The organism is Segetibacter aerophilus (assembly GCF_007991655.1).
GTDB lineage: Bacteria > Bacteroidota > Bacteroidia > Chitinophagales > Chitinophagaceae > Segetibacter > Segetibacter aerophilus.
Map to the genome: position 1 here is coordinate 1 of NZ_BJYT01000029.1, position 57,671 is coordinate 57,671.

The 57,671-nt window shown below is 38.8% G+C and carries 44 protein-coding genes and 1 tRNA gene; 31 read left to right on the forward strand and 14 right to left on the reverse strand.

The window, feature by feature from the left end; genetic code table 11:
- Positions 1–1,062, reverse strand: a 1,062-nt coding sequence (locus SAE01_RS21605) for a site-specific integrase (protein WP_147205899.1), incomplete at its 3' end; no start/stop codon positions are given.
- 593 nt (positions 1,063–1,655) lie between these two features.
- Between SAE01_RS21605 and SAE01_RS21610 the strand changes: the two genes are divergently transcribed.
- The 19 genes from SAE01_RS21610 (at position 1,656) to SAE01_RS24595 (ending at position 25,687) form a co-directional block, all read left to right on the forward strand.
- The gene (locus SAE01_RS21610; protein ID WP_147205900.1) at positions 1,656–2,873 is read left to right on the forward strand and encodes a tyrosine-type recombinase/integrase; all 1,218 of its coding nucleotides are present in this window, start codon (positions 1,656–1,658) and stop codon (positions 2,871–2,873) included.
- A 142-nt stretch (positions 2,874–3,015) separates the two neighbouring features.
- On the forward strand, positions 3,016–3,582 hold the full coding sequence (locus SAE01_RS21615; RefSeq protein ID WP_147205901.1) for an ORF6N domain-containing protein: 567 nt from the start codon (positions 3,016–3,018) through the stop codon (positions 3,580–3,582).
- A gap of 18 nt (positions 3,583–3,600) precedes the next feature.
- Positions 3,601–4,548: a hypothetical protein gene (locus SAE01_RS21620; RefSeq protein ID WP_147205902.1), complete on the forward strand. Its 948-nt coding sequence runs from the start codon at positions 3,601–3,603 to the stop codon at positions 4,546–4,548.
- An 88-nt stretch (positions 4,549–4,636) separates the two neighbouring features.
- Entirely contained in the window at positions 4,637–4,978 is a 342-nt protein-coding gene (locus tag SAE01_RS21625; RefSeq protein WP_147205903.1) for a helix-turn-helix domain-containing protein, read from the forward strand.
- Between the two features lie 10 nt (positions 4,979–4,988).
- Positions 4,989–5,840: a primase-helicase family protein gene (locus SAE01_RS21630; RefSeq protein ID WP_147205904.1), complete on the forward strand. Its 852-nt coding sequence runs from the start codon at positions 4,989–4,991 to the stop codon at positions 5,838–5,840.
- 645 nt (positions 5,841–6,485) lie between these two features.
- On the forward strand, positions 6,486–6,938 hold the full coding sequence (locus tag SAE01_RS24995; RefSeq protein WP_246113300.1) for a DUF8464 domain-containing protein: 453 nt from the start codon (positions 6,486–6,488) through the stop codon (positions 6,936–6,938).
- Positions 6,939–7,620: 682 nt separating this feature from the next.
- A complete protein-coding gene (locus SAE01_RS21640; RefSeq protein WP_147205905.1) occupies positions 7,621–8,013 on the forward strand; it encodes a plasmid mobilization protein in 393 nt (130 codons plus the stop codon).
- Positions 7,998–9,260: a relaxase/mobilization nuclease domain-containing protein gene (locus tag SAE01_RS21645; RefSeq protein WP_147205906.1), complete on the forward strand. Its 1,263-nt coding sequence runs from the start codon at positions 7,998–8,000 to the stop codon at positions 9,258–9,260. The genes SAE01_RS21640 and SAE01_RS21645 overlap by 16 nt, the downstream gene beginning before the upstream one ends.
- Positions 9,261–9,779: 519 nt before the next feature.
- Positions 9,780–10,211 (forward strand): thermonuclease family protein, encoded by a 432-nt coding sequence (locus SAE01_RS21650; RefSeq protein ID WP_170234236.1) that lies wholly within the window; start codon positions 9,780–9,782, stop codon positions 10,209–10,211.
- Positions 10,212–10,314: 103 nt separating this feature from the next.
- The gene (locus tag SAE01_RS21655) at positions 10,315–11,367 is read left to right on the forward strand and encodes a hypothetical protein (protein WP_147205908.1); all 1,053 of its coding nucleotides are present in this window, start codon (positions 10,315–10,317) and stop codon (positions 11,365–11,367) included.
- A 9-nt stretch (positions 11,368–11,376) separates the two neighbouring features.
- On the forward strand, positions 11,377–12,858 hold the full coding sequence (locus tag SAE01_RS21660) for a hypothetical protein (protein ID WP_147205909.1): 1,482 nt from the start codon (positions 11,377–11,379) through the stop codon (positions 12,856–12,858).
- Positions 12,859–12,862: 4 nt separating this feature from the next.
- On the forward strand, positions 12,863–13,606 hold the full coding sequence (locus SAE01_RS21665) for a hypothetical protein (RefSeq protein WP_147205910.1): 744 nt from the start codon (positions 12,863–12,865) through the stop codon (positions 13,604–13,606).
- 294 nt (positions 13,607–13,900) lie between these two features.
- Positions 13,901–16,267, forward strand: coding sequence for a type I restriction-modification system subunit M (locus SAE01_RS21670; RefSeq protein ID WP_147205911.1), 2,367 nt, complete (start codon positions 13,901–13,903; stop codon positions 16,265–16,267).
- Positions 16,268–16,466: 199 nt separating this feature from the next.
- Complete coding sequence (locus SAE01_RS21675) at positions 16,467–17,744, forward strand: restriction endonuclease subunit S (protein ID WP_218029218.1); 1,278 nt, start codon at positions 16,467–16,469, stop codon at positions 17,742–17,744.
- A gap of 2 nt (positions 17,745–17,746) precedes the next feature.
- Positions 17,747–19,252 (forward strand): DUF262 domain-containing protein, encoded by a 1,506-nt coding sequence (locus SAE01_RS21680; RefSeq protein ID WP_147205912.1) that lies wholly within the window; start codon positions 17,747–17,749, stop codon positions 19,250–19,252.
- Positions 19,242–21,191 (forward strand): DUF262 domain-containing protein, encoded by a 1,950-nt coding sequence (locus tag SAE01_RS21685; protein ID WP_147205913.1) that lies wholly within the window; start codon positions 19,242–19,244, stop codon positions 21,189–21,191. The genes SAE01_RS21680 and SAE01_RS21685 overlap by 11 nt, the downstream gene beginning before the upstream one ends.
- A gap of 4 nt (positions 21,192–21,195) precedes the next feature.
- Positions 21,196–24,279, forward strand: coding sequence for a type I restriction endonuclease subunit R (locus SAE01_RS21690; protein WP_147205914.1), 3,084 nt, complete (start codon positions 21,196–21,198; stop codon positions 24,277–24,279).
- 41 nt (positions 24,280–24,320) lie between these two features.
- Positions 24,321–25,409, forward strand: a complete 1,089-nt coding sequence (locus SAE01_RS21695) for a hypothetical protein (protein WP_147205915.1) — start codon at positions 24,321–24,323, stop codon at positions 25,407–25,409.
- A gap of 101 nt (positions 25,410–25,510) precedes the next feature.
- On the forward strand, positions 25,511–25,687 hold the full coding sequence (locus SAE01_RS24595) for a DUF6361 family protein (RefSeq protein WP_170234235.1): 177 nt from the start codon (positions 25,511–25,513) through the stop codon (positions 25,685–25,687).
- Positions 25,688–26,031: 344 nt separating this feature from the next.
- On the opposite strand, the gene SAE01_RS21700 is transcribed toward SAE01_RS24595, so the two are convergent.
- A tRNA-Ile gene (locus SAE01_RS21700) sits at positions 26,032–26,105 on the reverse strand.
- Between the two features lie 65 nt (positions 26,106–26,170).
- Here SAE01_RS21700 and SAE01_RS21705 point away from each other — a divergent pair.
- Positions 26,171–26,785, forward strand: a complete 615-nt coding sequence (locus SAE01_RS21705) for an HAD family hydrolase (protein WP_147205916.1) — start codon at positions 26,171–26,173, stop codon at positions 26,783–26,785.
- 78 nt (positions 26,786–26,863) lie between these two features.
- On the opposite strand, the gene SAE01_RS21710 is transcribed toward SAE01_RS21705, so the two are convergent.
- A complete protein-coding gene (locus tag SAE01_RS21710) occupies positions 26,864–27,253 on the reverse strand; it encodes a MerC domain-containing protein (protein WP_147205917.1) in 390 nt (129 codons plus the stop codon).
- A 105-nt stretch (positions 27,254–27,358) separates the two neighbouring features.
- Between SAE01_RS21710 and SAE01_RS21715 the strand changes: the two genes are divergently transcribed.
- Both SAE01_RS21715 and SAE01_RS21720 read left to right on the forward strand, forming a co-directional pair.
- Positions 27,359–28,018: an SCO family protein gene (locus SAE01_RS21715; protein ID WP_147205918.1), complete on the forward strand. Its 660-nt coding sequence runs from the start codon at positions 27,359–27,361 to the stop codon at positions 28,016–28,018.
- Between the two features lie 16 nt (positions 28,019–28,034).
- Positions 28,035–28,460, forward strand: a complete 426-nt coding sequence (locus SAE01_RS21720; RefSeq protein WP_147205919.1) for a Fur family transcriptional regulator — start codon at positions 28,035–28,037, stop codon at positions 28,458–28,460.
- Between the two features lie 13 nt (positions 28,461–28,473).
- Here the strand turns inward: SAE01_RS21720 and SAE01_RS21725 are convergent, their stop codons facing one another.
- Positions 28,474–30,195 carry a lamin tail domain-containing protein gene (locus tag SAE01_RS21725; RefSeq protein ID WP_147205920.1) on the reverse strand — a complete coding sequence of 574 codons (1,722 nt, stop codon included), beginning with the start codon at positions 30,193–30,195 and terminating at the stop codon, positions 28,474–28,476.
- Positions 30,196–30,594: 399 nt separating this feature from the next.
- Between SAE01_RS21725 and SAE01_RS21730 the strand changes: the two genes are divergently transcribed.
- A complete protein-coding gene (locus SAE01_RS21730) occupies positions 30,595–31,587 on the forward strand; it encodes an aspartate-semialdehyde dehydrogenase (RefSeq protein WP_147205921.1) in 993 nt (330 codons plus the stop codon).
- Positions 31,588–31,750: 163 nt separating this feature from the next.
- On the opposite strand, the gene SAE01_RS21735 is transcribed toward SAE01_RS21730, so the two are convergent.
- The 4 genes from SAE01_RS21735 to typA all read right to left on the reverse strand — a co-directional run bounded on the left by SAE01_RS21735 (position 31,751) and on the right by typA (position 34,977).
- On the reverse strand, positions 31,751–31,951 hold the full coding sequence (locus tag SAE01_RS21735; RefSeq protein ID WP_147205922.1) for a C1orf53 family protein: 201 nt from the start codon (positions 31,949–31,951) through the stop codon (positions 31,751–31,753).
- Positions 31,923–32,636, reverse strand: a complete 714-nt coding sequence (gene trmB, locus SAE01_RS21740; protein WP_147205924.1) for a tRNA (guanosine(46)-N7)-methyltransferase TrmB — start codon at positions 32,634–32,636, stop codon at positions 31,923–31,925. The genes SAE01_RS21735 and trmB overlap by 29 nt, the downstream gene beginning before the upstream one ends.
- Positions 32,637–32,701: 65 nt before the next feature.
- Positions 32,702–32,980 carry a hypothetical protein gene (locus tag SAE01_RS21745; protein WP_147205925.1) on the reverse strand — a complete coding sequence of 93 codons (279 nt, stop codon included), beginning with the start codon at positions 32,978–32,980 and terminating at the stop codon, positions 32,702–32,704.
- 191 nt (positions 32,981–33,171) lie between these two features.
- The gene (gene typA, locus SAE01_RS21750) at positions 33,172–34,977 is read right to left on the reverse strand and encodes a translational GTPase TypA (protein WP_147205926.1); all 1,806 of its coding nucleotides are present in this window, start codon (positions 34,975–34,977) and stop codon (positions 33,172–33,174) included.
- A gap of 221 nt (positions 34,978–35,198) precedes the next feature.
- Between typA and SAE01_RS21755 the strand changes: the two genes are divergently transcribed.
- Entirely contained in the window at positions 35,199–35,468 is a 270-nt protein-coding gene (locus SAE01_RS21755) for a hypothetical protein (RefSeq protein WP_147205927.1), read from the forward strand.
- A gap of 114 nt (positions 35,469–35,582) precedes the next feature.
- Here the strand turns inward: SAE01_RS21755 and SAE01_RS21760 are convergent, their stop codons facing one another.
- Positions 35,583–36,800 carry a DNRLRE domain-containing protein gene (locus tag SAE01_RS21760; RefSeq protein WP_147205929.1) on the reverse strand — a complete coding sequence of 406 codons (1,218 nt, stop codon included), beginning with the start codon at positions 36,798–36,800 and terminating at the stop codon, positions 35,583–35,585.
- A 150-nt stretch (positions 36,801–36,950) separates the two neighbouring features.
- Complete coding sequence (locus SAE01_RS21765; RefSeq protein WP_147205930.1) at positions 36,951–37,172, reverse strand: DUF2905 domain-containing protein; 222 nt, start codon at positions 37,170–37,172, stop codon at positions 36,951–36,953.
- A gap of 317 nt (positions 37,173–37,489) precedes the next feature.
- On the opposite strand from SAE01_RS21765, the gene SAE01_RS21770 reads away from it, so the two are divergent.
- The 3 genes from SAE01_RS21770 (at position 37,490) to SAE01_RS21780 (ending at position 40,014) form a co-directional block, all read left to right on the forward strand.
- On the forward strand, positions 37,490–38,554 hold the full coding sequence (locus tag SAE01_RS21770; protein WP_246113301.1) for a 3-oxoacyl-ACP synthase III family protein: 1,065 nt from the start codon (positions 37,490–37,492) through the stop codon (positions 38,552–38,554).
- A 61-nt stretch (positions 38,555–38,615) separates the two neighbouring features.
- Positions 38,616–39,050: a hypothetical protein gene (locus SAE01_RS21775; protein WP_147205931.1), complete on the forward strand. Its 435-nt coding sequence runs from the start codon at positions 38,616–38,618 to the stop codon at positions 39,048–39,050.
- Positions 39,051–39,063: 13 nt separating this feature from the next.
- A complete protein-coding gene (locus SAE01_RS21780; protein ID WP_147205933.1) occupies positions 39,064–40,014 on the forward strand; it encodes a diacylglycerol/lipid kinase family protein in 951 nt (316 codons plus the stop codon).
- 61 nt (positions 40,015–40,075) lie between these two features.
- On the opposite strand, the gene SAE01_RS21785 is transcribed toward SAE01_RS21780, so the two are convergent.
- Positions 40,076–41,140, reverse strand: coding sequence for a COX15/CtaA family protein (locus SAE01_RS21785; protein ID WP_147205934.1), 1,065 nt, complete (start codon positions 41,138–41,140; stop codon positions 40,076–40,078).
- 195 nt (positions 41,141–41,335) lie between these two features.
- On the opposite strand from SAE01_RS21785, the gene rnhB reads away from it, so the two are divergent.
- The 4 genes from rnhB (at position 41,336) to SAE01_RS21805 (ending at position 45,638) form a co-directional block, all read left to right on the forward strand.
- Positions 41,336–41,956: a ribonuclease HII gene (gene rnhB / locus SAE01_RS21790; protein WP_147205936.1), complete on the forward strand. Its 621-nt coding sequence runs from the start codon at positions 41,336–41,338 to the stop codon at positions 41,954–41,956.
- A 369-nt stretch (positions 41,957–42,325) separates the two neighbouring features.
- A complete protein-coding gene (locus SAE01_RS21795) occupies positions 42,326–44,485 on the forward strand; it encodes a M43 family zinc metalloprotease (protein ID WP_246113303.1) in 2,160 nt (719 codons plus the stop codon).
- Between the two features lie 101 nt (positions 44,486–44,586).
- The gene (locus tag SAE01_RS21800) at positions 44,587–45,171 is read left to right on the forward strand and encodes an Xre family toxin-antitoxin system antitoxin (RefSeq protein ID WP_218029220.1); all 585 of its coding nucleotides are present in this window, start codon (positions 44,587–44,589) and stop codon (positions 45,169–45,171) included.
- A gap of 8 nt (positions 45,172–45,179) precedes the next feature.
- Entirely contained in the window at positions 45,180–45,638 is a 459-nt protein-coding gene (locus SAE01_RS21805) for an RES family NAD+ phosphorylase (protein WP_147205937.1), read from the forward strand.
- A gap of 183 nt (positions 45,639–45,821) precedes the next feature.
- Here SAE01_RS21805 and uvrA read toward each other — a convergent pair whose 3' ends face one another.
- The 3 genes from uvrA to SAE01_RS21820 form a co-directional block, all read right to left on the reverse strand.
- Positions 45,822–48,695 carry an excinuclease ABC subunit UvrA gene (gene uvrA, locus SAE01_RS21810; protein ID WP_147205939.1) on the reverse strand — a complete coding sequence of 958 codons (2,874 nt, stop codon included), beginning with the start codon at positions 48,693–48,695 and terminating at the stop codon, positions 45,822–45,824.
- A gap of 560 nt (positions 48,696–49,255) precedes the next feature.
- Entirely contained in the window at positions 49,256–51,754 is a 2,499-nt protein-coding gene (locus SAE01_RS21815) for a penicillin-binding protein 1C (protein WP_246113302.1), read from the reverse strand.
- A gap of 266 nt (positions 51,755–52,020) precedes the next feature.
- Positions 52,021–57,654, reverse strand: a complete 5,634-nt coding sequence (locus SAE01_RS21820) for an alpha-2-macroglobulin family protein (protein ID WP_147205942.1) — start codon at positions 57,652–57,654, stop codon at positions 52,021–52,023.
- Positions 57,655–57,671 lie beyond the last annotated feature (17 nt).

Here is a 57,671-nt window from a genome sequence, read left to right on the forward strand (position 1 = left end):
GTGTCTGGCAGTATGGGTAGTAAGTTCTTTATTTATTCCAGCCACTTTTGTTATGTCTTTTAAATAAGCATTGAATTTTTGATTGCTGTGTATTGGAAAGACTTTATTGTAAGCAAGACAATATGGATGGTCTTTGTACTTTTCTATTATTTGTTCAACCACTGGTAAAATGGGTACATTTTCGTTGCCGGATGTTTTCTCCCTGTTTTTTACAAACCATCTTCCACCGTCGTCAAGTACCTGGATATTTTCCGGGGCTAGGAGAAAGGCATCAGTGTAAGCATACCCGGTAAAGCACATGGCTATATAGCAATCCCTGGCTTCCTCAAGCGCAACCCTTTTAAATTTTGTATTCATTAGCTTTTTAAGCTCTCCCTCCGTCAATCTTTCTCTGGCAGTAGTTTGATAGCTACACCGGTAAAGCTGAAATGGGTTAGTTGGAATCAACTCCTTCTGCACCGCCAATGTCAGGATCTTTTTGAGGTTCTTTATGTGCTTCATGATCGTATTGTTCTGAAGGTGTTCATATACCGATAAGTAATGCTCGAAGTCATTGGGGAAAGTTTGTTTCACATCTGCCAGTGATATATCTGCCTTACTATATTCAGCCTGAAGGAACGCTCTTAGTTTTTCTTTAGTAGCGTAATATTTTTTTAAGGTGGCGATGCTCTTTTTACCGGCTTCTACCTTCTGTTGGAAAGTTGTATTGTGGTAATCAAAAATATCCATGAAGGTTTTTTTTGGCTGGGCTTTACCCAACAAAGTTTCTTTCAGCATTTCGGGATGAACATGTTGGGACTGCGCGCAGAGCACCATGAATTGGTGCTCGAGCTGCCCCCTGATATTGTGGATTTTTTGATTGATTACTTGTGCTTCGATAGTTCTACTTGTAACCTGTTCTTTTTGCTGGTTGAAGAACTCAGGTTCTACTTTGAGGCCGGAAGACATTTGGGCTTGCTTCCCGTCAATGGTAATTCGGATATAAATAGGCGCTTTCCCCCGCCTGTCGGTCTTGACTTTCCACAGCCAAAACAATACACTGAGATTTTGCATACTTTTCATGATGACTATTTTAAATTTTAAAAATGGTTGCGCAATCTGAAAACCGCCGCTTTATCGTTTTTTTGGGGGGACCTTTTGGCTCCCCGTTCAGGCCCCTGCTTTTTTCTTTTCACGTAGATGGACCTGTGGTTCAGGTCCCTCACAGTCCCCGTTCCGCTCCCTCCTGATGGTACCTTTCGCCATGTCTTAAAACGCAGCATTGACGGGCTTTTTATCCAAATCCGGTAACCTCAAATTTTAAAAAAGGCTATTGGTATATGAAACAGGTTACCGAATTGTTTGATATTCTTTGATATTGTTTAAACAGGGGAAAATAAAAAAGCCGTGCAAATCAATGAGTTGCGACGGCTTTTAGGAGAGTTTGATACCTATTTGGTGGGCCCACTAGGATTTGAACCTAGGACCACCTGATTATGAGTCCAATTTTTTATGAAAAACAAAACGAGAGTTTTTGTTATCAATTTTATTGGAACGCAGCCCCAGCAAAGATTCCAGAGGAAATTTACTTATAGCTATTAATTGTTATTTGTCCTATTTATATTAAATTTGTGTCGGAATTGTGTCGGAAAAATCTGAGATATAAATTTTATTAAATGGCTGAATTGGCAACAACTTCAATATTTATTGATAGGTACCACCCTCAACAAGATGGGAAGTGTGCGATATCGATAAGGATAACCTACCAAAGAAGAAAAAAGTATTATCCTACATCCTTTAACCTAACAATCGAGCAGTTCACTAAGGTTATGGCTCAGCGGCCTCGAAATGAGTTTAAGGAGACAAGAATGAAACTAAATGCGCTGGAAGGAAAAGCCTCAGAAATAATCAAAGAATTGCCTTTTTTTACCTGGAATAGCTTTGAGAAGAAATTTTTAAAGAATAAAGGAAATTCCTCTAATATATCCCATGCTTTTGAAGATTATATATCTGAACTACTAGCGGAGAAAAGAATTGGAACTGCGGAGTCCTATAAGTGCGCTACGACTAGTATAAATAAATTTAAACCAAATCTAATTTTCGCTGACGTCACTCCTGAGTTGCTCCGTAGTTATGAGAATTGGATGCTTACTAATAAAAAAAGCGTTACGACAACTGGAATTTACCTGCGAAGTCTTAGGACGATTTTCAACATTGCTATTTCTGAAGGTATCGTATCAAAGGAATTATATCCTTTTGGAAGGCGCAGATTTGAAATACCAACTGGAAAAAACATCAAAAAAGCCCTTACCATTAAAGATATTTCCTCTCTTTATCATTACACTCCATTGCAAGGAAGTAGCCAAGAAATGGCAAAGGATTTATGGATGTTTATCTATTTCTGTAATGGTATTAATGTAAAAGACCTATGTCTTCTAAAATATAAAGATATTGACGGAGATGTATTGGTCTTTAAAAGAGCAAAAACAATAAGAACAAAAAGAAGAGTTGAGGCTATCCGAGTTCCGTTGCTGGACCCGGCTATCGAGATTATTAAAAGGTGGGGTAGTAAGAAAGTGACAGGTGACACGTATATATTTCCTATTTTAAAGGAAGATCTTTCACCTGAAAGGGAACGTCAATTGATAAAGCAAATAAACGACGTGATTAACGCAAACATGAAAACTATCGCTAAAACTGTTGGAATTAATCAAGATGTAACAACGTATGCTGCCCGACATAGTTTTGCTACAATATTAAAAAAGAGCGGGGCGAGCACAGAGTTTATAAGTGAGGCATTGGGGCATTCAAACCTAAAGACAACACAAAGTTATTTAGCCTCGTTTGACGATGACCAAAAGAAAGAAATGGCTAAGGCACTGGCCGCATTTTAAAAAAAGAAATTGTACCCAACAAGTAAGAAGCAGATATATATACATTTACGATAGGGAGAATTGGTAAGTAAATTATTGAGGCTGTTAATCCGACCAAAAGGGAAGCGGCCAATTAAATTACCTTAGACCCTTAAATATTACTATGCAAATAATAAAAAATATACAAAATAGAATTTATGAAATAAGAGGCGAAAGAGTAATGCTCGATAGAGATTTAGCAGCCTTGTATGAAACGGAAACTAAAGCTTTAAACCTTGCTGTAAAACGCAATATTAAGAGGTTTCCAGAAGATTTTATGTTTCAGCTTAATAAGGACGAATTTGAAGAATTAAGGTTTCAAATTGAAACCTTAGAAAAAAATGATCATCCTCTAAGGTTGCAAAATGAAACCTTAAAGACAGGCCGAGGTCAGCATAGTAAGTACTTGCCTTACGCTTTTACAGAGCAAGGCGTTGCCATGTTAAGTGGAGTACTAAACAGCGATAAAGCAATAAATATGAACATTGCTATTATGAGAGCTTTTGTAGAAGTAAGAAAAGTATTACTAAGGCAAAACGATTTAAAAGAACAGTTGCAACAGATAAAAGAACGTTTAGGCGAGCATGATGTACAGCTAAACCAAATTTATGATGCAATGGAAAATTTGTTAGATGAAAAAGCAGCAGGGCGAAAATGGGAGGAAAGAGAAAGGATAGGATTTAAAAAGTAATTATTTTAATGGTATGAAATGAAGCATTACAAGGACTTTATAATAAAGCTTCAAACATTAGACATCAAAACAGCTCAAAAAAGACAGGATGAGTCGCGTAACCCAGAAAATTTCTCTATTTACGTTATCAGTCATCAAAACCCTTACTTAAGCGATACATTCAGAAATGAACTAAAGGAACTAAAAGAGCTTGCAGTAATAGATATTTTAAACCTTTCCAGCGATCAGATACAACTTCAATTACACAGATTGGGTGAATTAAGGGAACATTATCACCAGTTTTGGAACAGTTTAAAGCATTCGGATGTTCCGGTAGGTAGCGAACACCTAACAGATCTACTATACAGTTTAAATTTGAACGAACTATTTATCGTTCCCGAATTATCATTTCAGGATCATGCTAAAGCGGATGACTATTTCATCACTGATTTACAGGATAGTATTAGAGCACGTCAGAATGCATTGGAAGAATTTGAACAAAGTGTTTTCAAAGCTACTCGGCAAGGCAAGGAAGCGGAAAAGACGGATAATATAAAGCCGGTGAAAAAGGAGGAACCGAAACCCGTATTTAAGGAAAGTGTAATAGCGGAACTTTATGAACTGGTAAAGGATTATTTTAAACCAATTGATCATCCTCAACTGAAAAGCCTACTGACGGGAGAAATCGAAGTAGAACATACGCTTGCTTTTAGAGGTGCCGGAAATCAGCTTGCCGATGCCTTTAAACAACTATTTGAGGCTAATTTAATCATCGGTTGTAACAAGGCACAATTAATTAGCTGGATTATCGAACACTTTACATACAGTGACAAAGGAGCCGTAAAGAACTATTCTGAAAAATACCTCTTAGATATAATTTCCTCCAATACAAAGACTTGTCAATCTCCTATCTTAAACGTTCGAAAAAAGGATGGCCAGTTCGTAATCTTACCTCTGCAAAGAAACAATAGAAATAACAAAACATAGGAGTATTATCGGAGGAATACAGGCATAACCGCTTGTAAGCCTGCAAAACACTCCACTACCATTGCAGTATAAAAATAAAAATACTGTTATGGAAACAATCACGTTTGAACAATTACCGCAAGCTGTAACGAGGCTACATGAAAAACTGGATCATATTGAACAGTTGTTACGCGAGGCAAATGACCATTCTCCTAAGACGGATGAGCTGCTTACAATAGCACAGGCAGCAGAGTTCCTCAATCTTTCTACTCCCACCATCTACGGCAAAGTTAGCCGCAACGAAATTCCTGTTAACAAACAAGGTAAGCGCTTGTACTTTTACAAGTCAGAACTGGCTGAGTGGATAAAATCAGGACGAAAAAAGACGGTAACAGAAATAGCTCAGGAAGCAGATGAATATTTAGCTAACAGGAAAAAAGGTAACCGTTAAATCCATTCTTATGTCTGTTACTAACTTCCCATTGAACGCACCTAATAGTTACATCCGCGTTCAGACAAACTACTACAAGAAATGCCCCCAGCCAACGATACAAGGTGAATACATAGAAGTCTGGATGCCATGGTCAGCAGAGATGCTGAAACAGGACATGTCCAGAGGTGCGTTTAAAAGAAACCCTAAGTTTGACGGCTTCTCCTTCGTTCCGAGCCATTTAAACTACCAGGAAACCGTTGGCAGCTTCTATAACCTATACCAACCAAGAGAGTGGAAACTTGAACCGGGAAGCCGCCAAAACATACTGGAATTTCTGCGCCACACTTTCAATGAACAGTATGAGCTTGGCTTTGACTGCATGCAGCCGCTTTATTCTAAACCCACTCAAAAGTTGCCCGTACTGTGCCTAGTATCAAGGGAGCGTAAAACATGCAAGTCAACTTTTCTCAACCTGCTCAAACTGATCTTTGAAAAGAACATGACTTTTAGTCGCAACAGTGACTTTAGGTCACAGTTTAATTCTGACTGGATGAATATGTTGATAATAGCCGTAGACGAAGTACTGCTGGACAGAAGGGAGGACTCGGAAAAAATCAAGAATTTAAGTACAGCACGAACCTCAAAAAGCGAGGCAAAAAACAAAGACGTTAAAAAGATTGAGTTTTTTGGAAAGTTTGTTCTGTACTCCAACAATGGAGAAAATTTTATAGTAATTGATCCAACAGAAACACGGTACTGGATAAGGAAAATACCAGTGCCTACTTCAAAAAATATACGGCTGTTGAAGGACATGGAAAAGGAGATCCCCTACCTTCTCCACCACCTACTTAAAGAACCTTATCAGTTCCTTATCCGATAACAAGAATGTGTTTTCAGAAAAGCACTTGCGTGCAGATGCACTGTTACGCTTCATCAGAAATAACCGCAATAAAACAGAAACAGAAATACTGTTGCTTTTTAAAGAAGTATTTGACTTACCAATGGGAGGGAAATCAGTTTTACTAATAAAGATTTACTCGAACTTCTTAAGAAAAGCAGCCCTCGTTTATCCAGGCAAAATATCTCGGCAGTATTGCAAAACGAGTGGGGATTGCAGCCGGTAAACAACAGTCTGAGCTACCAAACCTATATCTATAACACTACCAGATGAACTGGTTCAGGTTCAATACACAGGGAGTTATTATACGATTTCACAGGATTGGATGGAGCAAAAATTTGATGAGAGTAGGGTGAAAAACACATGAAAGCTAGATTAGTAAAGGTTTTAAGCCCTCATCAAAATCCTGAAAGTTTGATGAGCCATGATGAGCACGATGAGAATTCTCATCAAAGTAAAGATCTATGATGAGATTATGATGAGCACTTAAACAATTAAAAATAAAGGGTTAGAAGCTTTCTCATCATCTCATCATAAAAAACATCCTGTTACATCGGCACTTTTCACGCCTGCCTTTTTAAGCCAGCTAGGATCACATAATAGACCACCAAAATAAAGACAAGTACAATGAACAACATACGATTTTCTATACAAGAAGCAAAGCAGATTAACCCGGTAGATCACCTTAAAAAATTAGGCTATCAACCACAGAAAATCAGGAACCAGGATTACTGTTATTTGTCACCATTAAGGGATGAAAAAACAGCTTCACTTAAAGTCAACCGAAAACTAAATGCATGGTTCGATCATGGAACAGTACAGGGAGGAAACATAATAGACTTTGAGATTTATCACCGTTGTAATGTCTCTGAATTGCTGGTAAAACTGCAGAATTTTTTTTCTTTTCACCCGCAGACACTGACGGTTCAACAGCCTCTGCAAAAGGCGCAAAACCAGTATGAGGCACTTGAACCTGCAATAAAAGTGATAGCCGCAAAACCACTTGCACATCCTGCTCTTTGCCGATATCTTGACACTAGAAAAATACCTTTTAAGCTGGGTAATAAATACTGCAAGTAAGTAGAATTGAGCTGCACAATAAGGGATATTTTGCTATAGGATTTGAAAATAATTGAGGAGGTTTCGAACTACGAAACGAGCTCTTTAAAGGCAGCATCTCCCCCAAAGAGGTCACCATAAATTCGAAGCCAAAATTCTAAAATTATTTCTGTTTGTGAAGGTTTCTTCAGCTTTCTTTCCTACCAGGTTTTATTTCAAGATCCATCTCATCAACTGACAAATTTTCTTGTACTAAACTCCCTTGCATTCTATAAAAAGAGCCAGCAGAAATTGGAAAAATATGATCGGGTTCAGCTGATTTGGACCGGGATCTGGCCTGTACAAAACAAAAGCAGGGAGGCCTTAAAATGGGATAAAAAGTACACTGACAGAAGTCATCTCTATAGCGAACGCAACGACCTAAACGACTTTTTGATTGATCAAAGCCAACACATTAAACAACACCACCGATTAGGAAGCCATTTGTAAAAGTCGTTATTACTTATTGTTTCATCCGCTTAAAGCCGAATTAATGTTCGACAATGGTAAAATCATTTAAAGTGCCTTTGCACTGGCTAGATGTCCGTTTGTAATACAAACGAAATCCAGCCCTTACCCCTCGGAACTCGGGTCGGGAAGAATGAAGACAACCAAGCGCTTCGCCAAGGCTATTTAAATCATAACCCAAAGAAAAAGATATGTGATGAATGAGACAAAAACTAACAGGACAAGAGTTGTTACACTCCGCCTGACAATGGGTGAGTATGAAAGAATTACGACAAATTTTAAGACAACGACCTGTCGCAAATTAAGCGATTACATGCGGTATGTTTTGCTTGAAAAGAAGTTAACTGTGTTTAAGAGAAATAAGTCAATGGACGACTTTATGGCAGAACTAATCCTGCTGAGAAATGAACTGAATGCTATCGGAAATAACTACAACCAGGTAGTAAAAAAACTCCATTTATTACAGACGATACCTGAATTTAAAACGTGGTTTTTTATAAATGAATCAGCCAAAGAAAGCCTCGTAAAAAAGGTTGATGAAATCAAATTAAGGATCAATCAATTTTCCGACAAATGGTCGCAAGAATAAAAAAAACTAAGAGCCTTTCAAATGCTGTAAATTATAATGAAAAGAAGGTTCAGCAGAACCAGGCAGAGTGTATAAATGCAGCTAATTACGCCAAGGATCCCGAGCAGCTAAATTTCTACCAAAAGCTACACCGGTTAGAACACCAGGCGGCTTTAAATGAGCGGGTAATTGCAAACAGTGTGCATATATCTTTAAACTTCGATGCTGTCGATAAACTGGACAAGGAAAAGCTCAATCAAATTGCAGACTCGTACATGCAGCAAATAGGTTTTGGCAAACAGCCATACCTAGTTTACCAGCACTTCGATGCGGGGCATCAGCACATACACATTGTAAGTACAAATATAACAGCAGATGGCAGCCGGATTGAGATGAATAACATTGGAAAAAATCAATCTGAACAAGCCCGGAAAAAAATAGAAATTGAATTCAAACTGGTACAGGCAGAAAGCAAAAAACAACAACAAACACAGGAACTTAAAGCTGTAAGTGCGCAAAGAATTATCTACGGAAAGACTGAAACTAAACGTGCAATTACAAATGTTTTAAATGTGGTTTTGCCACAATACAAATACACTTCTTTACCGGAATTAAACGCAGTACTTAAGTTGTATAATGTAATGGCTGACCGTGGGCCGGAGACATCTAAAATGTATGAAGGAAAAGGGTTGGTATATCGAGTACTTGATGAAAAAGGAAACAAAATCGGGACTCCAATTAAAGCAAGTGCTTTTTATAGCAAGCCCACTCTTCCATGGTTAGAACAAAAGTTTAAGGAGAATGATGTTGACAGGCAGCAGTTTAAAAGGAGGTTAAAAACTAAAATTGATTTGGCGCTATTGCAAGGTGGAAAAGACCTCAAAAGCTTTTCAAATGAACTTCAAAAACAAGGTACTCACGTAGCAGTCAGACAAAACGCGCAAGGGTTAATGTATGGGGTTACGTTTGTAGATCACGTAAATAAAACTGTTTTCAACGGCAGTGATATTGGAAAAGAATATGGGGCAAAAGGGTTGTTAGAGAAGTTTAATTCAACTGAGCAAAAAGAAAGTGTTAGTAAAGGTATAAAGCATGAAATAAACGATGCTAAAACAGACAACAAAAATGTCGCTGGTGAAATAAAAAAATCAATTCAAAATTCAAATCTATTAGATGAGTTATTACAGCCGGAAAACCAGGATAGTTATTTGCCCATCCAATTCAGAAAGAAGAAAAGGAAAAAGCATTCGAAGAGATTGCGTCTGTAGGAGGAGAATGAAGTTTTTGCATTTGCATAAAAAACATTATAAAGATCTTATCTAAGAAAAGAAGCGCTAGAAAATGGAATTTGCACAAAAAAAATGTCTCCCAACCTATCACATAAACATGTGATTTTGTATGATCAAGACGTGATTTATTAGCTCAAGCGTGTCCTAAATACGAATCCCCAAAAAGTATTTATAAATATTCTTATATTTAGTTCTTAAGTTCAGACATTGATTACTGCTAACCAAAACTTACAAGAATTGGGTGGGGGCCATAAAGAAAAAATGACTAAAGCCTTGGACAGGCAGGTGCAGCTTAAGAAGCCTTTGTGTTTTGAATCACTTATAGTAATTATTGCAGAAACAGCAGACAATTTAAAGGGATGGTTGTCGTTATTGTGGAATATCTTGTTTAAGTCGCGGACAAGTAGGAAAGAATTAAGCTCAACAAATTAACAATATCAATTAATGTTGTTGCGATCACTTTTCCTTTTTGCTCTACTAGCCCTTTTAAGCTGTCGCTTGGAATCACGTTATAAAAGTGGCGATACCATAAGTGGCAAAGTTGTGAGAATCATCGACGGGGATACCTTCACTTTACTTACGGCAGATCAAAAACAAGAAAAAATCAGGTTGTATGGGATAGACTGTCCTGAAAGGAAACAGCCATTTGGGACTGTTGCTAAGGAAAGATTAAGCGAATTGGTTTTTGGTAAATCGGTTCACGTAGAATTTAAAACCTATGACAGGTGGAAGAGAATTGTAGGGGTTGTTTTTTACGAAAAAGAAAATATCAACGAGAGTGTATTGAAGTGTGGCTTAGCGTGGCATTTTACAAAGTACGATGACAATTCGAAATGGAGAGATATGGAAAAAAGTGCAAGACAAAAGAAGATTGGACTTTGGGCGGATGCGAAACCAGTTCCTCCATGGGAATGGCGAAATCAAAAATAGCGGGTTATAGACACACAACTATTCGATGCTTTAAACAACTCCATTTGCTATTGGATCAACAAACTCATTAAAATTCTTATTCTATTACTATTAATAATATCTCATGAATGTTAGCTCATTAAAGGATTCTGTTTCCTTTACCCGTTTTTTTAATAAAAAGAAGGCATTGGACGAAAGCGTTCCTTTAGATACGGTCGAGCCAAAGGAGCAAGTCAAAGAGAAAGATCAGGGTGAAAAAAACACTATCTATTTAGATGCTCGAAACATTTGGATTACAAATGACGGCTTGCTGCGAGATGAAGGTGTTTTGTTCGGATTAACTTCTGCAACTACTATGGAAAAGGTAAGTGCAATAAAAAACTATTTTCTTGAGCGAAAGGCAGAAATTGACGCAAAGAAAAATGGTATATCAGGAACAGTCAATGAATTGATAAATGAAAGAAGGAAGATAGAGGCAGAACTGGAGCAACTGGCGAAAGCTGTAGTTGCAGAAAATTTAGAAACAGAAAAGAAAAACACCTATTTCTTTAGAAACTTGTTAGGTCTGGCTTTCATAACCGGAGCTGCAATTGGTAGTTTTTTTCTTATCCATTTTTTTGTAACACCAGATTTTGGACTAGCTGCCTCGATTGGTGTTTTCCTTTTTGGCCTGTTTTCATTGGTTGCTCCTTTATCTACCTGGCTTAATCCTGATGATACAAATAATAAGAGCTTTGGCAGCAGATCAAAAGTTGCATTGCTGGAAATTGGTTCACCACTTGCCACTACTGTTTTTGTCTCTTATATCGCGTATGAGCATACTCAAAAAATTGGGCTGACAATTGTTATCGGCATTTTCCTTCTATTCCTCTTCTTCTTTTGCGGCAAACTACTTCTCGGTGTGTACCACAACCTGGTGGAAGATTTTAAGCAACTTTTAGCCGTACGTAAAACGGCAAAATTATCGAGGCAAAAAGGAATTAGTGATAACGAAGCGATTGAAAAGAAAAAGAAAACACTGGAAGAAAAAATAACAACAATAAATACATTACAATCAGAGATTTTGAAATTGGAAGCGGAATGTTTGAGCTTAGACCAACAATCAGAGTTGAAGGTGAATTTATTTATGAGTGAATACAACCTTGCAAGAAATTATTCTGCTAATCCAAATATTTAATACAGACAAATGGAACTTGAAAATAAAGATTCTAAGGGGGAAGAAAATTTACAGGAGCAACCCCAAAAGAATCAAATCGCTCCATCAAACCATTCTTTTGAGAAAGAAGAAGAGGCTGCAAATAAAGACTTGCATTCATTCAAATTATACGAACATGGTATTACCAATGGAATACTGGAAGTGCCGCCGGAGACGTTCGAGCAATTTATCACTTATTACTATGAAGAAATAAATCGGGATCAACGAATAGCAAGAACAACTGATGAAATTGCAGATCTTTCAAACAAATACAAGGACGCAAGAGCGAAAAGACTTGAACTTGTAAAAAAACAACTAGATAGAAGAGCAGATCATGGGATTCTTATTTTAGAAGCGAATGAAAAGGAAAACAAGATTAAATTCTGGCAACAAAAAGTAGTGACAGCAAAAGGCATTATAGAGGACCTTAAGCAATCAGTAAAAACGGATTACACACTATTTGCAGCTATTATATTTTTCCTGTTCGCCTTGTTATTTATTGCGGCGGACTACGGGATAGCTCTAAACATTGTCGCTACAAATTTACAAATCGGCGCAACTACCGACAGTTTAGGTAATCCTGTTTTTTCTCCTATTGCTTATTTATTCGCATTTGCCATTGCCGGTTTAGCAATCGTTTTAAAGCCTGCCTTTGACAGATTGGTTGAAAAGCCGTACCAAAAAAATGGTTCTAAAAAAGTCTTTGCGATATTTATCCTCATATCTTCCGGCTTAGTCCTTTCCATGTTGGTTGCATTTGGTAAATTCAGGGAAGAGCTAATAAGTATGGGTTTACAAATTGGAGAAGTATCTACAGACATAGCTGATAGCTCTACGGCACCTACCTCTCGGACGCCTCAAGAAACTTCAGGTTTTGCCGAATATGCAATTGTTTCTTCAACATTTCTTTTTGCTATTGCCGGTGCAATATGTCTGGGCATTTCAATTCCTGTCATTTTTAAGAATTACCGAATAGCCTGGAACAACTTCCGGCAAAAGCGATGGAATTACAGGGTTTTTAAACTTAATAAGGAAAAGCTCGAAATAGACTCCAAAAGTGTAAAAGCAGAAATAGACATAAAGATGGTAGAAGATGAAATAGCTGATCTTCAGGAAGAGTTAGGTGTAAAAGAATTAATTAAGGATAAAAAAGAACTCCTTGAAGTATTCATAGCAAGTAAAATGCAAAAGCTAATTGAAAAAAGCAAAGCAGTCTATCAGGATGGATATTATCGGGGTTCAAAGCTTGCGGGGAAAGTTACTGAGGAGTGGTTAAACGAAAGTGTGATGTCTAAAACACAGTATTCAAATTTGGGTAGCTCGAAGGTAGCTCTACCAGCAACAACAACAGGAGGTTCTTTGTCAAGAACTCGACCATTTATAGCATTAAGGAGAATGATTTCTCAAGATTTTAAAAACAAGGTAAATAAGGAAGGGAATATAAATTTTGAATATTATGATTTCGATAAATAAGAGTATGAAAATTAGATTTATAGTTTGTCTTGTTATAAGTATCGTCGGTAATAATACTCTTGCCCTTACTCAATCCATCCCCCCTATTGAAATCTTATTTTTTGTTGATAAAAGTGCAAGTGTTTCTTATAATTCTCCTGACATCAAAGGAAAAACTGAAAAGATATTGTGGGATGGAGTAAATAAAGTTGGAAATCCGAATGATGAACTTCAATTGCTTGTTATTCACGACAAAACCAAAGGGGCTCCTCCTGTTAAAAATTATTCAATTCCAATTTTTAGTTGCAGGCCTGGAACTCCTCCAATGCAAGTGAGAAAATTACAGAATGCTTATAAGAGCAACATTGGTAAAGAAAAAAAGGTTTTTTATGATAGAGCTAATCAACTTTTTAAAGAAGGGTACGATCCTGACAACAAACAAGGGACTGATATAATTGGAATTTTAGAAGTTGTTTCCCGGCAAGCAGCAAATAATAAAAAAAAAGAAATTTTTCTTTTTACAGACGCAAAACAATCATCCAAGAATTTTCTTGTTAATCCCAAAAATAGACAAGAAGCGATAAATCTTGCAATAGAACATGCCAGAAGAATTAATAAAGAGCTATTTATAGATAGAAATGTTTTAGCGAATTCTAAAGTGCATATCGTGTTACCGTATGTAGGATCAAATACGAAACATGATAACAACCTTACTTATTACTGGGAAAAATTGTTGAGTCAATTTGGAATGATTGTAGATTTTGTATAATAAATTTCCTTCCTACTGTAAATTTAAATGTTTGAGCAAAATATCTAATGCGGCTTTAAAATTCCTGCTACTTGCCCTACTAAGCTGTTCTGGCACTAATAAAAAAGGTGTCCTTGTTTGTATAAGCTCCACTGCCCATGCATATCATTCACGCGAATGTAAAGGGTTAAGATCGTGTACACATAGCATTGAAACGATGTCTGTTCAGGAAGCAAAACAAATGGGTAGAACGGCCTGTGGCTTCTGTTATTAAGTATCCTTACATTGCGCGTTCATTAAATTGTAAACCAGCCCATGAACCACGCCTCCCACAATAAACTCGTCTCCTTCATCTGGTCCATCGCCGACGACTGCCTTCGTGACGTGTACGTCCGGGGAAAATATCGCGATGTAATCCTCCCAATGGTAGTCCTAAGAAGATTAGATGCCTTACTGGAGCCAACCAAAGAAGCCGTAATGGAAGAACTTGCATTTCAAAGAGATGATGCCGGCTTTACAGAATGGGATGAAAACGGACTAAGACAAGCTTCAGGATATGTCTTTTACAACATTAGCGAATGGACCCTACAACGTCTTCAAAATACAGCTACCAACAGCCAGCAAATTTTACTCTCAAACTTCGAAGATTACCTAAACGGCTTTAGTCCAAATGTAAAAGAGATAGTCGACAAGTTTAACCTGAAGAGCCAGGTAAGGCACATGGCAAACAAAGATGTTTTGCTGAATGTATTAGAGAAGTTCACTTCACCTAATATCAACTTAACACCTTTTGAAAAAGTTGACCCTGATGGACGAAAACTTCAACCGCTTACCAACCTAGGAATGGGTTATGTCTTTGAAGAACTTATCAGGAAGTTTAATGAAGAGAACAATGAAGAAGCAGGAGAGCACTTTACCCCTCGTGAAGTAATTGACCTGATGACCCACCTTGTCTTTGATCCCGTAAAAGATAACCTACCGCCTGTTATTACCATTTACGATCCTGCATGTGGTTCGGGTGGAATGCTGACAGAGTCCCAGAACTTTATAAAAGATGAAGAAGGCGAAATAAAATCAACGTCAGATGTTATCTTGTTTGGTAAAGAGATAAACGATGAGACCTATGCCATCTGTAAGAGTGATATGATGATCAAGGGTAACAACCCGGAGAACATACGTGTTGGCTCTACGCTTAGTACAGATGAATTTGCAGGCAACAACTTCAACTTCATGCTCTCCAATCCGCCTTATGGTAAATCATGGACAGGCGACCTTAAGTATATCAAAGATGGTAAAGATGTAATTGACCCTCGTTTTAAAATAAAGCTCAATGATTATTGGGGCAACGAAGAAGATTGCGATGCAACTCCCCGTTCTTCCGACGGACAGTTGTTGTTTTTGATGGAGATGGTCAGCAAGATGAAACCATTGAAACAAACCCCTCAAGGTTCACGCATTGCTTCTGTACATAATGGCTCCAGCTTGTTCACCGGCGATGCAGGCAGCGGTGAAAGTAATATTCGCCGTTTCATTATCGAAAACGATATGCTCGAAGCTATTGTTCAGATGCCCAACAACCTGTTTTACAATACCGGCATTACCACTTATGTATGGTTGCTGGCAAACAACAAAGCAGTACACCGAAAAGGAAAGGTGCAGTTGATTGATGCAGGTTTGCTGTACAGGAAACTCCGTAAGAACCTCGGTAATAAAAACTGTGAGTTTGCTCCCAATGATATCAATCAGATAGTAAGAGTGTACAGGGAAATGTTAGCGGTTGATAAAACAATCAACACCGTTACAAACGAAGATGAAGGCATTGCTTCTAAAATCTTCGACAATAACGACTTTGGTTATTACAAGGTAACCATCGAACGACCTAAACGACTGAAAGCACAATTCACCGGAGAACGTATTGCAGCATTACGTTTCGATAAGTTTTTACGCGAACCAATGCAATGGGCTTACGACGAGTTTGGAGAAGAACTATATAGCAACATAGCCAAACACGAAAAAGCGATCCTTGAATGGTGCGAAAAGCAGGAACTGAACCTCAACAACAAAGCAAGCAAAGCCCTTACAACTACCGCTACGTGGCAAAAAGGTCTCGACCTCATGCAGTCTGCCAAAACCCTAATGGAAAAGATTGGCACCAGCGAATACAACGACTATAACCAGTTTACTGCATTGGTAGATAGGGAACTGAAAGCTGCACAACTCAAATTATCCGGTTCTGAAAAGAATGCTATACTAAATGCAGTTAGCTGGTACGATGCCACTGCCGAAAAGGTAATTAAAGGCACGGTAAAACTAACAGGCGATAAACTCGAACAACTGTTAGCACATCTTAATTGCACCCCAGAGCAACTGCCTCACTTTGGTTTTTATCCTGCCGACAAAAAGGGCGAATACACTGAGTATGAAACCGAAGGTGATTTAAGAGACACCGAGAATGTACCGTTGAAGGATAACATCTATCAGTATTTCTTACGCGAAGTAACGCCACATGTAGAAGAGGCATGGATAAACCTTAATGCAACAAAGATTGGTTACGAGATAAGTTTCAATAAATACTTCTATCGCCACAAACCTTTACGTGATATTGAAGAAGTAACCAACGATATACTGCAACTCGAAGAAGAAAGCGAAGGATTGATACGTGAAATTTTAAACCTGGCGTAAGCAGTTTAGGAAGAGATTTTTTGGTACTCAGCATTTGTATTTCATGGCTTCATCGTTGCGTCGCACTCTTGTACTGAAGTTCATTATGCAGCAAACGGAAGCCATCATTACGAATCCTGTCAAGGATATTTGCAGAAGCAACAGGGCGTCGCAATTTCATTTGGAAAGAAGGTTTTTGTAACAACTAAAAGGGAAATTTTTGGAAGCAGTAATAGGTGAAATAAAGATAGAACGATATCCTGCTTATAAAGATTCAGGAGTTGAATGGTTAGGTGAAGTTCCTGAACATTGGGAACTAACAAGGTTAGGGACAAGGTTTTTTGAAAGACGGACAAAAGTATCTGATAAAGATTATGCTGCACTTTCCGTTACAAAGCAAGGAATTTTACCACAACTGGATAGTGCCGCTAAGACCAATGACGGAGATAATCGAAAGCTGGTCATGGCAGGTGATTTTGTTATTAATAGCCGCTCGGATAGAAAAGGTTCAAGTGGCATTTCTACGCTTAATGGTTCTGTTTCCTTAATCAATACTGTTTTAGAGCCAATTGATATACATCCAACATTTTGCAACTACCTATTGAAGAGTTATGCTTTTGTTGAAGAGTTTTATAGAATGGGACACGGTATAGTAGCCGATTTGTGGACAACACGATATGATGAAATGAAAGCTATTATGATAGCAATTCCATCAAAGCAAGACCAAACTGCCATTGCTAATTTTCTTGACCGTAAAACTGCAAGAATAGATAAAACCATTGCTCAAAAAGTAAAGTTAATTGAGCTTTTAAAAGAGCGCAGGCAAATACTTATTCATAAAGCTGTTACCCGTGGGCTTAATCCTGATGTTCCAATGAAAGATAGTGGAGTAGAATGGATTGGAGAGTTACCAGAGCATTGGGAGGTGAAGAAGATAAAGCAATTGTTTAGGCTGATAATTGACCCTGCTCCAATTAATAACAATTTTGAACTCCTTTCTATATATACTGAAATTGGAGTCAGGCCACGCAAAGATTTAGAAGAAAAGGGAAATAGAGCTTCTACAACAGATGGATATTGGTTTGTAAAAAAAGGTGACTTTATTGTCAATAAACTTTTAGCGTGGATGGGGGCAATAGGTTTATCAGAATACGAGGGAGTTACGAGCCCAGCTTACGACATATTAAGACCTAAAATCCCATCAAACGGAAATTATTACCATGAGTTACTTAGGAGTAAAGCTTGTTCCACGGAATTAAGAAAGTACTCGAGAGGAATAATGGATATGAGATTAAGGCTGTACTTTGATAAGTTTGGAGTAGTCCTAGTTCCCTATCCATCCGAAGAAGAACAGACGGAGATATCAGCTCATATAGATAAAGTTTTTAAAAAGACAGAAGCGGCTATAAAGGCAAAAGATAAAGAAATAGAGAAGCTAAAAGAATACAAAGCGACATTAATAAATGCTGCTGTAACGGGTAAAATAAAAGTAAGTTGATTATGGATATAGGAATTTTGGCTTCAATCTTAAACACCGCTAGTACAAAACCTATTAGCCCCCAAAAAGGTATTAAAGTAGTTAGTTGTACTTTAAATGATTTAGTGAACACTTATCATTCTCCTATTCCAAACTCCGACATTAAAGGCCAATTATTCATACCCGAATATCAGAGACCTTATGTATGGAAAGAGAGGCAAATTAACCGATTATTAGATGATTTTATTGAGTACCAAAACAATACAGAACCTGACAAAGCTCTTTTTTATATTGGAAGCATTATTGTACATCAGGAAGATGGTAAGCTGAAAATTATTGATGGCCAACAACGGATTACTACACTGCTACTCATTAATTCATTAATCAATAATGATTTCGAAAGCGGCATACAATATACTTCTACATTAAGCATTAACAACATCAAACGCAATTACGCGTACCTCAAAAGTGTGGAAGCAAAAGACATTTTTGATTATGCGGATACCGAAGTACTCACCTACATTGATTTCGATGAAATCAATGTAACATTGGTAGTAACAGCTACTGAAGACTTGGCTTATACATTTTTCGAAACTCAAAACACAGGAGGTGTTCGTTTAAGTGGTTCGGATATCATCAAAGCACATCATCTACGAGCTATTCATTCTAAAAAATTAATAAATTATCAAGCAAGAAAGTGGGAAGGTATAGAAAGTGATAAAGTAGAGGAAATAATACAAAACCTTACTAAGATTAGGTTTTGGGATAATAGACACTGGAGAAGGTTTCCATTTTATAGAGATGAAAAAGGAATAAAAGAAGTTCTAATTGAAGAATTTACGGAAAATACAAAGCACGATAAAGATGATATTTCATTTTATTACAGCGCAGTAAAGAATGTAGAAGGTAGGGCATTTCAAATGCACGAGAGCCACTATAAGCAACTTAAGCAACCCTTGTCAGATGGCAACAATACTCTTGACTATGTTAGTGATTATGTGCATTTATACGATGTTTTATTCAATAGAAATAAAAGGGATTATAGGGTAAGTGATGCTTTTTACGAGTTCAATGAAAAATTGATGCATGGTAATTCCGGCACCTTATTCCTTAAAGAGCTGCTGGAAGTTTGCATTATAACATATGTAAGTCGGTTTGGGTTTCACCGCCTATTTGAAGCTAGTTTGTGGCTATACCGTTCTATTTATTCTTTACGGGTGTCATTAAGCAGAAATGTAAGGGAAGACAGTATTTTTAAATTTGTTTTTGACTACCAGTTTATTGATAACATTATTGAGGTTTATACAGTAGATGAACTTATTTTATTTCTAAAGAAATTTAAGGTCATTTTTAATGCAGACAATTCTGGACCTAATCAATCAAAGGATAAGCATATCAGTTCTCTCCGCAATTATTTTAAAGAGTTTAGTGATATTACAAAGTATAAAGAAAGTCCAAAAGAATTTGATAAAGCTTTTTTAACAGCGATTGTGTCAAAAATAAAAGAAAAGGAAACAGATGGTCAATAAGACATTTAATACCTCAATTGTAAACCTTGCTGAACTTCAAAAGTACAGTTTTACAATTCCTACCTATCAGCGACCATATGTTTGGGGTGATGAGCAAATTGAGAAACTCTTGGGAGATTTTTATAAATCATTCCAGCATAACAGGGCGGAAGAATATTACATAGGAACCATTCTAACCAAAGAAAATGGGAAGGAAGCAGAATTAATAGATGGTCAACAACGCTTCACTACATTGTGGTTAACAGCATTCGTTTTTTCAAGAAATAACAAAAATTCGGACATTGAAAAATTCTTAGTCAATAGTGATAGCACTCTAAAAATGAACTTTGAAATTAGAACTGAAGTAGAAGACTATTTTAAGACTTTGTTAGAGAAAGATAAGGATGAAGACATTAAAGTTATTGAAAGTAGTGAGATTGTAAAATTCCCATATTTGAAGAACATTGCGAAAGCGTTGGTGACTATTAATGGAATTATTCAATCAATCGCTGATGAGGATTTGAAAGACTTTGGAGACTACATTTATACCAAGGTTCAATTAATAAAAAATACAACCCCACAAAAAATTGATTTAAACAAACTTTTTTCTACAATCAATAGTGCAGGAGTTCAATTGGAGCAAACTGATATTGTTAAGGCTAACTTATTAAAATGTATTGACGAAAAGGTGTTGCACAGTAAAATATGGGAAGCTTGTGAAAACACCAGTAATTTTTTTGAAAGGAACGTACGTAACTCTTTTCCAAACACAAATTGGGCACGGGTTGATTTGACGAAGTTTAACGAATTTGACAAAGCGACTTTTCTTTTTGAGGACTTAAATCAAACATTAGATTCAAATGCGACCCAATCCCTATTTACTATTGAATCTCTACGACATTACAAGTATGAACCTTACATTGAAAGCAAGAATGTAATAATGGACGAGAAAAGAGAATCAGATGAAGTATACTGCCGGTCGATCATTACTTTTGGCCAACTCCTATTGCATACCTATCGGCTGCATTTGCGTATTGAAAAAAAGCCTGACTTTGAAGGAACATTTCATGTGAATCGGTTAATTGAAATATTTAAGGAATTAGAGAATAGAAAAGACCCGGATGAAATTAAGCGTTTTTTTAAGCTGTTATGGAAAGTGAGATTCTTATTTGATAAGTATGTAATTAAATGGATAACCGACTTGGATACTAAAACTGAATATTTAGAACTGGTAAACATCAACAAAAATGCTGAAAACAATTATTCCCGAAGCAAGTATGTAAAAAAATCTAACTCGCTTATTCTTCAAAGTATTCTATATTTTACAGGCGATTACCTGCGTCAGTTTTGGTTGACGACTTACCTCGGGTATCTACTATCCTTTCATAACGATTTTGACCCTACCTCTGAACTTCACCTAAAGCACTTGGAAAAGTTTGACAACGACTTATCATTATGCAAAACCCTATCCGATAAAACAGCTTCTCTACAATTACTTGATTCTGCCATTGATGTGACGTTTGACTTTAAAGAATATCTTAAATCCGATAAGGGAACAAAATTCCAACATTATTGGTTCCAAAAGCTTGAATATGTTCTTTGGAAAAATTGGCCCTTCGCAAAGACGATTGAGTTTGAAAATTATAGGGCAACATCCAGAAATTCAATAGAACATATTTACCCGCAAAATCCCGAAAATCCAGCTAAAAATCCTCCACTCCCAAATAAAGATTTGCACTGTTTTGGAAACCTGGTGTTGTTAAGCGTTTCGCAGAACTCGGAGTATAGTAATAAGTCCGTGGATGAAAAAAGAAGCATGTTCAAAAATAAAACCAATGGTTATGACTCTCTCAAATCCTACTACATACTTCAACAAAACAGTAATTGGACAGATACTGAAATAGGACAGCATCAAAATAGCATGGTCGATATACTGGATGCGCATTATGTAAATAACTAGTTTTATGTCAAGCCAAACTAACGAACAAGCTTTAGAAGCAACCATTCAAAATCGACTTACAGGTACTTGCCTGGAAGAAATGAAAGAAAATGGCGTAGCAAGTACGGTAGGTGAAGGTCCAAATACATATCGTACTGGTAATGGCTTTTATATCGGCTTTCCTGAAGACTTCAATGCTAAATATGCAGTTGACGAAAAGCGGTTCTGGAATTTCCTGCAAACAACTCAAAAAGAAGAACTGGCTAAGCTGCAAAAGCAATCAGACTGGAAACTGAAGATCTTAGACAGGCTCGACAGGATGATAAAGAAGTATGGAGTGCTACGTATCCTTCGCAAAGGGCTTGAAGTAGATGATGCACATTTTACCTTACTCTACCTGCTGCCTTTAGCTTCCAGCAGTGATACGGTTAAAAAGAATTTTGAGAGCAATGAGTTCAGCGTTACAAGACAGGTTCGCTATTCCATAGACAATCCTCGTGAAGAGATAGACATGGTGCTGTTCATAAACGGTCTACCCATTATCACAATGGAGCTAAAGAACCAATGGACAGGACAAAATGCAAAAGTTCACGGGATAAACCAATACAAATACAAACGTGACATAACACAACCGCTGTTACAATTTGCAAGATGCATAGTACACTTTGTGGTAGATACCGAAGAAGTGTACATGACAACCAAACTAAATGGCGGTGATACATTCTTCCTGCCGTTCAATTTAGGTAACAACTACGGCAAAGGCAATCCTGTTAATCCCTTCGGTCACCGTACTGCTTACTTATGGGATACGATATTAACGAGACAAAGCATCGCAAACATTATACAACACTTTGTACGACTGGATGGCAAAGACGGAGACCCACTTAATAAAAAGACTTTATACTTTCCCAGGTATCACCAGTTAGATGTAGTACGCAGATTAATTGCAGATGCTTCCAAAAAAGGAGTAGGGCAGAAGTACTTAATACAACATTCAGCAGGTTCCGGTAAGTCAAACTCCATTACATGGGCAGCTTACCAACTGATAGAAACTTATCCTGAAAGTGATACAACTCCCGGTGGTAAAGGCATTTCAAACCCTTTGTTTGATTCTGTAGTGGTGGTCACCGATAGGCGTTTATTAGATAAACAGATACGGGAAAACATCAAAGAGTTTTCAGAGGTTAAAAACATTGTAGCACCGGCCTATTCATCAAAAGATCTAAAGCTTGCTTTAGAAACAGGTAAAAGGATTATCATTACTACTATTCAAAAGTTTCCTTTCATTGTAGATGGCTTGGCAGACTTAAGTGACAAGCGATTTGCCGTTATCATTGACGAAGCACATAGTTCTCAAAGTGGTTCCGCTTCAGACAACATGAACCGTGCAATGGGAAGTGAGGATGAAGAAGAAGACCCAGATCCACAAGACAAAATACTTGAGGCAATAAGGTCACGGAAAATGCGAGGCAATGTTTCTTACCTGGCTTTCACTGCAACACCTAAAAACAACACACTTGAAAAGTTTGGGGTAAAGAGTGAAGACGGAAAGTTTCAGGCATTCCACCTTTATTCCATGAAACAAGCCATTGAAGAAGGTTTCATATTGGATGTACTGGCGAACTACACGACTTACAAGAGTTACTATGAGATAGAAAAATCAATAGAAGACAATCCACTTTTTGACACTGCAAAAGCACAAAAGAAGCTACGAGCTTTTGTAGAACGTAATCCTGAAACCATTGCTACCAAAGCAGAGATCATGCTTGATCACTTTATAATAAACGTGGTTAACAAGAAAAAGCTGAAAGGTAAGGCTCAGGCAATGGTAATAACACAAAGCATAGAATCTGCTGTTCGTTATTATTTTGCTCTACGAAAAATACTAAACGAAAAAGGAGATCCTTTCAAAATAGCCATTGCTTTTTCAGGAAAGAAAAAAGTAGATGGTCATGAATATACAGAAGACACAATTAATAACTTTCCTACTGATTTAGATACCGCTAAATCCTCAGACCCCGGTTATATAACAGACACGATTGCCAGGTATTTCAACTATGACGAATACAAAGTGTTGGTGGTAGCCAACAAATACCTGACAGGCTTTGATCAACCAAAGCTTACTGCTATGTACGTTGATAAGAAACTTCAAGGTGTATTAGCCGTACAGGCACTATCAAGATTAAACCGTTCAGCAGATAAACTAGGCAAAAAGACAGAAGACCTGTTTGTACTCGACTTCTTCAACTCAACAGATGAGATTAAAACAGCTTTCGATCCTTTTTACACAGCAACCACACTAAGCAAAGCAACAGACGTAAACGTCTTACACGAACTGAAAGGTTTATTAGATAACGTAGGCGTATATGAATGGTCAGAAGTGGAAGACTTCACCAACAAGTACTTCGATGGAATGGAAGCAGATAAATATCTAAGTCCAATCCTACAAATAGCAGCAGACAGATTTGATGCAGGTTTAGGTTTAGAAGATGCCCAAAAAGCAGACTTCAAAATAAAGGCAAAGCAGTTTGTAAAGATATATGGACAGCTTGCTTCAATCATGCCTTTTGAAATGGTGAAATGGGAGTTGTTATTCTGGTATTTAAAGTTCCTGATACCTATGTTGAAAATACAAGACACTGATGTAGATGCAATAGATGAATTACTGAACTCGGTCGACCTTTCTACCTATGGTTTAGAAAGAGTAAAGCTAAACGCCAACATAGGTTTAGATGCATCCGAAACAGAACTGGATCCACAAAACCCAAATCCACGAGGAGCACATGGAACACCAGAGGAAAAAGATGAATTAGACCTTATTGTAAGAGCATTCAATGAGCGATGGTTCCAAGGCTGGGATGCAACACCCGAAGACCAACGAATAAAGTTTGTAAACATAGCTTCTAAAATGAGAGCACATCCTGATTATAAGAACAAATACGAAGACAATCCAGACACGCAAAACAGAGACATTGCCTTCCGCAAAATATTCGAGGATGTAATGAACCAACAGCGGAAGAGTGAACTTGACCTGTATCGCCTAATCGCTAAAGATGATGGGTTTAAAATAGCAATGCAGGACACTTTGAAGAGGATATTGGCGGCCTAGGTGAAAGAAGTATAAACAACATTTAGGCTTAAATTTTAACAGTGGGAAAATTTACAAAAGTGGTAACTGATAAACAGAAAAAGCTTTCAGAAGCATTAGAACAATTTAAGTATAAAGACGATGCGGGAATAAAAGAAGTAGTGGAGGTAATTGGCAAAGCGAGACTTACACCTACATCGCATTTGTATCCTATCTATGGTCCAATAGCAATTAACGAAGCGGTGGAAAGAAGTGCTGAGGAGTTCTTGAATCAAGCAGAAAGTTGTCCACCCCTTTCTATTATTGACGTTGTGCTTGCTGCAAATCGAGAATATAACGTGATGGTTAAACCTGTGATTGACAGATTTAAAAAAGAAATGCCTGATGCCAATACTGAATTTACTTTCTTAAAACAAAAAACATTTGAAAGTCTCCTTGAATATTTAAAAATCAACCTTAGTAATTTTTACAATGAATATGTGATTAAGGATCATAACAAAGTAAAAGCATCGGAAAGTATTAATGAGGAGGAAAGGGAATTTATTCTGAAAGTACTTGGATTTAAAGAAGTTAATCACTATAAAATGAAAGCGCTTTTTGATCTTTTAAATGCTATAATACGCTTGAAGGGTGATCGGCTGGAAAGGGATTACGATTTTCTTAAAGCCTGGGCAGAAAATATTGAAAAAAGGAAAGACTTAAAAAATAGGAAAGGAATTGTTAGCAAGAGAAAAATAGAAAGATCTTTAGGAGGTAAAATTCATAAAGTTGGTATTGCAACTATTCAGCACTTGCGGATGCATTTTGGTGCAGATACTTTTAAACCTGACCAGCGAGTAAAGGAAGTGCTTCTTTATAAATTTCTTAACCTGCATTCTAATGAATTTATATCAATTGATTTAGATGATAAGTCAGCTTTTAGCATAATGGAAAAGATTCATAATAGTTGTAATCCACCATATACGCTCAGAACTTTAGATTCATTCTTTGTTAATTATGGTTCTGGTTATTATAATAAAAATGAGCCTTCTTTAGACTTTGCTAATTCTGTACTCAAAGGTGTCTTGAAGAAATTGATTCAAAAAGGAGTTGATGCAGAACTTATTTCAGAAGTATCAGGTTATTCAGCCGAGGAATTAAATCCTAACTAGGCAAATGCGTTTTCGCAAAATAATAAGAGTGTTTTTAGGAATTAAAAAGGCGAGGATAATTATTCGAATTGATATAATGATTTTACAATAAAAATAATCATATGGCCTCAATTGGATGGATCGATTTTTCCCCTGCTCACAGAGACAAGGTAGGAGCTGCGTTAGATTTACTACGACCTGAAGGAATGGTGGATGAGCTGGGATTAGGAAGTTTAAGGGATGGATTAGCTAACCAAATGTTTCCCGGGATCAGTACGATACAGACAAGAGCAAAATAACTATTTGAGGTTTACGCTTGCTAATTCCAATTACCCCATAATTCTCCTGGTAGGTGTAATACTCGGCGAGTTTGCCACATTAACTCGTACTCCCTTGCTCCAGGTATTTAGAGGCGATTTTCCCTCTTGCCTGCCCCTTCTGAATCATCTGTTGCGTCAACCTTTTCAGCATTCGTATGCTTTGACTTGTGACACTGAGCTTTCAAATTCACTTTTAATTGTTTTTCGTAGAAATACTTCTGCTAATAAACCGACTTATGCAACTTAACTCACATGTTGTGTCGAAAATGTGTCGGAACGAAATAAAAAAGGAGCTACAATTTCTGTAACTCCTTGATCTTCAGTGGGCCCACTAGGATTTGAACCTAGGACCACCTGATTATGAGTCAGGTGCTCTAACCAGCTGAGCTATAGGCCCGGCTTCTATGAAGCGGGTGCAAATATAAAAGTTTTCGCATTTCCACCTTCATTATTTTTGCAGCTATGACAAAAATAAAAAACATCATCTTCGATCTGGGAGGAGTTTTTATAGATATCGATTTTAAAGCAACCGAAAATGCCTTTGTCTCTTTAGGCGTTACTAATTTTAACGACTACTATACTCAGCATACAGCATCTACCTTGTTCGAAGATTTAGAGACAGGTAAAGTGTCTCCCGAACAATTTTATGAGAGGTTTAGACAGGAGACTGGAACATCGTTGACTGACGCAGAAATACAAAGTGCCTGGAATGCAATGCTTGGACGCTTTCCCGTTAAAAGGCTTACTTGGCTGGAAGAGATCGGCTTCAGATATAAAATTTACTTGTATTCAAACACCAATATCATTCACTACCACGCTTTCCAAAAAATTTACCAGGAATGCACGGGTAAAGAGAATTTTGACGACTATTTTATTAAAGCTCATTATTCACACGATCTCGGTTTAAGAAAGCCTTACCCTGATTCTTTTAAAAAGTTGCTTGCATTAGAGAATCTTGTTGCAGAAGAAACTTTGTTTATTGACGATTCCTATAAAAACATTGAAGGAGCTAAGGAGGCAGGATTGGAAACGATATTACTACTACCTCCAAAAACAGTTCTCGATCTCGATCTCTAATCTTGGGAGGAAATTTCTTAATTGCAGGTAGATTTTTTTAAGACGCAATGAGTTTTGAAACCATTGGTAGTTGGAAACCTAATGGTTACAATCCTCTTTATGCGCATGGTTATGTACGCGACAAGATTTGTAGTTTATCATATGAGCGAAAACGATTCCTGATACGCCGGGAACAAGTAGCCAATTTTCGTAGCGAACGAAGAATAATTTCAATATTAGAAATGCGAATCCGACCGAAAATACAGCCAGGGGCAAAAGACTGTGATGGTGTTTTTTAAAGCCGTGGTACAATGAATAGGTACCCACAAAAAAAGCCAATGCAACCATAATTATTTCGAAATAAGTATTCTCAATTACATTAACCCCAAAAATAGGGAGGCTTGTAAAAAACAGGGGCAACAGAGCGCAGTGAATTGCGCAAGCGAGTGAAGCGGTTATACCTAGTGCATCCCAATTTATTTTCTTCATCAGGTCCCAAAGATAGAGATTTGCAACAGAGTTGCAGAATCTTTAAAATTCTTTTTAAATATAGGCTTAACATTCCTCGGCGTAACTTTGCATCAAAGGAAGATTATGAGCAAAAAGTTGATGGGGTACGGCATTTTTTTTATTATTCTTACCTGCTTATTCTTCTACTTTGTATTTGCCGGAACGGATAACTGGAAGGCAAAACTGCCAACTGTTAGTTATGTAAAGCCATTTTCTTTTACTAACCAGGACGGAAAAACAATTGACGAAAGTGATTTGAAAGGTAAGGTGACGGTGGTAGAATACTTTTTTACAACATGTAAGGGTATTTGTCCAAAATTGAATACAAGCCTTAAAAAGATCTATAGTGAATACAAAGACGAGCCTGACTTCTTGATCCTTGCACATACTGTGCAACCAGAGATAGATAGCGTACAGCGCCTTCGCTTTTATGCCGACAGTATGAAGATTGATACAAAGAAGTGGATACTGGTTACAGGGCGAAAAGACAGTTTGTATAAGGCGGCAAGGGGGAGCTACCTTCTTGACGATCCGGCTAATAGTGTAGAAAAACTGGACGACCAGTTTATTCATACCCAATTTCTGGCATTGGTTGATAAAGGAGGTAACGTTAGGGGTGGGGTTTATGATGCGTTGAAAAAAGACGAAATGGAAAAATTGAGTAAAGACATTAAAAACCTTTTAAAAGAAAAAGCTGGGCCGAACGGGTTTGTTAACGGAGTATTTGGTAATACTCCCCAATAGCAACATACGTATGAATATGGAAACTCTACCTATTGATGAGATACTAAAGCGAAACCAGTTAAGTGTAACAGATAGTCGAAAAAAAATACTCGAACTTTTCAAGGAGCATAACGGCGCATTGGCTCATAGTGATATTGAGAAAAAGACCGACGAAAAGTTTGATAGGGTTACCATTTATCGCACGCTACAGACATTTGTTGAAAAAGGGATTATACACACTATACCTACTCCGGACAACGCAGTGCTGTACGCTCTTTGTAAAGACGGTTGTTCATCTACAGGCCATCACCATGATAACCATGTGCATTTTGTGTGTGATCATTGCAATGTCACTTATTGCCTTGACTCAGTCGTTACCCCTGAAGTCAAGTTGCCACAAGGATTTAAGCCTAAAGTAATTGATGTAGTTGTAACCGGAATTTGCAATAACTGCGAAGTATAATATAAAGCGGCTTCTAAAATTTTGCGGCCACAATAACAGTATTTTTAAAAGATCGCTTCTTTCCATCCAGGTTAAATACTTCTGTGTAAATCACGTACACTCCGACAGGTACTTTGTGCAGTTTGTCATCTAGTCCATCCCATTTAAAAGAAGCTGTTGATGCAAGCGTGGCATTTCTGGCAAGATATCTAAGTGGTCGGCCGGCAGCGTCGAAAATGGTAACGTTTGCAACATATCCTACAGTAGCCATTTTTATATTGAGCATAGCAAAATCTTCGAAGCCGTCGTTATCAGGCGAAAAGGTTTTGGGAATAACGCTTACCTCTCCTTGTAGTGCCAGCCCTGTTCTGAATTGCGAATTTTGATAAGAAGGCGTTCCAAAGTTTGCCGTAGATGCGGCAGATGTCCAGTTGTCTTTATTCTGGGTCGCTTTATTATAATCTATTCTTTCCAGGGCTATCCCTTCTTCATTGTCAATTAAGGCGAAGTGCCATTTAGCGGTATAATGTAATTCATCAAGTATTTTTCCTTGTGAATTTAATATAACCATTACCCCTGCATCATTTGGCAAAGAAGGCATGGGCACATCAATAAAATTATCGATGTTCTTTGCCAGATAGTTTTGCTGAACAATATATCCGCTTTCGCTAATAACAAAAAAGTCTTCTGGAAAGATTAAAAGGCTTCGGGCTGTTAGCTGGTGAAGACTTCCCAAAGCATTGGTTGAAGAAGATCTGTTAGCTATATAAAGATCTTTTAGATCGACAATCTTATTACTGCGGTTATAGATCTCAACATAATCGACTGAAGTCGGTTTTGGATTAAATAGTATTTCATTGATGATAATGTCGAAAGTATCGGGCAGACTTGCGAGTCCGACTCTCGTTGTATTCATTGCTATAATTGAATTGCCGGTACAATCACTTATATCGTTTGCGGTTATAGTGTATACTTTGTCCTTTATAATTGGGTTGGAAAGGGTGAGCTTAACCTGGTTAAAAGTTGGAGCCAAAGTGACGACACTAACAGGTGAGCCGATACCATCACTAATACTATAGTTCCTGTTAATTGCGGCATTGGCACTATCAACCGTTTCACTAAAGGTTAATATAATAGTCAAACTATCCACAGCAACAGCTCTTACAAGTGCTGGTGCAATCTTATCAGGATTACTGGCACCAACAGCGTTTTTTATTCCCGGCGTTCCGCCTCTTATATCAGTACTTGCTTTCCAGTTACCTGCACCCGTGCAGGGGTTTTTTGTATCAATCATTTCAATACTCCAGCCACCGCTACTTTTTACATCATTTTGAAACCAGGTATTGTTATAGGGTACCGAATGGATGGTAATTTCTTCCTTTGAGGTTAAATACAAAACTGCTCCAGAATTATCCAAAGCTGGAAATGAAGTGATTCCAAGAGTGCGTCCATAGTTAGTAAAAGCAACACTGTTGGCAGTACCTGATAAGATAAGAAAACTGTCAGCAGGAAGCACATAAGAAGGAAAAGGAGCACTTCGTGTAGTCAAGCTGCTTACTCTCCAACCTTGTAAATTAATATTTCTACCGCTCGTATTTTTGAGCTCGACAAATTCTGCATTAGGTAAACTAATGATCGGTGTAGGGTCGGCAAAAATCTCGTCGATAATGACATCAAAGCGTTGAGGAGTTTGAGCTGATGCTTCGAAGAAAAGCGGGAAACAAAAAGCAATTAAGCCTGCGAGTAATTTCTGCATAGAAGCTTTATTGCTGTTTGTTCTTAAATATACTTTCCTTTTTTTAAGATTGAAAGTTCCAATGATATAAGCAGCATTTTCTTATTTAACTAAAAAATTTTTTGTCGTTCGTTTTTTTTGTATTTATTTTCGCGGCAGTGTTACAAACCAATCAAATAACTAAACGCACCAAGAAACAGCTACCCTAAGGGAAGCCGTTACTGCGTTTGTACATGTATAAATAATAGTAAGGCCTTCCCTAAGCGGGGGGCTTTTTTTATGCCTTCAAAATCTTACCGTTAATGCAACGAGGCCGAATAAAAGTTTGCGGTACAAGGGAGTGACACAAGGATGCTGAAGGAAGATAAAATGTTGATTTAGTAAAACCTTTTCTTTAATAAAACAGAAAAACGAATAAAAATGAAAGTTGCAGTTGTAGGCGCCACAGGCCTTGTCGGAACGAAAATGTTGCAGGTACTGACAGAAAGAAATTTCCCCGTAACGGAATTATTGCCGGTTGCTTCGGCAAAGTCAGTTGGTAAAGAAATTGAGTTCAAGGGCAAGAAATATAAAGTGGTAAGCATGGAAGACGCGATTGCAGCTAAGCCTGACGTAGCATTGTTTTCTGCAGGAGGTGGTACATCGTTGGAATGGGCGCCGAAATTTGCTGAGGCTGGGATAACTGTGATTGACAATTCGAGCGCCTGGCGCATGGACCCCAATAAAAAGCTTGTAGTGCCTGAGGTAAACGCAGAGGTGCTAACGAAAGAGGACAAAATTATTGCAAACCCTAATTGCTCTACCATTCAGATGGTGGTTGCATTGCAGCCTTTGCATAAAAAATATAAGATCAACAGGGTGGTGGTAAGTACCTATCAAAGTGTTACAGGTACAGGGGTGAAAGCAGTGGAGCAGTTGATGAACGAAAGAAAAAATGAAGACGGCCCGATGGCGTACAAGTACCCAATTGATTTAAACGTGATACCGCAGATTGATGTGTTTCTTGAGAATGGCTACACCAAGGAAGAAATGAAAATGGTAAACGAGACGAAGAAAATTATGCAGGATGACAGCATCAGGCTAACGTCTACAACAGTTCGTATTCCGGTTGTGGGTGGCCATAGCGAAAGCGTGAATGTGCAGTTTGAAAATGATTTTGACCTTGACGAAGTGAAGCAATTGCTATCAGATTCAGCAGGGGTTACTTTGCAGGATAATATACAGGAACAGGTGTACCCGATGCCTTTATGGGCGCACGAAAAAGACGATGTGTTCGTGGGAAGATTAAGAAGAGATGAGAGTCAGCCAAAGACTTTAAACATGTGGATTGTAAGCGATAACCTTCGTAAGGGGGCAGCAACAAATGCTATTCAGATTGCAGAATATTTGGTAGCAAATGGTTTGTTGAATTAGAAGTAATCAAATGCCTGTATTGAATATTTTGGTACAGGCATTTGTTTTTTATAGCGTCATGGTTGCGACGCATTTCGTTCAACTGTCAGGAAGGTTTGAGCTTTTTGATGCACATTTTATAGAATTGGCTTATAAACCTTTTATAGCCCCTTAAGGATAATGGCTACGTCACATTATCTCCATTTATCTTCCTTATCAATTCACTTCTTTTTGGCTCGCTAACATTTTCGAAATTGTAGGGGCAGTGTTTGCATCCGTTTCCGCAACAAAAACCTCTTTCCAAGTGATACTTCTCCGTCATAACAAAAAAGCCTAGTTCGTTGTAATAAAAATCCTCACCCTCCACCAGCTTTTTCTGTTTCAATTAATAACTGTTTTAGTTGTTCGTCTAATGCATCCGGCAGGTCTCGGTCAATAGAAAATTTAAGGTAGTGAATGCGGTTGCTTTTAGCGATGTCAAGCTTTTCGTAATGAGTTTTGATTTTCAAATCATCACTTACTTCAGCTTCAGCATACACATCAACAAGGTCTTCTAACAAATTCAGTTCTGATATGTTTACCACAAGCTTGGTGAAATTGTATAAGTCGGGACTATCAGTTTTTAGATTTACAATACCGTTAGTTCCCATAATAGAATGATACAAGCGTAGAAATCTTGGATGGGTCAGGCGCTTTTTAGATTTACTTCCGCGAAGTTGGGGATCGGGAAATGTTATCCAGATTTCAGCAATTTCCCCTTCAGCAAAATAGTCTGTGATTTTTTCTATTTGTGTACGTATGAAAGCCACATTAGTTAACCCTTCGTCAAGTGCTGTTTTTGCGCCTACCCACATCCTGTTGCCCTTTATATCAAGGCCAATAAAATTTCTTTCGGGATGAAGTCTTCCAAGGCCAACTGCATACTCGCCTTTTCCGCAGGCAAGCTCTAAGATTATAGGATTAGAATTTTGAAAAAAGCTCTTCCACTCTCCCTTCATTCCACTTGGATATTCAAGGACGTTTGAAAAGCTTTTTATCTCTGCGAACCGTTGTAATTTCTTCTGACCCATAGCGGGCAAAAGTAACAATTATATAAGTTGAATAAAAAGGTACGGAGAGGTTATGTGAAGGATTATTAGGTGACACCTATTCTGCCAAGAAGTGCTCCATAACCGTTATTGAACGCATCTATTTCGATGCCTAGAGTCAAGCCAAGTTCATTAAAGGTTGAATCCTCAATGTGCCATTTGCCATTTTTTTTAGTTACAAAGAGTTCTTTTGGAGCAGTAGTTTTATCTTCCTCATCATCGTTTACGATTAATTCAGCTTTATACCTTTCACGTTCTATGCGATAAATGTTATAAAGCACGTATTCGTTTTCGTACAATGCTTTGGCTTCAAAAAGTGGTTCCATGTTTCAATTGAAGTTGATATAAAAATTAGTAGCTCAAAAAACTGTTCCAAAGATATACTACAGATGAACGTATTGCGTCGCAACAGAAGTCGATTGAAGCGATGAAGTTTAATACAGAAATAAAATTGATATAAATAAAAAGGCTGTTTTCATTCTATTGAAAACAGCCTTTCGTTATTAGTTATAACAGCTTATGCTACAGTTTCAGCTTTCTTAGTGTCACGCTTTCTTGATTCTTCATCAAGAAACACTTTACGCATACGAATGTGCTTAGGGGTTACCTCGATACACTCATCCTGCTGTATGTACTCCATACATTCTTCCAAGGTCAATAAAGTCTTGGGAGCAATGCGTGAAGCATCATCACTGCCGCTTGCACGGTGGTTAGTAAGCTTTTTAGGCTCTGTTGCATTTACAACAAGGTCTCCTGGCTTAATGTGCTCAGCAATAATTTGACCTGTGTAAACCTCTTCTCCCGGATCAACGAAAAACTTACCGCGATCCTGTAATTTATCTATAGAATATCCCGTAGTTTTTTCAGTATTCTTAGAAATTAATACACCGTTGCTTCTTCCAGGAATGAAACCTTTCCAAGGCTTGTATTCGCTAAAGCGATGCGCCATCACTGCCTCACCCTGAGTGTTGGTAAGCATTTGAGAACGAAGGCCAATCAAACCTCTTGAAGGGATGTCGAACTCAAGGTGCTGCATTTCACCTTTACTTTCCATGATCAACATTTCACCTTTACGTTGGGTAACAAGGTCGATTACTTTACCGCTTAGTTCCTGTGGTACATCGACTACCAAAACTTCATATGGCTCGTGCTTTTTGCCATCAATTGTTTTTACCAATACCTGCGGGTTACCAACTGTAAGCTCATAACCTTCACGACGCATGGTTTCAACCAATACGCCCAAGTGAAGAATACCACGACCGAAGACAAGAAAACTATCAGCACTATCAGTATCTTCTACTCTAAGTGCAAGGTTCTTTTCAGTTTCTTTCATTAAACGATCACGTAAGTGACGTGAGGTAACGAACTTTCCATCTTTACCGAAGAAAGGTGAGTTATTGATGCTGAACATCATGCTCATAGTTGGTTCATCAACACTTACAACAGGTAAACCTTCAGGATTTTCAAAATCTGCAATGGTATCACCAATTGTAAAATCTTCAAGACCTACAACAGCGCAAATATCACCAGCTAAAACTTCAGGAACTTTTCTTTTACCCAAAGATTCGAATATGTATAGTTCTTTTACTTTAGACTTTTTAATGCCATCTGCAGTAACAAGGCTAAAAGGTTGCCCTTCTTTGATGCCGCCACGAATTACTTTTCCGATAGCCACACGACCAAGGAAAGTTGAATAATCCAAAGAAGTAATTTGTAGCTGAAGATTTCCTTCCGGAACTTTCGGCTCTGGTACATATTCCAGTATACCATCCAGCAATGGAGTAATATCTTCACATTGCTCGTTCTTACTGTTGAACCAGCCATTCTTTCCTGAACCATAAAAAGTAGGAAAATCCAACTGCTCTTCTGTTGCATCCAGGTTAAAAAACAATTCGAAGACTGCGTCGTGCACTTCGTCAGGACGACAGTTAGGCTTGTCTACTTTATTAATAATTACAATTGGCTTCAGATTTAATTGAAGTGCCTTTTGTAACACAAAACGAGTTTGAGGCATTGGACCTTCAAAAGCATCTACCAACAAGCAAACACCGTCAGCCATTTTTAAAACCCTTTCAACTTCACCACCAAAGTCGGCGTGACCAGGAGTATCGATCACATTAATTTTTACGCCTTTGTAAACTACTGAAGCGTTTTTACTAAAAATAGTAATCCCTCTTTCTCTTTCAAGGTCGTTACTATCCATAATTAATTCCCCGGTTTCCTGGTTTGCACGGAAAACGTTGGTCTGGTGAAGAATTCTGTCAACCAATGTAGTTTTACCGTGGTCAACGTGCGCAATAATGGCGATGTTTCTGATATTCATAAAAACCCTGAAATCCCTAAGGACCGTTTGTATTAAAATTAATAATTCCCCTAAAAAAATGCCCCCTTAAGGGAAGCAGGGGGTTTAAGAGCGCAAATGTAAGCTTTTGCAACCGCTTTTCCTTCTGAGAGAGCTTACTATAATCTTAATAATACTTAAAAGTTGTCGTAAATTTGGAATGGCATGTAAATTTTGGTAACTACTTAAAATCAGTTTTTTTTATGAATCTCGACACTAAATATGAAGACCTTGCTGGCGGCGAAGAAAACAAAGGCAAGAAAGCAGGCGTAGAAAGCACATTTTCGAAAGATGCAAATGCAAATGTTGGCACAGGACCGTCGCCAAAAATTGCTGACGGGGGTGCAGACGGGGAGGCGAAACAACCAAAAGAAAATACAGGAAATCAAACCAATATGGGAGGAGCTACGGGTGGAACCTCTGGGTTACCAGATGCAAGCGAAGGAAACGATAACACCGGAGGACATAAGTAATAATTGACTTAGGATTTCGAACGAATTTCCAACTGCTAAGGAAACATCAAGCAAAAAGCCAGGAATATGGATTTCCTGGCTTTTTTGTGCTATTTCATTTAAACTAAGCCTCGCCTATTTTTTCAAAAACTGTGCTTTCATCAGTTCTCCGCTATTGGTTTTTAGTGTCAACCAGTATTGTCCCGCCGGAAGCTTTTGAATGTCTATTTGTTGCTCACTTAGTTTTCCTCTTAACAGCAATTGCCCCGCAAGAGAGTTAATGGAAAATTCTGCACCCTTAAGAACCGACGATGTGGTAACAGAAATAAACGAAGTGGCAGGATTTGGATATACCTGTAGGGCAGGTGTAGACATAGACGAGAGCGTGATTATTTGGGAGTAACGCCTGTGTCCTGATTTATCTACATCAGTTATGCGGTAAAAATGCTTTCCTGCGGAAATGTTTTCATGCAAGTAGGAATAGGAGTGTTCAGTCGTAGAGGCACCGTTGGCCTTTACTTCAGCAATTGTTAAAAAGTCGCGGCCATTCAAACTATGTTCAATTTCAAAGCGATCATTATCGATTTCTGTAGAAGTTGACCATTTCAGTAACGCATTTTGCCGGCTTAGCGAAGCAGAAAAACCTTTTAACGTAATTGGCAAAGTTGCTTGATAAGTAACTGACAAAGACGGTCTTTGCGCCGTTGAAGCACTGTTTTTTGACACAAACCTTTTTACTGACGCTTCGAGCGTTTCGTCATTTGCTTTCAATATCCATCCAAAGTTTGAAGAAGAATTGGCAACCCAGCTTTGCACATCTGCCGTAACGTTTACCCCTTGCATTGTCACTGCAGTGGGGGAACCTATACCTGCTGCAATGCTTTGAACGGAAGCAGATACAGTAGGTGAAAAATCACCGCCTGCTGTAGTCCAGGCCAAAGTAGGGGAAACTCTTTGAAGCCATGTAGCGTCGTTGGTAGTTGCAGTTGCACCCTGGGCTTCTCTTCCTGCAGCATCAGACGTGCCTTCTCCCCAAGCTGCATTTAACTTTCTAAGTTCCAGACCTGTTGCTGTTGGTGCACTTTTATTTACATATACCGTAAGAATGGCAGAAGTAATCGTAGCATTAGCGGGTATTGTACTAAGATCAAATTGCAGTAATGCTCGTTGAACGGAGCCTGCATTACCTACAGCATTTTTTCCAACAAAAAAGTATTCCCCTTGCCCATTACTATTACCTGTGAAAGCGGAATAAATAGTGTTATCTTTTGATGCCCCTAGCGAAACAGTGGTTTGGGCATTTCCAAAGGAAAAAAGTAACAGCAATTGTAGCGTAATGTAAAGTTTTTGCATGGTAGTATTTTCTGGTTTAAAGTAAAATACGAGTTATTACAGAAGTAGTTGCCTTTTTTAAATAATTTCCTGGCGAATTTTTCGGCATTCCCTAGTACAATTTCTAGTACACATTTATACGGCCAAAATTTCCTTGGTTTCCCTAAGCTTCTAGAACCTTTTAAAGATATTAAGGATCAGAGTGAGCAATAAACTCAATAAAATCATGGTGACAATAGGAAAGAAAACTTTTACATTTCCCTTGTCAATTCTAACGTCCCCAGGCAACCGTCCAAACCATTTAAAAGCATTAGGGAACAAATAGATGATAAGACCAATTATAACGATAGCCGCTCCAAAAAAAATGATGTATTTTCCTGATTGCTGGTTCATCACACAAAGATAAGTTTGAACAAGTTTTAGTTGAATTTTAAGGATGGGAAAATAATCTTCAGAGCCCAAATTTTTCTAAGAGTTCTCTCACAAAAGCTTAAAATTAAGAATTCGTAAAACCGTAAAAACTTGCCTAAAAACGTTTAAACCGATTGGCAGACAAAGTTTGCCTAAAGAACAAAAGGTACAAGGGTGTGACACAACAATGTCGAGAAAGGTTGAAGAGCTTGCTCAAAAATTCCTACTCGTTTAAAAGCCGATCGGTGGTTTTGCGCGTTGATATTTTTAATTGACTCGTCATTCCTAAAATCATTACTTTGGCAGCGAAAACGATTGAAATGCCAAGAAGTATTGTTGCCGGTATAGGCATGCATGTGCCCGAGAATATTTATACCAACGAGGACCTGACTAAATACATGGATACCAGTGACGAGTGGATCAAGGAACGAACTGGTATCCAGGAAAGAAGATACGCCGACAGGCAAGCGGAAACGACTACAACAATGGGTATCGAAGCCGCTAAAATTGCTATCGAAAGAGCAGGCCTCACTCCACAAGATATTGACTTCATTGTCTTCGCTACCTTGAGCCCTGATTACTATTTTCCTGGCTGCGGTGTACTGGTACAGCGCGAAATGAAAATGAAAGAAATCGGCGCGCTTGATATCCGTAATCAATGCAGCGGATTTGTATATGCTATCAGCGTTGCTGACCAGTTCATAAAGTCAGGGATGTATAAAAACATACTGGTAATAGGCAGCGAGAAACATTCTTTCGGACTTGATTTCAGTACAAAGGGCAGGAACATCAGCGTCATCTTTGGCGATGGGGCAGGGGCGGTGGTATTGCAGGCTTCAGAAGACGATCAAAGGGGCATATTAAGTACTCATTTGCATAGCGATGGTAATAGCGCTGAAGTGTTGGCGATGTTTAATCCGGGTACGCACGGTAACCATTGGCAACATTTTGCGGACTTTGATAACGATGACATGGGCAAGGCTTTTATGACTCATGCGATGATAGATAAAGAACAGAACTTTCCAAAGATGGATGGACAAGCTGTCTTCAAAAAAGCGATTGAAAAGTTTCCGGAGGTGATTATGGAAGCTTTAAAGACCAATAGTTTAAGCCCTGCCGATATTGATATGCTTATTCCTCACCAGGCAAATCTTAGAATTAGCCAAATGGTGCAAAAAATGTTGAAGTTGCCGTCGGAAAAGGTTTACAACAACATTCAACGTTACGGAAATACTACAGCTGCAAGCATACCTATTGCCCTTTGCGAGGCGTGGCAGGAAGGCAAAATAAAAGAAGGAGACCTGGTTTGTCTGGCCGCTTTTGGTAGCGGCTTTACGTGGGCAAGCGCGTTAATCAGATGGTAATGTTTTCCTCAAAAAACTTCTTTCTCATCAAACGGTTGATCTTCGCTTTTTAAATAACGGTATGAGAAAACTAATAATGCTATTTGCGTTTGTTGCGCTAATAATTGTGCGGGCGAACGCAAGTGATAGTTGTAAAATTCTTTTCAATAAGCAAGTGATTTTTAACGGAGCTGCCGACCAGGAAACAGCAGTCGCTTTACTCAAGGCAAAAATATTCAAGCCAAAGGATTGCATCGCCATCTCATATAAAAGCGAAACCGCTAATAAAGGTTGGGAACGTACTTTTTATATCAACGATGCCAGTGAAAAAAGTCTGAAAGTAATAACGCTTAATAAACAAAGTGGCTCCGTTGCTGTTAAGGCATCAATTCTAAATAAGATGAAAGAGAAAAAGCAGCCTGTTTTTATCTATACTACGTCATTGCCAACAGATAAGGCATTGGCTGCTCGTGTACGGGTTAGAAGAATTTTTATATGTAAGATTGAATGGAACTAAACCAAAGACTTCAATGCAACGAAAAATTGTTTTTTTAATAAACCCTGTATCAGGAAGCGGTAAGAAAGATGGTATTGAAAAACTGATACAGCAGAAGGCAAAGGCTAAATCAATTGACTTTGAAATACTTCAAACGAATGCAGCGGGCGATTACGAATACTTAAAATATAAAATAGCGAAGGACGGGATAACTGACGTTGTGATGGTGGGCGGTGATGGTACAGTAAACCGTGTGGTTTCTTCCTTGTACGACACTGACGTGAACTTCGGGATCATCCCAATGGGGAGCGGTAACGGTCTTGCCTTCGGGGCTAGTATTCCAAAGAATCCCGCTAAAGCTTTGGATGTTATCTTTAAAGGAAATGTTGGCTTTGTAGATGCATTCACAATAAATGACCATTTCAGTTGTATGCTAAGCGGCCTCGGCTTTGACGCACAGGTAGCTCATGATTTCGCTAACAAAGCTTCACGCGGTTTATTAACCTATACCCAGCAGAGCCTTGTTCAATATTTCAAGGCACATCCCTACCAGTTTCAAATCGTTAATGATAATTTCTCATTTTATACGGATGCTTTTTTTATAAGCATTGCTAATAGTAACCAGTTCGGCAACCATTTTACTATTGCCCCAAAAGCTGACCTTGATGATGGCCTGCTTGACATAGTAATTGTTCAAAAAATGCACAAAGCAAAGCTGCCCTTCGCGATTTTGCAGCAGATAAGAGGAAACAACGATTTGCAGCAGTTCGTAGAAGATATGTGCCAGAAGAACATTTTATATTTTCAAGCATCTTCATTAACCATTCGCAACCTAAAACTTGCCCCGTTTCATATAGATGGTGAACCTGCCGAAACGAAAGAAGAATTCAAAATCAACCTCATCCGTAGGTGCTTTAAATTATACATGCCGCTGCCAAAGCAGGAAACAAAAGAAAAGAGTAAAAGTGAATTGGTGGAGAATTAGAAGCCGCGAGCTTTCATTCTTTTTAGCACACATTTTAGCTGTTAGAATAATTTTCAAACTATCAATTAACCAACTTTTTTCTACTTAGAAGAAACACTACGGAAACCATTGAAAGTAATAGCAACATGCCCGTAAGTTGATGCAGTTCTGCAAGCCATTCAAATGCACCGAATTTTCCCGCTACCATCTTAGGGCTCACTAATACCGTTAATATTCCAAGGAAAACTTGTGAAACTACCAGGATCATTGCTGTGTTCTTTGCCTTTTTAAATGCTGCAGAACTAGTAACAGTCCTTGCAGAAAACCACCAAATGATGATGAAAAAGGCAATCAGGTAGGCGAGGGTACGGTGAATAAAATGAACTCCTATTTTGTTATAAACAATATTGTGCAGAAAACCATCATTTGAAAAGAGGCCTGCAGGAACGACCATCCCGTTGATATCCGGCCATGTTGGTGCAGTAGCCGCAGCTTTTAATCCCGCCATGAAAGCGCCAAAAATCAACTGGATAAAAATTAGAGAAGTAATCACTAAGGCTCCTTTTAGCAACGAAGGTTGAAAAACTCTTTGCCCGGGCTCTATTGACAGTTTTAGTCCAAATACCAAAGCATAACTAATCAGAATCATTGCGGCCATAAAATGGACCGCGAGTCGGATATGACTTACGTACAGATCATTGTCATTTAGGCCGCTTTGTACCATTATCCAGCCAATTGCCCCCTGCAGTGCGCCTAATAAAAACAGGATCACTAGCGGCAGAACCATCCAGCTCTTGAAATATTTCTTAGCTAAAAAATAGACGAAGGGAACAATGAAAGCAACGCCTATCAACCGCGCCCACAAGCGATGAAACCATTCCCAAAAAAAAATAAATTTAAAGTCGCTAAGCGTAAAGTGCGTGTTGAGGAATTTGTACTGTGCTATCTGCTGGTACTTAATAAATGTTGCTTGCCAGTCAGCCTCAGTCATTGGCGGCATTGCGCCCATAATTGGCTTCCATTCTGTTATCGATAATCCTGAGCCGGTCAGCCTGGTTATTCCCCCCAATAAAACCTGGATGATTAACATTGCCACTCCTAAAAAAATCCAATTCGCTACAATTCTTGTTGACTTGTCTTGTTGCATATTTGTCTTAGTGTCGCCAGATAAAAGGAGACGAAAGAAGTCAAACATTAAAGGAGGCTCATCTGTTCGCTATTTACTTTTTAATGTTCCGCTTCCGTGGCAAAATTAATGGTAAAATCATGGTGATAACTTTTTGAAGAATCTTTGGCTCTTTTTTGCCAGATTTAAAATTCAACTTGCATTTTTGTAATTGAAATGTTACAGCCCTACTACCAAAAAAGATATGTCGAGGCCGGCTGCGATGAAGCCGGAAGGGGTTGTTATGCCGGTCCTGTTTTCGCTGCAGCCGTCATTCTCCCCAAAGATTTCCATCATCCTTTTTTAAACGACAGCAAGCAGTTGACGGAGGCGCAACGAAATGAATTGCGGCCGGTGATTGAAAAAGAAGCTGTTTGCTACAGTGTTGCCAAGGTTGACCATGACGAGATCGATCGCATCAATATCCTACGCGCATCTTTTAAAGCAATGCACCTTGCTTTAGACAATTTAAAAAAACGCCCCAAATATCTTTTAATCGATGGCAACAGGTTTACACCTTACCAGGATGTAAAACACAAATGCATTGTAAAGGGCGACGGCCTCTACTCATCTATTGCTGCAGCGAGTGTACTTGCAAAAACGTATCGAGATGAGTTTATGAAGAACCTTCATCACGAATACCCTCTTTACAACTGGAGCAACAACAAGGGTTACGGCACCGAAGAACATCGTCTTGCCATCCAGGAGTATGGGTTGAGTAAATATCACCGGCTCAGTTTCAACATTAATCCAACCCAACTTACCATCAATTTTGAGGAAGAGAATATTGTGATGTAAAGTGAATAGTATTTTGCTTCTTGGTAAAAATTGTGAGCCTGACATTGTCTCGTTATTCAACTTTTGTTGCGTCGTACACTTGTACTTTTAATGTAAATGCAACTCTTTTTATAGAAAGCATAAATGGGAGCGGCAGGATTTAACTTATTCCATAAATCTTTTCTTTTTAAATTTGATAGTTAACGCTTCCGCCGTTAGCACGTAAACCGGGAAGACGATAACTAAGCAAATAATACTGAAATTTTCTTTTTCATAATATTTCTGGGTAAGGGGTGGCTGGCTTAGGAATTTAAAGAAACTAGCCTTTGTCATTATTAATCTTTCTGCTAGTGCCAAGTGGTAAGCAGAAAACTATTCCAAGTGATCAATATGCACGTTCGGGTTCCATTTCATCTTATAATCTTATTCTTATTTCCAGCGCTCGTTAAGGCGCAACAAACAAACAGGGTTGCCCTGGAGCAATGTGCAACAATGGACAGGCTTCAATTGAAATTCAATCGTAATCCGCAGTTAAAAGCCAAGTTTGAACAGGAAAGAACAGCATTTACAAGGGCAATAAAGGCAGGCGGATATCGGCGATCCGGGGAGCCAGATCACAGCAATAGCCGAACGGCTTATATTATACCTGTTGTATTTCATATCGTTCTAACCAATCCTGCTGCCGTTACCGACTCAAGTATAATGGCTCAGTTGGACGTTTTAAATAAAAGCTTCTCGGGCACAAATGCGGACACTGCAAGAATTCCCTCCTATTTCAAACCTCTTTTTGGTAAAACAGAAATACAATTTTGTCTTGCTCAACAAACTCCTGACGGAGAAGGAACTTCGGGCATAGAAAGAATTAAAACAACCCAAAATACTTTCAGTCCCGATAATGACGCTGTTAAACATGCAGCAAATGGGGGAGCAAACAGTTGGAGTCCAAAGAGATACTACAACGTTTGGTTGTGTTCTCTTTCCAGTGGCATTCTGGGGTATGCAACTTTTCCAAGTGACTCTGGAACTCCTGACGAGCAGGGGGTAGTAGTAGATTATCGCTCTTTGCCCGGGGGTTCTTTAACAAACTACAATACAGGCAAAACTTTACCTCACGAAACCGGCCACTACTTAAATCTCTTTCATATTTGGGGGGATGACAAGGGGGAATGCACGGGTTCAGACGAAGTGGGCGATACCCCTAATCAAACTGATGCCACAAGGGGTTGTACCAATGGTATAAAAACAGATGCTTGTACTCCCGGTGGAAACGGGATAATGTATCAAAACTATATGGACTACAGCTTCGACAGTTGCCTTGTAATGTTTACAAAGGAACAGGTTGCTCGTATGGAAAGTGCACTTCTTGCATACCGTTCTTCTTTAATTAGTTCTAATGCATGTACCCAGCCGGTTTTAAAGAATTATGACGCCCGGCTTTCATCGATAGACCAACCTGCTCAAAGGTTATGCACCAGTTTATTTACGCCTGTTGTTAGTATCCAAAACAAGGGCAGCCAGATTCTGACTTCGTTAGACATAAGCACACAAATAGATAATGGCCCGATTACGAGTTATACCTGGAAAGGCTCTTTGGCCTATTTGGCCTCGTCGGTTGTTACTTTAAACAGTATAAATACAATTGTCGGCATCCATACATTAACTATCTACGTCTCCAACCCTGATAATAATACGGATGAGAACTTAGCTAATGATACGATATCCTCCACCATACAATTTTACAATCCTGTTAAAAATGTTTCAGAAAGCTTCGAAGGAAGTGTCTTTCCACCGCCGGGTTGGGATATTCAAAATCCCGACAACTTTATAACCTGGAAGCGTGTAACGGGAGTTTCTAAAACCGGCACCGCGAGTGTTATGATCGAAAATTTTAGTTACACGTCAGTAGGATCAAAAGACGATTTGAGATTACCTAATGTTACGCTTCAAAATGTCGATTCTGCTTTTCTATCATTTCAGGTTGCCGCCGCCGCTTATTCTGACGTAAATGCCGCAAACAATATATGGGACACCCTTGAAGTATTAGCCAGCACAGATTGCGGACAAACATACACCGGCTTGTACAAAAAGTATGGAAGGGAATTGGTTACCAGAACTGCTGCAACAACAACTTTCTTCACTCCCAACGCATCCGAATGGAGGAAAGACTCAATCAATCTTGCACCTTATCTCGGTCAAGGAAATGTTCTACTTACTTTTAGAAATACAGCAGGCTATGAAAACAACATTTATCTTGATGATGTAAACGTTCGAACTGTTGTTATCAATCCAAACTTAAAAAGACTTGGATTTCTGGCTACCCCAAACCCTACCAGCGGTATTATTGCGGTTCAATTTTACCCTCTGCCCACTAACTTAAGAGCCCTGCAGGTTTATAATATTGCAGGTCAAAAATTAACAGAAGTAAATGTTGCCAGTGGCCAAGCAGGTAACTATTATCAACTGGATATTACACGATATTCGGCAGGAACTTATATAGTAAGGGCTGTATTTACTGATAGAGTAATTACAAGCAAGATCCTCAAGTTTTAATATAATCGGAGGCGTAGTTCGCGGAGGAAAATTTTTTTTGAATCAAATATAATATTGTAGATTAGTATAAATTTGTACTACCTTTAGTAAAAGTTTGTATTATGGCAGAAAGAAAAATAAAAACTCAGGAGAACGCTGTAAAACCTGGTAAAAAAGCGGTAAGCCAGAAATATGAAACCAAATCTGTTGAGAAAACAAATTCGATGGTAGAGGAGTCTAGTGATACGGCTTATGTTACCAATAAAAGACAAGTTAGTAATGGAATAAATAATTGGGTTATTTTAGATAATGCCTCTAAAAAGCCTGAAAGCAAGATGACCTCTTTTGAAAAAATTGATATAATAAGAGAGGGTATATCTAAAAAAGATCTTGAACATTTAAAAGAAAAGACAGACCTAGACTATAACCAACTTTCGAAAGTACTTTCTGTTGCCCGGGCTACCTTAATCAACAAAAAAGGAGCAGCTAAGTTTGACATGGTTTTAAGTGAAAGAATTGTCGGCGTTGCAGACATCTACTCTTATGGTTATGAAGTTTTTGAAGATGAAAACCGGTTTAATGAATGGATATTTCGCTCAAATCAATCTTTGGGTGGGCAAGCGCCATACGATTTATTAGACAACCAATACGGTCGCGAAGAAGTTAAGAACCTGATTGGAAGAATAGATTATGGGGTTTATTCATAAAGTTACCAATGATTGTATATAGGATCGGGAGAACAAAATATGCCAATGATTTAACTGGCGAAGGAGCCAGGCTGAATGGCGGTAGATGGAATCATAAGCTTACTCCCTGCCTTTATACATCTGAAAGCCGATCGTTGGCGGTGTTGGAATATACTGTAAACGTAAATGTCGAAGATATTCCCAGGGCTCTAAGTATGACCACTCTTGACATTCCTGACAAACACATTTTGCAATTAAGCGTTTCTGATCTGCCTGGAAACTGGAGAGGTGCGCCTGCACCCGCATCTACAAAGGATTTTGGTACTGAACTTTTGAAGAAGTCCCAATATTCTGTCATTCGAATTCCCTCTGCTGTGATCCCTGATGAATTTAATTATCTCCTCAATCCTTTACATAAAGACAGTCTTCAATTTGCGATTATAAATAGTAGTGATTTCATTTATGATGTAAGGATAAAGACGAAATAATTGTAACAACTTCTGCTATAAACGCCCTGCCAGTTCTTCTTTAGGTTTTAAAAGCGTTTGAAGGAAAATCAAAGGAATTTGGATTAGACGATAATTTCCATTGCTCCTCTTTTATAAGAAGTACAAGTGTGCGACGCAATAATGTATCATTAGAAAACAGATGCTGGTAACAAAGAAAAAAAACTATTTGTCATTGAGTTCTATCGCTAAAAACTTGCCGGTGTGACTAGCCTTTACTTTTACCAGGTTTTCGGGCGTGCCTTCAAATAAGATTTTACCTCCGCCCTCTCCGCCCTCAGGCCCTAAGTCAATAATATGATCGGCTACTTTTATGACGTCGAGATTATGTTCTATTACCAGTACAGAATTGCCACGATCAACGAGCTTATTTAACACATCCAACAAATGTTGAATATCCTGAAAATGTAAACCTGTAGTTGGCTCGTCTAAAATGTAAAACGTTTTTCCGGTGTCTTTTTTTGCCAACTCTGTTGCCAGTTTCACGCGTTGGGCCTCGCCGCCACTTAGCGTAACTGCAGATTGACCGAGCGTGATATATCCGAGACCAACCTCCTGCAAAACCTTGATCTTTCTGTACAGAAAATGCACGTTTTGAAAAAAGTCGACTGCCTCGTCAACGGTCATGTCAAGGATGTCGCTAATGGATTTGCCTTTGTAACGAATTTCCAGCGTCTCGCGGTTATACCTTTTGCCATTACACTTTTCGCAGGGCACATAAACATCGGGTAAAAAGTTCATTTCTATCACCCGCATACCGCCGCCTTCGCAGACATCGCACCTTCCGCCTCTAACATTGAAAGAAAAACGACCTGCAGCATAACCACGAATTTTAGCTTCGGGGATAGCAGCAAATAATGTTCTGATCTCAGTAAAAAAACCGCAATAAGTTGCGGGATTACTTCTTGGCGTTCTTCCAATCGGACTTTGGTCAATTTCAATTACTTTATCAATAAACTCCAAACCTGCAATGCTTTTATACTCCATCGGAGTCATCTTGCTATTAAAAGCATGCTTCGACAAGATGGGATACAAAGTCTCCGTAATTAAAGTGCTCTTTCCGCTTCCACTGACGCCTGTTACGCAAATAAATTTTCCTAAAGGAAACTTTACATTAACTCCCTTAAGGTTATTGCCTTTTACACCCTTTAGTTCAAGTACTTTGCCACTGCCTACCCGCCTTTTTTCAGGAACCGCTATTGATTTTTCTCCGCTCAAGTAAACGGAGGTGGGGGAGCCCGACTCCAAAACTTGTTTTGGATTCCCTTGAGCCACAACCTGCCCTCCATGCTTGCCTGCTTTTGGGCCTATGTCAATCAAGTGGTCCGATGCAAGCATGATGTCTTTATCGTGCTCAACAACCAAAACACTGTTACCAATATCGCGTAGGTTTTTTAAAGCAACGATTAACTGTTGGTTATCCCGCTGATGCAGACCAATACTAGGCTCGTCGAGAATATAAGTGATGCCTTGCAGTTGTGAACCTATTTGGGTTGCAAGCCTAATACGTTGACTTTCGCCACCACTAAGCGATTTTGATGAACGATTTAAAGTGAGATAGGTGAGACCAACATCAAGCAAGAAACCAAGCCTTTCCCTGATTTCCTTTAAAATATCTTTTGCGATGGTATTTTGTTTTTTAGACAATCTCTCTTCAATTCCTTCAAACCATGCAAACAATTTATCCAGGTCTTGCCTGCTCAAATCGGCAATACTTTTTTCGTTGACCTTAAACCATAAACTTTCCTTTTTTAAACGGTCTCCACTACAAGTCGGACATTCTTTTAAGATCATAAATTTTTCTACCCAATCTCTTAACGACTCGCTGCTACTTGATGAAAACCATCTTTTCAGCATATTAACTATCCCTTCGTATTCCGTTGTGTACATATCGCCCGGCAGGGCCTCGTAGTCACCCGATATTTCTATATCGCCTGTTGCTTCCTCCTTGCCATAAAGGATAATGTTCATAGCATTTTCAGAAAGATCTTTAACAGGTTTGTCAACTGAGAACTTATGCTTTTTGCCTAACTGAACGATTTGCTTGTAAATAAACGCTTCGCGCTCTTCACCCAAAGGAGCTATGGCGCCTTCTTTGATGCTTTTATTTTTATCCGGAATTACCGCGTCCATGTTTATCTGGTAAACGCTTCCAAGTCCCTTGCAAGAGACGCATGCACCATAGGGGGAGTTAAACGAGAATGCATTTGGTGAAGGTTCTTCATAACTCAGCCCTGTGTCTTCACACATTAACTGCTTACTATATTGAACGACTGTATCATTGTCGTTTATCAGCAAAAACATTAAATCTTTACCAACCTGGAGAGTCTTCTGCACGCTTTGGCTTAGACGCACTTTCATGTCGTCGGTTGCTTGTAACCGGTCTATTACTAATTCTATATCATGAATCTTATAACGGTCAACCTGCATTTTTTCTTTCAGGTCTTTTACTTCTCCATCGATTCGAACTTTTAAAAAACCTTTCTTTCTCACATCTTCGAACAACTCGCGATAGTGGCCTTTCCGTCCACGGACAAGCGGAGCAAGCAAGCTTATTTTCTTATCCTTAAATTTTGAAAAAATGTTTTCGACGATTTCTTCTTCGCTCCACTTAACCATTTTCTTACCGGTATTGTAGCTGTATGCCTCACCAATCCTCGCAAATAATAGTCTAAGGAAATCATAGACTTCTGTTATTGTTCCAACTGTTGATCTTGGATTTTTATTAGTCGTTTTCTGTTCAATGGAAATAACGGGACTAAGGCCGGTTATCTTGTCAACGTCAGGTCGTTCCATATCACCAATAAACTGCCTTGCATAGGCGCTAAAGCTTTCCATATAACGGCGTTGACCTTCGTTATAAATGGTATCGAAGGCTAAAGAAGATTTACCACTTCCGCTAACCCCGGTAATAACAACCAACTTATTTTTTGGAATTGAAATATCAATATTTTTTAAGTTGTGAACCCTTGCGCCATACACTTCTATTTGTTCTTCCGCTTCAGCAACTTCTATTGTTTCGGATATAATTCTTGCCATAACGGGTAAAGATAGCAAGACAATAGTTTGGATAATTGTAATAGTGTTATAAAGATCTAGGTTAACAATTTCACTAGTTTTTAAGCTGGAAAGCAAGTTCTACCAGTTGAATTTGAGCTCATATTAGTGGGAGTAATATTACTTAAGCCGATTGTAATAGAAATTTAAGTATCAATAGAATAAAGTTGGATATAGGTTCGTTTAATAGAAAATTTTTAAAAATGAATAATATGAACAATTATATTACTCAATTAAACTTCCTTTTGCTTGGGCTCGGAGTATTCTCTTTTTTTATGAAAATTGTCTTGTACTATAAAGTTGAAAAAGAGTGGGACTCAGTGAGGTTTTTAAGGTTTTCAAGGGTAGACTTGAAAATGACAGTTAGCAAAGATTTACGTATTTGGAGAAAAAGACAAAATTTATTGACAAACGTCTTTCTTGTATTTATCCTGCTATTTGGGATGTCATCTTTTTTTAGAATTATTATCAGTATTTAGACTTCTACCATTATTAGTTCTCTTAGGCCATCAACTTATTTAAATAGTAAGTGATGGCCTTTTTTAATGTCTTTCCTTTTCTAAAATTTTGAAACTTCTTGTAATTGTTTCGCCTTCATGATCAACAATAGTAATTGTGTGAGAACCTTTCGAGGGATTTACTGCTAACTGATGAAACTGTTGAGTTGTACCAACGTAATTGTCGTCAAGATGCCAGTAGAGTTTTTCATTCGCATTGCGATGAGTAGCCTTGAATACAGTTCTTCCTTTTTGACCGGTTACTTCCATCGGAACATAAATGACGGCATTAGGTTCCGGGTAAATCATTTCCATTTGCCTATTTATATTAGGATTACAGCCAGGCAAGTAGGGCGGCAGTTGTTGGTAGTCCTGGTGTTTAGCTTTATAATAGTACTCCATTGCAGGAGGTAGGGTAAACCAAGTTTTGTGTACCATCTCAGAGGGAGTTTCACAGCCTTCGCTTGTCCTGTAAGTTGCGGTATGGTCAAGATGAATAATGTGGTGAAAAGGGCATAATGTAGCATTTTTCCCATTTATGCTAACCATCATCGTATCTACGTCGTTACAGTCCGGGCCTGCTTTGTAACCGCTTTGATGACATATTGGTAAATAAGTAAAATCGTGGCCAGGAGGTTCAAACCATGGTGTTGACGGTAACAAACGGAATATATCGAACATAACAGGTGCAGCCGTATTAATGCCTGTGAGTTCAGGACGCCCTTCCCCATCAGTATTTCCCACCCATGCAACTACACAATATTCTGAAGTTAAGCCAATCGCCCACCCGTCTCTAAATCCAAAGCTTGTTCCAGTTTTCCAAGCAATTCGTTGGGCTGAGTTGAAGAGGTTCCAAAGGCCTTCTTCGCCGGGTCGCATTACCTCCTGCATTGCGTTGAACGTGTGCCAGAGGGAAGTGAAGTCGAAGGGGAGTTGGGAGTTTTGGGTTTTGAGTTTTGAGTTTTGAGATGACGGTTGAGTGATAACTGATGACAGAGATCCCTGTGTCGTTTTGTTTGAAGTTGGCTTGTTCTTCGCTTGCAGCTTGTGGCTTGCAGCTTGTGACTCAAAATATTTGGGCATACGCCAATCGTCACCAATCATCTTCCCATTGTTTTTCCTTTGATTATTGTAGGTTCTTGCGAGGCTGCTGTATACGCCTGCAAGTTCCCATGGAGTCACTTCGCATCCGCCAAGAATCAGGCTGAGTCCGTAATGGTCAGCAGGCTGCTTTAGAGTGGTGAAGCCGCATTGTTTCAGCACGTCATAAAAGCGCTGGTACTTGTACTGTTGTAGCATCTTTACTGCCGGAATGTTCAGGCTTCGACTTAAGGCCCGATTGGCAGGGACAGCTCCGTCGTAATCGAGGTTAAAATTTTGAGGGGTATAGCCACCAATTTGAGTAGGAATGTCGGGAACAAGTTGCTGCGGCAATATCAATCCGTCAGTTTGCATGGCGGCGAAGAGCAAAGGTTTTAAAGTACTGCCGGGACTACGAGGAGAGGCAAGTACATCCACATGACTTTCAAGTTCAGGGTCAGACGGATTGTAAACGTTGCCAACATAAGCCAATACGTTTCCTGTTTCAACTTCCATAACCATCGCTGCAGCGTTGTTTATCCCGTTTCCCCTGAAGCTACTTTGGTACCTGTTGATTATTTGCGTAACGCTTTGTTGTAAATCTGATTGCACCGTTGTAGTTATCCGTGTTGACAGTTCTGTATTTTCTTCATGTAGTTTTTTATATTCTTTTTTGAACCTATCTAAGAGGTGTGGAGCGAGTTGTGGTAACGGTAATGGCTGACCAGGCAGCGGTTCCATTTTAGCAAGTTCACCTGTTGTTGCATCAATTGTTTTGTTAGAAACAAGTTTATCTACCAGTTCATTTCTTTTACGTAAAAGTGTTTGCCTGTTTTTACCTGGATGTACCAATGTTGGTGCGTTTGGTAAAACGGCTAGCGCTGCCATTTCCCCCCAGCTAAGTTTGTCAGCGCTTCGACCAAAGTAGCGCCAAGCAGCCGCGTCTAACCCCACTACATTACTCCCGAAAGGAGCATTGCTGGCGTATATTGCTAAAATTGATTTTTTACTGTAAAAACATTCTAACCTTACTGCCAAAATTCCTTCGAGCAACTTTTGCCATAGGTTGCGCTTTTCTCCCCTGCTCAGTCTTATCACCTGCATCGTTAACGTGCTTCCGCCGCTGATTACTTTTTTGCCTTTTAGGTTTTGATAAATGGCTCGTGTTAATGCAATCGGGTCGATGCCCGGATGATAGGAAAAACGTTTGTCTTCAAAGGTGGTTATGCATTTAAAGAATTTGTCAGGAACGGCTTGGTTGTACGGAAAGCGCCATTGCCCGTCTGTTGCGATGCTTGCTGATAATAAGTTTCCATCAGCGTCTTCTAATACAAATGAAGTTGGTTTGTCAAATAGTTTTTTCGGTAATGAAAAAGCAAACCATAGTAGCAAGACCGCTGCAACGGCTATTGTTATTTTTCTTTTTTTTAAAACGGATTTTATTTTCCCGATTGTCCTATTCACAGCCTTCAATTAAAAATACCTATTTGACCTCCGCTTGTTTTTGGTGCCAGCAATTGTACTCCTTGCAACATCGTTGTGTCACTCCCTTGTACTGCCAATATTTATTCTACTGCAGCATCATTTTTGCCAAAGTTGCTTTCTGCAAAGTGAAAAAAATGTACAAGAGTGCGACGCAAGAGAAGCATAATAGAAGTTATTCGGCTTAGCACAAAAAAGTTTTAAATTTATTAGAAGCTAGAAGTATCAGTCCAGCACTTACTTAGATTTTACTGCACCACCTCTACCCATTTTCCGCTTACGCCACTGCTGATACTGTTGTCATACATTGCTTCACACAATGTTCCAGGCCAGTAAAAGCGGCCGGTATAAGCGGCGTTTAATTGTACATAATAAGTAAGCGTTTCATTTTGCCGGATATCGAAATAGTGATACACCCTGTCGTCTCGTATGTCTAAATATTCCGAGGAAGATGACTTAAAAGTACCTTCGCTATTGTACATTCTTGTGTTCAAAATTTCCCATCCACTTGGAAAAATCTGCGACAACGCCATTTGGCTATAGCTTCCTCTTTGACCTGTGTTTCTAAGAGTCACTTTTGCAACAAAATCGGTTCCCTGTTTTATCGTTACGGGGTTTAAAGGTGTTCCGGTATTTGTAAGATAATTTACCGTCATAGCGAGAACATTTGGATTGTTTTTTACACTTAAACTATCACCCGTAACCGGCTGTCCCTGGTTGATAATTCTTACATACAACACATTGCTACCTTTGTTGCTGATATTAATATTTGCCTTACCATTGGTGAAGGAAACCGGCGCTTGCACAATATTGCTATTACTGTTAATATTGATGTTTTTACCTGCAATATTTCCGTTTACAATAATCTTACTTCCGCTTTTATTTTGACCACAAAATTTACTGATAGCTATCAACGAATAAGCTGTTGTTTGTGTACTGTACCAGCTTTCCCTCGATAGTTGATTTGCTACTGCACGAACCAGTTGCAAAGCCTCTGCTTTGCGGTTCATAATCGTTAATGTTTCTAATACCATCGCCTGGTCTCTTAACTGACTGCCGTAAGACATACCGGGAGAAGGGCGCTGTGAAAAATTGGTTGGAAGGCCGCTGATCATTTGTAGTGCGACTCCATTTTGTCCGACTAAATAATAGGCTGCCGCCAGTCTCCATTTTGCTTCTGGTGTAATAAACTTGTATTCTTTTAACCTGTTCATTGCACCTAATTCAGGTGCTTTTGCCAACGCCAACAAATAGAGTCGGTAAGACTGTACAAGGTCGCCACCATAATACGGAGCACTTGTTTGGTTCCATGCATTGGCTTTTGTTCTTTCGTAGCCCCGCCATTGCTGTAGCATTGTTGCGGGAACATTGTATCCTCTTTCGCTTGCTTCCAATAAATAATGACCGGCATAATTCGTTCCCCATTCATCACTGGTCGCTTCATTAGGCCAATAGCTAAAGCCGCCATCTCTTGCCTGGAAAGTCTTAATACGTTCAACCCCTCTCCTGATGTTTGCATCAACCTCTGCTCTCTGTTGATTATTCAATTCTATCAACTGATTCAATACCAATTGAGGGAAGACGGATGAAGTTACCTGCTCTATACATCCATGAGGATATTGAATAAGATACTGCAGACGACTTTCTAAATTAATAGCCGGAATACTTGATACTTCCACTACCGCCCGGTTGCTGTTTCCTGTTCCTATGGCAGCTATATTACTGTTGAAGTTTTGTCCAGCTGCCAATGTTCTTTCAGTAACACTTGTAATAGGTGGATTCGGATTTCTTACATCCAACTCTACTTCATACACTGTTTTTTCCTTGCCGCTTGTTGCAATTAGCTTTACTTTTCCTATTCCCGTTGCAGACTTCACTCTTGCATTAAAATAAACCTGTTGCTCACCTGTTGATGTAAACGCTACCGTTTGGCTTGTTGCTTCAACAGGTTCAATAAAGGGATTGCTTTGAATGCTTAGGCTTACATTCCTAATATTATTTTCTGTTGCAAAAACAGTTACCGGTATTTTAATTTGTTCGGCCGGACCTAATACTCTCGGCATCGTCGCAAGCATCATTAATGGCTTCTTTACTGCAACCGCTTTTTCAGCAAAACCATAAGCGCCTTCATTTGCAGCGATCACCATCGTGCGAACACTTCCCATATAAGCAGGTAAAGTAAAGGTGTGTGTTCTACTGCTTCCATTTGATTTAAATGGTCCCATAAACTGAACGATTGGTTTAAACCTGTTTGCCTTTTTCTTGCCGGGGTCGGCCGCTTCGCTATCACCACCTATCGTTAAGATTCTTTCGAGGTCTCCGCTCCATGCACCTATTACATAATCAAACAAATCCCAGCTTTTCACACCCAGTGCTTCTTTGGCATAAAAAGCCTTGTGCGGGTCAGGTGTTTTAAAACGGGTAAGGTCGAGCAAGCCTTCATCAACAACAGCAATCACGTAATTCATATCATTGCCGTTTGCTTCAAAGACTGTAATACTGTTTGATTGTTCGGGCTTAATTACATCAGCCATTTTTATAACTGGCGTTAGCAACGAATTTTTGTCTTCAACCATTACCGGAATTACACCATACATTCTTATCGGTAAATCATTAATGGTTTGTGCATGCGGTTGAAATAAGCTAACATTTACAAATACATTCGGTGCCATTTCCTTTTCAGCTTTAAAGCTGAATTTCGTTTGACCCTGTTGTGTTTCCGCCCAATATGTTTTCAGTACTTTGCTTCCGCTTTCAATGCTGATTAATGCCCTTCCACCTTTGCTGCTGGGTATACTTAACATCACTTCTTCACCTGTCGCATACTTTTCTTTGTTGGATGTAAATGACAACATCGAAGCGGCTGAAGGGTCGTCTTTGTTATCCCTGTTTTGCCAGTAAGGGTCATCGATGTAAAAGGTTTGACCAGTTACATGTCCGCTCTTTGTATCTCTTACCAACACCAAATATCTACCCCAATCATCCGAAGACATATTGAAGTTGTAAGCCGCCTTTCCATTTACAATCGGAACAGTTTGTTTCTTTATCAGCTTGTTGTATTCATCTTGCGTAAAGTTGCTTAGCTGGTCGCTGCTATTGTACCACCACCAACGCCATTGAATTTTATATAGCTCCACCTCTGCTGTTCCTGTACCACCAATCAAACGTCCTTTTGTATCGACATTTACAATGTCTATTGTTTGATTTTTTCCGGCAGCTAAATAACCCCATGGCTTCGTTCCTTCTGGCACTTTCAATCCAACATAAGTATTGTAAGGGTGGTAAGGATATGCAACATTATCGATACTAAAATTGCCTCCAGGTTCAAAGACTTTAACGAGTAGATTAGCGGTTAGCACACCAGGAGCTTCTGTAGTTATAGTGAAGTTTGGACTAACCGTTGCAGTACCATCTTCGTTTAACGAACCATCAAAGATGGTCTTGCTTTGAGACTCAAAATGAGCCGTTGGATTGTCAAACGTAAATGCTTCAAATTTTGGAAAAGAAGTTTTGCTTTTATACAGTTGCGCATCAACTCTGGCTTTTAAACTTTTAGCCGTTGCCCCAAATAACCATTTGGCTGATAGTATTCCTGTCGTTGTAACGCCTTTACCTAATTCAGGATTATTGCCAAAATTTAAATCAATCTTTAAACGATTTGGCATCACTGTTTCAATCTTCAGTTTCTTTTCAAAAACAGCTCCACCGATTTTTACTTTACAATTCCAGTTTCCGGTTGGAGCGGCAGCATCGGTTGCTGTTCTAAAAACATTGAAGCCATCCTTATCATTTGTTTGAACAACTCTTTTGTAAAGCTGTCCTGTTGGTGAATACAACTCCATTTCAATCGGATGTTCTTCAGGCAGTTTATTTGCTTTGTCTTCAATAATACAACTCAAGTACAAACTATCTCCCGGTCGCCAAACACCTCGCTCTCCAAATATGAAACCCTTGATTCCATTTTTCACTTCAGCCCCGCTTACATCAAAGCGGCTAAGTGGCAATGCCGTTCCATCATCTAATTTTAAATAGCTTTTTTCTTCACCGTTTTTAGCAATTAACAAATAAGGTTTTCTCTTCAATTCAAGCGTCGCCATACCTGAATTATCAGTTTTGCCTTTCCCAACTATTTGCCTTTGATAATCCAATACTTCCAGCTCAATATCATCCATTGGTTCTGTCGATAGTATGTTTGTAGCAGCTACAACTAACGAGTTTTCACTTCCTTTTTTTGCTGTGAGGCCAATATTGGTAGCAAGTATGTTTCTGCTAGCAAAACGCTCTTTATTAAAATATGATTTGCTGCAAGGATTATCTCTTTGGTTCCAATTATAACCGTAAGGATAATACCTGTCATACCTGCTCCAGAACTCATCATCGTCATCAGGCGAACTTTCATGAGATGCATAAGAATATTCATACTCCTCATCTTCATTCATATTCTCTTCCTCATCGTCGGCGGGAACAGCTACAGAATCAACAACAAGCGTTGACCGTTGCCTTTTTGGTTTAGGCACACACGTATATAGCGAGTAGTCAGGCCTAAAGCCAATGTTGATGCGATAAATTGCTCCGGGTTCTGTTCTTATGTACTTGTCTATATTCAATGCAAACCGATTTTTCTTATGAAGGTTCAGACTTTGGTCATCGTCCAACCTTACCGTTGCCTTTGCCAATGGAGTTGCCACCTGCCGCAATTCATTCTCTCCATTCATATCGTTTCCCTGCAGAAATTGGGCAACATTATTTTCATAAATTTTAATGATAGAAACGTCAACCGCCTTTAGGTTTGTTGCTTCAAAAGGCAACACCAACCTGCCTGAACTGTTTGGTAATATCGTTCCCCTTCCATGTATTTGTACAGAGGGAAGACGGTTTTCAAAAAATACATTTGATGTAAAAGATTTGGCAAGGCGTGTTCCCCATTCGTTGGTTATGCCTTCATTAATGTTTACTTTATAGTTGCCATCAAGCTTGTTGGCCACGTATACTTTTACTTCGCTTCCATTTATCGTGTAGCTGATATCTTCTTGTTCGCTAACCGCAATCAATCCCTTCAAGTCCTGGTTAAAAGCGACGGGGTCGCTAAATTGAACCAATGCAAATTCCTCTGCTTCCTGCACAGCACGAACGCCTAATACTTTAAAATCGCCAGCCGCCGGTATGGCTATTTCACGTTTGTCTTTTTGGTCAATGTTCACCACATCTCCATCCCATTGTAGCACTAAATTTTGTGCATCATTTGCGCGCTTTATTCCAGATACAATAAAGTCATGCGCTTTAGATGCTTCATTATGTTGCCACTTTATTTTTATATCGGAACCTTGGTATGATGCCTTGATTACCTTTTCAATCTTCGGGCTTTCTTCAACATCTGCTGTTAAAACAGATCCGGAATAAGTCATTTGGTCTTTACTGTTATCCACTGCACGCAGTCCATTTTCTACCACCTGCAAAGATGGCTTTATCACCTGTACGTTAAACGTAAATGTTTTAAATTTAGATGGCACCTTTCTAACCTTTGCGAGGTCAAAGTTTATCTCGTACAATTCGTTTGGTTTCAGGTCTTTTTCCGGCTTAAATTCAATTGTACGTTCATCTGTCCAGTACGCTTTTCCATCAACTGAAGGAGAAAATTTAAACAGGTCTTCCTTAATAGTTTCATTAAGCGTGTGCGCAGTAGAAACATCGGAAGTAAGCTGAATTCGTATCGTGTTTTTCTTAGAGATAGCACCCGAAGTATAAGCTTCGATATACTTGCTGAATTCGGGATCTATTCTGGTGAATTTCTTTTTATTGTTACACGAGGCAGACAAAAGTGTAAGCAATGCAAATGCTAGTCCGCCTATAAACCTAAGCGGCAATCGGGAATGAGGTTCCATAACGTAGTTGGTTGAAA

What these genes read in the sequence shown, in the direction of transcription:
- SAE01_RS21610 (WP_147205900.1), top strand. Translation starts at nt 1,656, where the DNA reads ATGGCTGAATTGGCAACAACTTCAATATTTATTGATAGGTACCACCCT.
- SAE01_RS21615 (WP_147205901.1), top strand. Translation starts at nt 3,016, where the DNA reads ATGCAAATAATAAAAAATATACAAAATAGAATTTATGAAATAAGAGGC.
- SAE01_RS21620 (WP_147205902.1), top strand. Translation starts at nt 3,601, where the DNA reads ATGAAGCATTACAAGGACTTTATAATAAAGCTTCAAACATTAGACATC.
- SAE01_RS21625 (WP_147205903.1), top strand. Translation starts at nt 4,637, where the DNA reads ATGGAAACAATCACGTTTGAACAATTACCGCAAGCTGTAACGAGGCTA.
- SAE01_RS21630 (WP_147205904.1), top strand. Translation starts at nt 4,989, where the DNA reads ATGTCTGTTACTAACTTCCCATTGAACGCACCTAATAGTTACATCCGC.
- SAE01_RS24995 (WP_246113300.1), top strand. Translation starts at nt 6,486, where the DNA reads ATGAACAACATACGATTTTCTATACAAGAAGCAAAGCAGATTAACCCG.
- SAE01_RS21640 (WP_147205905.1), top strand. Translation starts at nt 7,621, where the DNA reads ATGAATGAGACAAAAACTAACAGGACAAGAGTTGTTACACTCCGCCTG.
- SAE01_RS21645 (WP_147205906.1), top strand. Translation starts at nt 7,998, where the DNA reads ATGGTCGCAAGAATAAAAAAAACTAAGAGCCTTTCAAATGCTGTAAAT.
- SAE01_RS21655 (WP_147205908.1), top strand. Translation starts at nt 10,315, where the DNA reads ATGAATGTTAGCTCATTAAAGGATTCTGTTTCCTTTACCCGTTTTTTT.
- SAE01_RS21660 (WP_147205909.1), top strand. Translation starts at nt 11,377, where the DNA reads ATGGAACTTGAAAATAAAGATTCTAAGGGGGAAGAAAATTTACAGGAG.
- SAE01_RS21665 (WP_147205910.1), top strand. Translation starts at nt 12,863, where the DNA reads ATGAAAATTAGATTTATAGTTTGTCTTGTTATAAGTATCGTCGGTAAT.
- SAE01_RS21670 (WP_147205911.1), top strand. Translation starts at nt 13,901, where the DNA reads ATGAACCACGCCTCCCACAATAAACTCGTCTCCTTCATCTGGTCCATC.
- SAE01_RS21680 (WP_147205912.1), top strand. Translation starts at nt 17,747, where the DNA reads ATGGATATAGGAATTTTGGCTTCAATCTTAAACACCGCTAGTACAAAA.
- SAE01_RS21685 (WP_147205913.1), top strand. Translation starts at nt 19,242, where the DNA reads ATGGTCAATAAGACATTTAATACCTCAATTGTAAACCTTGCTGAACTT.
- SAE01_RS21690 (WP_147205914.1), top strand. Translation starts at nt 21,196, where the DNA reads ATGTCAAGCCAAACTAACGAACAAGCTTTAGAAGCAACCATTCAAAAT.
- SAE01_RS24595 (WP_170234235.1), top strand. Translation starts at nt 25,511, where the DNA reads ATGGCCTCAATTGGATGGATCGATTTTTCCCCTGCTCACAGAGACAAG.
- SAE01_RS21705 (WP_147205916.1), top strand. Translation starts at nt 26,171, where the DNA reads ATGACAAAAATAAAAAACATCATCTTCGATCTGGGAGGAGTTTTTATA.
- SAE01_RS21710 (WP_147205917.1), bottom strand. Translation starts at nt 27,253, where the DNA reads ATGAAGAAAATAAATTGGGATGCACTAGGTATAACCGCTTCACTCGCT.
- SAE01_RS21715 (WP_147205918.1), top strand. Translation starts at nt 27,359, where the DNA reads ATGAGCAAAAAGTTGATGGGGTACGGCATTTTTTTTATTATTCTTACC.
- SAE01_RS21720 (WP_147205919.1), top strand. Translation starts at nt 28,035, where the DNA reads ATGGAAACTCTACCTATTGATGAGATACTAAAGCGAAACCAGTTAAGT.
- SAE01_RS21725 (WP_147205920.1), bottom strand. Translation starts at nt 30,195, where the DNA reads ATGCAGAAATTACTCGCAGGCTTAATTGCTTTTTGTTTCCCGCTTTTC.
- SAE01_RS21730 (WP_147205921.1), top strand. Translation starts at nt 30,595, where the DNA reads ATGAAAGTTGCAGTTGTAGGCGCCACAGGCCTTGTCGGAACGAAAATG.
- trmB (WP_147205924.1), bottom strand. Translation starts at nt 32,636, where the DNA reads ATGGGTCAGAAGAAATTACAACGGTTCGCAGAGATAAAAAGCTTTTCA.
- SAE01_RS21745 (WP_147205925.1), bottom strand. Translation starts at nt 32,980, where the DNA reads ATGGAACCACTTTTTGAAGCCAAAGCATTGTACGAAAACGAATACGTG.
- typA (WP_147205926.1), bottom strand. Translation starts at nt 34,977, where the DNA reads ATGAATATCAGAAACATCGCCATTATTGCGCACGTTGACCACGGTAAA.
- SAE01_RS21755 (WP_147205927.1), top strand. Translation starts at nt 35,199, where the DNA reads ATGAATCTCGACACTAAATATGAAGACCTTGCTGGCGGCGAAGAAAAC.
- SAE01_RS21760 (WP_147205929.1), bottom strand. Translation starts at nt 36,800, where the DNA reads ATGCAAAAACTTTACATTACGCTACAATTGCTGTTACTTTTTTCCTTT.
- SAE01_RS21765 (WP_147205930.1), bottom strand. Translation starts at nt 37,172, where the DNA reads ATGAACCAGCAATCAGGAAAATACATCATTTTTTTTGGAGCGGCTATC.
- SAE01_RS21775 (WP_147205931.1), top strand. Translation starts at nt 38,616, where the DNA reads ATGAGAAAACTAATAATGCTATTTGCGTTTGTTGCGCTAATAATTGTG.
- SAE01_RS21780 (WP_147205933.1), top strand. Translation starts at nt 39,064, where the DNA reads ATGCAACGAAAAATTGTTTTTTTAATAAACCCTGTATCAGGAAGCGGT.
- SAE01_RS21785 (WP_147205934.1), bottom strand. Translation starts at nt 41,140, where the DNA reads ATGCAACAAGACAAGTCAACAAGAATTGTAGCGAATTGGATTTTTTTA.
- rnhB (WP_147205936.1), top strand. Translation starts at nt 41,336, where the DNA reads ATGTTACAGCCCTACTACCAAAAAAGATATGTCGAGGCCGGCTGCGAT.
- SAE01_RS21795 (WP_246113303.1), top strand. Translation starts at nt 42,326, where the DNA reads ATGCACGTTCGGGTTCCATTTCATCTTATAATCTTATTCTTATTTCCA.
- SAE01_RS21800 (WP_218029220.1), top strand. Translation starts at nt 44,587, where the DNA reads ATGGCAGAAAGAAAAATAAAAACTCAGGAGAACGCTGTAAAACCTGGT.
- SAE01_RS21805 (WP_147205937.1), top strand. Translation starts at nt 45,180, where the DNA reads ATGATTGTATATAGGATCGGGAGAACAAAATATGCCAATGATTTAACT.
- uvrA (WP_147205939.1), bottom strand. Translation starts at nt 48,695, where the DNA reads ATGGCAAGAATTATATCCGAAACAATAGAAGTTGCTGAAGCGGAAGAA.
- SAE01_RS21820 (WP_147205942.1), bottom strand. Translation starts at nt 57,654, where the DNA reads ATGGAACCTCATTCCCGATTGCCGCTTAGGTTTATAGGCGGACTAGCA.